General features: G+C 61.5%; 32 protein-coding genes (1 of these 32 running past the window's edge). 20 read left to right on the top strand and 12 right to left on the bottom strand.

Features of this window, described 5'->3' with window-relative positions; translation table 11 throughout:
- The first annotated feature begins 237 nt into the window (after positions 1–237).
- From rpsF to dnaB, 5 genes are all read left to right on the top strand, one after another.
- A complete protein-coding gene (gene rpsF / locus M5G17_RS04815) occupies positions 238–663 on the top strand; it encodes a 30S ribosomal protein S6 (RefSeq protein ID WP_010221605.1) in 426 nt (141 codons plus the stop codon).
- 28 nt (positions 664–691) lie between these two features.
- Positions 692–922 carry a 30S ribosomal protein S18 gene (gene rpsR / locus M5G17_RS04810; protein ID WP_003171373.1) on the top strand — a complete coding sequence of 77 codons (231 nt, stop codon included), beginning with the start codon at positions 692–694 and terminating at the stop codon, positions 920–922.
- A gap of 36 nt (positions 923–958) precedes the next feature.
- Entirely contained in the window at positions 959–1,858 is a 900-nt protein-coding gene (locus tag M5G17_RS04805; RefSeq protein WP_273891886.1) for a hypothetical protein, read from the top strand.
- A 21-nt stretch (positions 1,859–1,879) separates the two neighbouring features.
- Positions 1,880–2,326: a 50S ribosomal protein L9 gene (gene rplI, locus M5G17_RS04800; protein WP_045196876.1), complete on the top strand. Its 447-nt coding sequence runs from the start codon at positions 1,880–1,882 to the stop codon at positions 2,324–2,326.
- 110 nt (positions 2,327–2,436) lie between these two features.
- Positions 2,437–3,834 carry a replicative DNA helicase gene (dnaB, locus tag M5G17_RS04795; RefSeq protein WP_130262875.1) on the top strand — a complete coding sequence of 466 codons (1,398 nt, stop codon included), beginning with the start codon at positions 2,437–2,439 and terminating at the stop codon, positions 3,832–3,834.
- A 31-nt stretch (positions 3,835–3,865) separates the two neighbouring features.
- Here the strand turns inward: dnaB and M5G17_RS04790 are convergent, their stop codons facing one another.
- Together M5G17_RS04790 and M5G17_RS04785 are read right to left on the bottom strand one after the other, a co-directional pair.
- The gene (locus tag M5G17_RS04790) at positions 3,866–8,362 is read right to left on the bottom strand and encodes a dermonecrotic toxin domain-containing protein (RefSeq protein ID WP_273891885.1); all 4,497 of its coding nucleotides are present in this window, start codon (positions 8,360–8,362) and stop codon (positions 3,866–3,868) included.
- Positions 8,363–8,437: 75 nt separating this feature from the next.
- The gene (locus tag M5G17_RS04785; RefSeq protein ID WP_273891884.1) at positions 8,438–13,486 is read right to left on the bottom strand and encodes a DUF6543 domain-containing protein; all 5,049 of its coding nucleotides are present in this window, start codon (positions 13,484–13,486) and stop codon (positions 8,438–8,440) included.
- Positions 13,487–13,652: 166 nt separating this feature from the next.
- Between M5G17_RS04785 and M5G17_RS04780 the strand changes: the two genes are divergently transcribed.
- The 4 genes from M5G17_RS04780 (at position 13,653) to M5G17_RS04765 (ending at position 22,871) form a co-directional block, all read left to right on the top strand.
- Complete coding sequence (locus M5G17_RS04780) at positions 13,653–15,953, top strand: YgiQ family radical SAM protein (RefSeq protein WP_273891883.1); 2,301 nt, start codon at positions 13,653–13,655, stop codon at positions 15,951–15,953.
- A gap of 202 nt (positions 15,954–16,155) precedes the next feature.
- Positions 16,156–19,440: a transglutaminase family protein gene (locus M5G17_RS04775; protein ID WP_273891882.1), complete on the top strand. Its 3,285-nt coding sequence runs from the start codon at positions 16,156–16,158 to the stop codon at positions 19,438–19,440.
- Positions 19,441–19,479: 39 nt separating this feature from the next.
- A complete protein-coding gene (locus M5G17_RS04770; protein ID WP_273891881.1) occupies positions 19,480–21,966 on the top strand; it encodes a circularly permuted type 2 ATP-grasp protein in 2,487 nt (828 codons plus the stop codon).
- Positions 21,966–22,871 (top strand): transglutaminase family protein, encoded by a 906-nt coding sequence (locus M5G17_RS04765; protein ID WP_273891880.1) that lies wholly within the window; start codon positions 21,966–21,968, stop codon positions 22,869–22,871. The genes M5G17_RS04770 and M5G17_RS04765 overlap by 1 nt, the downstream gene beginning before the upstream one ends.
- Before the next feature lie 28 nt (positions 22,872–22,899).
- Here the strand turns inward: M5G17_RS04765 and M5G17_RS04760 are convergent, their stop codons facing one another.
- Positions 22,900–23,487: an LOG family protein gene (locus tag M5G17_RS04760; RefSeq protein WP_273891879.1), complete on the bottom strand. Its 588-nt coding sequence runs from the start codon at positions 23,485–23,487 to the stop codon at positions 22,900–22,902.
- Between the two features lie 363 nt (positions 23,488–23,850).
- Here M5G17_RS04760 and azu point away from each other — a divergent pair, with 363 nt between their 5' ends.
- Complete coding sequence (gene azu, locus M5G17_RS04755) at positions 23,851–24,297, top strand: azurin (protein WP_273891878.1); 447 nt, start codon at positions 23,851–23,853, stop codon at positions 24,295–24,297.
- 78 nt (positions 24,298–24,375) lie between these two features.
- Here azu and nadE read toward each other — a convergent pair whose 3' ends face one another.
- Positions 24,376–25,203: an ammonia-dependent NAD(+) synthetase gene (nadE, locus tag M5G17_RS04750; protein ID WP_273891877.1), complete on the bottom strand. Its 828-nt coding sequence runs from the start codon at positions 25,201–25,203 to the stop codon at positions 24,376–24,378.
- 3 nt (positions 25,204–25,206) lie between these two features.
- Complete coding sequence (gene pncB, locus M5G17_RS04745; protein ID WP_273891876.1) at positions 25,207–26,409, bottom strand: nicotinate phosphoribosyltransferase; 1,203 nt, start codon at positions 26,407–26,409, stop codon at positions 25,207–25,209.
- Positions 26,410–26,879: 470 nt separating this feature from the next.
- Between pncB and M5G17_RS04740 the strand changes: the two genes are divergently transcribed.
- The 6 genes from M5G17_RS04740 to M5G17_RS04715 all read left to right on the top strand — a co-directional run bounded on the left by M5G17_RS04740 (position 26,880) and on the right by M5G17_RS04715 (position 33,406).
- Complete coding sequence (locus M5G17_RS04740) at positions 26,880–28,016, top strand: ABC transporter substrate-binding protein (protein WP_273891875.1); 1,137 nt, start codon at positions 26,880–26,882, stop codon at positions 28,014–28,016.
- A gap of 160 nt (positions 28,017–28,176) precedes the next feature.
- Positions 28,177–29,091, top strand: coding sequence for an ABC transporter permease subunit (locus tag M5G17_RS04735; protein ID WP_130262887.1), 915 nt, complete (start codon positions 28,177–28,179; stop codon positions 29,089–29,091).
- A 2-nt stretch (positions 29,092–29,093) separates the two neighbouring features.
- Positions 29,094–30,377 (top strand): high-affinity branched-chain amino acid ABC transporter permease LivM, encoded by a 1,284-nt coding sequence (gene livM, locus M5G17_RS04730; RefSeq protein ID WP_130262888.1) that lies wholly within the window; start codon positions 29,094–29,096, stop codon positions 30,375–30,377.
- Positions 30,374–31,249, top strand: a complete 876-nt coding sequence (locus M5G17_RS04725) for an ABC transporter ATP-binding protein (RefSeq protein WP_273891874.1) — start codon at positions 30,374–30,376, stop codon at positions 31,247–31,249. The genes livM and M5G17_RS04725 overlap by 4 nt, the downstream gene beginning before the upstream one ends.
- Entirely contained in the window at positions 31,246–31,962 is a 717-nt protein-coding gene (locus M5G17_RS04720; protein WP_273891872.1) for an ABC transporter ATP-binding protein, read from the top strand. The genes M5G17_RS04725 and M5G17_RS04720 overlap by 4 nt, the downstream gene beginning before the upstream one ends.
- A gap of 676 nt (positions 31,963–32,638) precedes the next feature.
- On the top strand, positions 32,639–33,406 hold the full coding sequence (locus M5G17_RS04715; protein ID WP_273891871.1) for an SDR family oxidoreductase: 768 nt from the start codon (positions 32,639–32,641) through the stop codon (positions 33,404–33,406).
- A 47-nt stretch (positions 33,407–33,453) separates the two neighbouring features.
- On the opposite strand, the gene M5G17_RS04710 is transcribed toward M5G17_RS04715, so the two are convergent.
- The 3 genes from M5G17_RS04710 to M5G17_RS04700 all read right to left on the bottom strand — a co-directional run bounded on the left by M5G17_RS04710 (position 33,454) and on the right by M5G17_RS04700 (position 35,769).
- Positions 33,454–34,554 carry an AGE family epimerase/isomerase gene (locus M5G17_RS04710; protein WP_273891870.1) on the bottom strand — a complete coding sequence of 367 codons (1,101 nt, stop codon included), beginning with the start codon at positions 34,552–34,554 and terminating at the stop codon, positions 33,454–33,456.
- Positions 34,555–34,648: 94 nt separating this feature from the next.
- Entirely contained in the window at positions 34,649–35,278 is a 630-nt protein-coding gene (gene fabR, locus M5G17_RS04705) for an HTH-type transcriptional repressor FabR (RefSeq protein ID WP_273891869.1), read from the bottom strand.
- 134 nt (positions 35,279–35,412) lie between these two features.
- Positions 35,413–35,769 (bottom strand): hypothetical protein, encoded by a 357-nt coding sequence (locus M5G17_RS04700; RefSeq protein ID WP_273891868.1) that lies wholly within the window; start codon positions 35,767–35,769, stop codon positions 35,413–35,415.
- A gap of 340 nt (positions 35,770–36,109) precedes the next feature.
- Here M5G17_RS04700 and M5G17_RS04695 point away from each other — a divergent pair, with 340 nt between their 5' ends.
- Positions 36,110–38,170 (top strand): AsmA family protein, encoded by a 2,061-nt coding sequence (locus tag M5G17_RS04695; RefSeq protein ID WP_273891866.1) that lies wholly within the window; start codon positions 36,110–36,112, stop codon positions 38,168–38,170.
- A 70-nt stretch (positions 38,171–38,240) separates the two neighbouring features.
- On the opposite strand, the gene M5G17_RS04690 is transcribed toward M5G17_RS04695, so the two are convergent.
- Together M5G17_RS04690 and osmE are read right to left on the bottom strand one after the other, a co-directional pair.
- On the bottom strand, positions 38,241–38,771 hold the full coding sequence (locus M5G17_RS04690; RefSeq protein WP_273891891.1) for a ferritin-like domain-containing protein: 531 nt from the start codon (positions 38,769–38,771) through the stop codon (positions 38,241–38,243).
- Between the two features lie 90 nt (positions 38,772–38,861).
- A complete protein-coding gene (gene osmE / locus M5G17_RS04685; protein ID WP_273891864.1) occupies positions 38,862–39,215 on the bottom strand; it encodes an osmotically-inducible lipoprotein OsmE in 354 nt (117 codons plus the stop codon).
- Between the two features lie 123 nt (positions 39,216–39,338).
- On the opposite strand from osmE, the gene M5G17_RS04680 reads away from it, so the two are divergent.
- Complete coding sequence (locus M5G17_RS04680) at positions 39,339–40,229, top strand: esterase/lipase family protein (protein WP_273891862.1); 891 nt, start codon at positions 39,339–39,341, stop codon at positions 40,227–40,229.
- On the opposite strand, the gene M5G17_RS04675 is transcribed toward M5G17_RS04680, so the two are convergent.
- Entirely contained in the window at positions 40,210–41,103 is an 894-nt protein-coding gene (locus M5G17_RS04675; RefSeq protein WP_273891860.1) for a DMT family transporter, read from the bottom strand. The two genes, M5G17_RS04680 and M5G17_RS04675, sit on opposite strands and share 20 nt — an antisense overlap.
- A 98-nt stretch (positions 41,104–41,201) precedes the next feature.
- Here M5G17_RS04675 and M5G17_RS04670 point away from each other — a divergent pair, with 98 nt between their 5' ends.
- Entirely contained in the window at positions 41,202–41,993 is a 792-nt protein-coding gene (locus M5G17_RS04670) for an AraC family transcriptional regulator (protein WP_273891858.1), read from the top strand.
- Between the two features lie 62 nt (positions 41,994–42,055).
- The gene (locus M5G17_RS04665) at positions 42,056–42,337 is read left to right on the top strand and encodes a PsiF family protein (protein WP_130262900.1); all 282 of its coding nucleotides are present in this window, start codon (positions 42,056–42,058) and stop codon (positions 42,335–42,337) included.
- Between the two features lie 6 nt (positions 42,338–42,343).
- On the opposite strand, the gene M5G17_RS04660 is transcribed toward M5G17_RS04665, so the two are convergent.
- Positions 42,344–42,424, bottom strand: the end of a protein-coding gene (locus M5G17_RS04660; protein ID WP_273891855.1) for a hypothetical protein. The gene runs 843 nt beyond the window's last position; only the last 81 of its 924 coding nucleotides appear in the window; the start codon falls outside the window, past its right edge; it ends in the stop codon at positions 42,344–42,346.

Below are 42,424 nucleotides of genomic sequence, written 5' to 3'. Positions count from 1 at the left end.
TAGAATCTCCCACAGGGATTGTGTTGACCCTGTGGGAGCGGGCTTGCCCCGCGAAGCTTTTGTAACTGCTCAATAATTCACCAATTACCTTGCTTGTCCTTCGGCGCTTCTCTACAATTGCGCCCCTTGCCGTGTTGGCAGGCGTTCACGCGCCTTTTCCCGGGGCAAGACATACAAGTGTCATTCACTCCTTGTCTGACCACCCTGGTGGCAGACTACAACCCGTAAGGAGCATTCATGCGTCATTACGAAATCATCTTTCTGGTCCACCCTGACCAGAGCGAGCAAGTCGGCGGCATGGTTGAGCGTTACACCAAGCTGATCGAAGAAGACGGCGGCAAAATCCACCGTCTGGAAGACTGGGGCCGTCGTCAACTGGCCTACGCAATCAACAATGTTCACAAGGCTCACTACGTGATGCTGAACGTTGAGTGCACCGGCAAGGCCCTGGCCGAGCTGGAAGACAACTTCCGCTACAACGATGCCGTGATCCGTAACCTGGTCATCCGTCGCGACGAAGCCGTTACCGGCCAGTCCGAGATGCTCAAGGCTGAAGAGAACCGCAGTGAGCGCCGTGAGCGTCGCGACCGTCCTGAGCATGCTGACAGCGCCGATGGCGACGACAGCAATGACAGCGACAACAGCGATAACGCTGACGAGTAATCCACGGACCTTTTGAGGAGCCTATTACATGGCACGTTTCTTCCGTCGTCGTAAATTCTGCCGCTTCACTGCTGAAGAAGTGAAAGAGATCGATTACAAAGATCTCAACACCCTGAAAGCTTATGTATCCGAAACCGGCAAAATCGTTCCAAGCCGTATCACCGGTACCAAAGCTCGTTATCAGCGTCAGCTGGCTACCGCTATCAAGCGCGCCCGCTTCCTGGCCCTGCTGGCCTACACCGACAGCCACGGCCGCTGAGACCGGGTCGTCGACAAGTAGCAAAGGATAGAATGCATGCGCGCCTTGGCTGATTTCATCATGCGCGGTCGCGTGCAAGCCGCCCTCGTGGTGGTGGGTTGTGCGGCATTGCCGCTGTTGTTCTGGTTAAGTGCCGCCGCCGGGAGCCTGGTGTTCCTGCGGCGCGGTTTCAAGGACGCCTCCGGTGTCCTCGCTTGGGCGTTATTGCCGGCGATGGCCTGGTGGTTCTTCGGTGAGCCGCGCACCTTGATGGTGTTGCTGGGTACGCTGGGTCTGGCTGCGCTGTTGCGCGCCGGGCAGTCCTGGAACCGGGTGCTGTTGTTCAGCATCGGCATGGGCCTGGTGTATGGGGTTGTACTGGGTTCGGTGTTCCGCGAACCGATTGAAGCTCTGGCTGGAGCGCTTGAAAAAGCCCTGCCGCAGATGCTCGACGGTCTCTATCAACAGTTATCGGTAGAGGAGCGGGCCCGCCTGGGTAGCCTTATCGCACCCGTGCTCGTTGGCCTGATAGCGGCGTTGTTGCAAGCCGTCAGTGTGTTGGCCCTGATGTTGGGTCGTTACTGGCAGGCGTTGTTGTATAACCCGGGTGGTTTTGGTCGCGAGTTTCAAGCGGTCAGGCTCCCCCTGGTGCCGGCGCTGGTGCTGTTGGTGCTCATGCTGGTGGGGCCGAATTTCGGTCCTGAACTGGCGATGTTGACGCCGCTGTGCAGCGTACCGCTGATGTTTGCAGGGCTTGCCCTGATGCATGGGCTGGTGGCGCAAGGTCGATTGGCCAAGTTCTGGCTGGTCGGGTTGTACGTGACGCTGTTGCTGTTCATGCAGCTGATTTATCCGTTGCTCGTGGTCCTGGCCATTGTCGACAGCCTGATTGATTTTCGCGGTCGCAAGGCGCCCCCAAAAGGTGCCGATAACGATTCCGCGAACGGTGAAGGTTAAAAGTTAAGAGGTTATTACCAAATGGAACTGATCCTGCTGGAAAAAGTCGCCAACCTGGGCAACCTGGGCGATAAGGTAAATGTTAAGGCCGGTTACGGTCGTAACTTCCTGCTGCCATTCGGCAAAGCCACCGCTGCGACCGCTGCCAACCTGGCTGCGTTCGAAGAGCGTCGCGCTGAGCTGGAAAAACTGGCTGCAGAGAAAAAAGCTTCGGCCGAAACTCGCGCTGCCCAACTGGCTGAGCTGGAAGTGACCATCACTGCCACCGCCGGTGACGAAGGCAAGCTGTTCGGTTCGATCGGCACCCACGACATCGCTGACGCCCTGACCGCCTCCGGCGTTGAAGTGGCCAAGGCTGAAGTTCGTCTGCCGAACGGCACCATCCGTAACGTCGGCGAATACGACGTTGCCGTGCACCTGCACAGCGACGTTGAAGCCACCGTTCGCGTGGTTGTTGTCGCAGCCTAAGCTGTACCTATCGGCTGGCACCTTGAGTGCCAGCCGGTTAACATCGGGCACGATCCTGCTTTGCAGGTCGTGCCCTTTGTTTTTTTCATCACCCTGATTCCTGCGTGGCCATGAACGAGATATCCGCCCCCGAGCAATATGATCTGCAAACTGCTGCCCTGAAGGTGCCGCCGCATTCCATCGAGGCCGAGCAGGCCGTGCTCGGTGGCTTGATGCTGGACAACAACGCCTGGGAGCGCGTGCTCGATCAAGTTTCGGACGGCGATTTCTATCGACATGACCACCGCCTGATTTTCCGCGCCATTCACAAGCTCGCCGACCTGAACGCCCCGTTCGACGTGGTGACCCTGCACGAGCAACTGGACAAGGAAGGCGTCAGCTCGCAAATCGGCGGCCTGGGCTACCTGGGCGAGTTGGCCAAGAACACCCCGTCGGTGGCCAACATCAAGGCTTATGCCGCAATCATTCGTGAGCGGGCGACCTTGCGTCAGCTGATCAGCATCAGCAGCGAGATCGCCGACAGCGCCTTCAACCCCCAGGGGCGCAATGCTGCGGAGATCCTTGACGAGGCCGAACGGCAGATCTTCCAGATCGCTGAAGCGCGGCCGAAAACCGGTGGGCCGGTGGGCGTCAACGACCTGCTGACCAAAGCCATCGACCGTATCGACACGCTGTTCAACACCGACAGCGCGATCACCGGGCTGTCCACCGGCTACACCGACCTCGATGAGAAAACCAGCGGCCTGCAGCCTGCCGACCTGATCATCGTCGCCGGTCGTCCGTCGATGGGTAAGACCACCTTCGCCATGAACCTGGTGGAGAACGCGGTGCTGCGCAGCGACAAGGCGGTGCTGGTGTACTCCCTGGAGATGCCAGGCGAATCGCTGATCATGCGTATGCTCTCTTCGCTTGGCCGTATCGACCAGACCAAGGTGCGTTCCGGTCAGCTTGAAGACGATGACTGGCCACGCCTGACCTCGGCGGTCAACCTGCTCAACGACCGCAAGCTGTTCATCGACGATACCGCTGGGATCAGCCCCTCGGAGATGCGTGCGCGCACCCGGCGGCTGGTACGCGAGCACGGCGAGGTCGGCCTGATCATGATCGACTACCTGCAACTGATGCAGATCCCGGGTTCCAGCGGTGATAACCGCACCAACGAGATTTCCGAGATCTCCCGCTCGCTCAAGGCCCTGGCCAAAGAGTTCAACTGCCCGGTGGTGGCTCTGTCGCAGCTCAACCGCTCCCTCGAACAGCGGCCGAACAAGCGCCCGGTGAACTCCGACTTGCGTGAATCGGGTGCAATCGAGCAGGACGCCGACGTGATCATGTTCGTCTACCGCGACGAGGTGTACCACCCGGAGACCGAACACAAAGGCATTGCCGAGATCATCATCGGCAAGCAGCGGAACGGCCCGATCGGTTTTATTCGCCTGGCCTTCATCGGCAAGTACACGCGTTTCGAGAACCTGGCGCCGGGCAGCTACAACTTCGACGACGACGAGTAAACGCCGGCCGCTCACGACCGGCGTTGCGCCTTCAGTCGGGCTGCACCGCCGCAAACAGCAGGCGAGCCGCTTGCGGGCTGAAGGCGGCGCGCCAGATCGGTTTGTGCGCAAGGCCTTCGCGTTCGTCCTGGGCCTGGCTGTCCGCGCCTAGACGGCTTTGCGCCAGGGTTTTCAAGTGCCCCCCTCTGATCTGGAACTGCTCGTCCCGAGTCGTCCTGGCATCGTAGTGAAAGTGCGCTTCCCATAAGGGCGAGTGTTGGCCCTGGGCATCCCTTATTTCATACACATCGAGAAAGTGTTTGTTCTGGCCCTTGCCACGCGGTGCGCGGGCGCGAGCCTTGTAGACCGTCACCTGGCGCTGCTCCAGCAAGTACAGCAGCCGATTGATGTCCAGATTGTCCTTGTCCTTGTATTGCTCGATGCGCAGGGTTTCGCCCTGTTGGCGCAGGCGCTGCGCCGCTTCGCGCACCTGTTCGGGCAAAGAGGCATCGCGCCTGTCGAGGTGTTCGATAAGTTCATCCAGCTCCTCCGCCCGCTGTTCCAGCCGTTCGATAATGCTGGTCGGATTGTCTTTGCGCTCGGTGTCGCGCCGGGCCCTTTCCAGATGTTCGCCGACTCCGGCCACCAGCGCGCGTGCTTGTTCGCCCGCATCGGTTTGCCCCGGACGCGGGTGCGAGCGGACGCGCTGCCAGCTGCCGCGGTTGTGGCGATAGGTCTGCATCCGGGCCGTGTCGTTGGCGGCGGCGATCTCGACCGTTTCCTGGCCGTTGTCGTCAACCCGCGTTTCGCCGAGCTTGAGTACGCAGGTGCCGGATTGCCTGACCCGGATCAGGCGTTTGCGCCGCGGCTGTGGTTTTGTCCCGGCCACTGGCTGGGTGGGTAAAAAGTCGTAGTCCGGCGCTTGTGGATCAAGGCTTAATAGCTCATTGGTGGGCAGCGATTGGTAGAGCCTGGCGAGGTCCTCCTGCAGCTGTTGCTCGAATTTACCCAACAGCTCCAGCACATCCTTCAAGTGGGCTTTTTCTCGCGAAGAGAGGTCTCCAAACAGGGGGGGCAGTGCGCCACGCTGGTGTTCCAGTTGACTGTGCAGGTCTGCCAGCAACGCCATGCGGTAGTCAGATGGAACGCTGTCGGATTCGTTCAGGGCCACGAAGATGTCGTGAAAGCGGATCAGGCTGGTAGCGATGTCGGCATTGAAACGCACCGGTGCTGTGGCGTCGGCTGGGTCGCCAATCACCAACAGCTCCAGTCTGAACATGATCACAGCGCTATTGAGCAGGCTTGGCGTATTGGGAAAGCGTTCGCGGTGTTTGCTGATAGCGGATGTGGTATCGGCACCTGGCAGCTTGCGGTGCAATTCCTCAAGGTAACCTTCATGCTTGCTGAGGAAGGGACGCTTGGCTTCGAGTTGTTTGAGCAGCTCCTGATGCTGGTAGCGGTAGAGGGCTTGTTCGCCCTGGTGGGGATCGACCAGCAAGTCTTCGGCGATCTGATCAAAGCCCAGGTCCAGGCTCAGGATTATTTTCTCCAGGCAGCTCATACGGTACAGGTGCATCTGTACCAGGGGGGCGCGCACCTGGCTGGCTTCCTGGGTCTCGAACAGCTGAATTTTTTCCGTGGTCAGGGAGATGATCTTCCAGTAAATGGTCACCAGCGCGCCGACAGCTTCTTGTTGTTGCTCGGTGTTTTCCTCGGCTGCAGTGACTCGGCGCTGGGCGATAGCCATTTGTTTGGCTGCTTCGTCCATGCGCCGATTAACGTCTTGCAGCAAACGTTGTTGTTGCAACTGCTGGCTTTGCCGGGCTTGTTGCGCTGCGTTGGCTTGCTCCTGGTTGCGCCGGCGAATTTCGTCAAGACGGCCACGGCGCATGCCGGCACTGCCGGGCAACGGCGTGTAATACCATTGATTGCGGTAGCACAGCACGGCGGCACCCGGGGTGTGCGGATGCAGCCTGTCGATCAGGCGCCACACCGGTTGGCGCAAGGTCGAGGCCTGTGGATCGGGACGGATGGGATAGGCCGCGCCCTGGATCACGGCATGGGGCTGGCCGTCGATGAGCACTTGTCCATTGACCACCGGCTGCGTGGCTGCAATGGCTTGGGTTGCTGGTGACAGGCGTTGAGCCGAAACCCCTTGCAAGGGCGCAGGGGCCAGCAGCGCATCCAGGTTATCGCGCTCGCGCAAGGCGATGCGCAGCAACTGCGCGCTCAGTTGGGCGCTGTCGGTGAAGTGCCGGGCGACCTCGGGCATGTGTTCGAGCAGGCAGTCCAGCAAGGATGCCGGCGGTGAATCATTAGTGCTTTGATAGCGTTGGCCGGTGCGACTCAATTGCAGTGCTCGAGTGCTGTCTTGTGGGCCGTAGTCTTGCCAAGCACTGGCAGGATAGAACGACTTGCCGGGTGGGGCTGCCAGGTCTTCTTCGATGCGGATGCCAAGTTCGCCGGGCCAGGCGTCCAGGCAGGTGATCAGTTGGCAGGTGAGGGCCTCGATATCGCGGCCAGCCGTGTCATTGTGGCCGTCGAGCAGCCAGAGTGCGTGCAGGATCCGGCTTTGCGCCTGGTGATCGAGCAAGGCGGCAGCGGCTGGCGGATCAATCAGCGTGTCATTGTTCAGGTCGCGCAGCTGTGGGTAGCGTTCGACCAACTGGCGCGCCGCCGCCGGTGCGAGGCCGGGAAAGCGCCGGGCCAGCTCACGGCTTAGTGCGGGTTGGCCCGCGTGACCTTGCAGGGCCAGCAGGGTCTGTACTGGCCAGGGCAGTTCACTGCCGTGGCGCCAGGCGCTCTCCAGTTGTTGGCGTGATACCCCCGCCAGGCGGGTGACTTGGGCAATGTCCTGTGTAGACATCTCGCGGTCCCAGGGCAGCAGGTGTTCCAGCAACCGGGTATCGCTCCAGGAAGCGGCTTGCAGTTGTACCGTCACTCGCTGCGTCAGCCTCGGCGAGTGGCCCAGCGCGGCGACCAACTGCCTGCTGCGCTGTGCCGAAAGCCGTACGCCGATGCCTTGTACCTTTGCTCCGATCAACAGGTCGGCGACATCGGCCAGCGCCTGCACGGCCTGCTCGCTGTGCCCGCTCGACAGCGCCTGGAGCGCCGAGACGCTCTGTAGCCCCAGGCTGCCCAGCGTCGCGGCCAGCATCACCCGGGACAGGCCTGTTACACCGCCCGGCGCGGGCAGGGTGAGCAGTTGCAGCACTTCACTGATCACAAACAAAAAACCGCGGCTGAAGGTCTGGAAGTCGACGCTGTTGTTGGTACTGGCCATCAGCGCCAGGTCCGTGGCAATCGTCAGATGCTGCTCACGGCCCAGCATGTCCAGCAGCGATAGCTGGCGCCAGGGGCTGTCGGGGCTTTCGATGAGTTCCAGCTGGGCGGTGGACGGCGCACTGGCGAAACTGTCGTGAAGCCTGCGGGCCAGCCAGTTCAATTGTTCGCGGTCAACCTCGACGGGCTTTAGAAATACGCTGAGCTTCTGTTGCAGGGCCACCGCCAGCCAGCGTTGCAGCCAGCCGAGCTGCTGGCTGCTTTGCGTCAGTTGAATTTGCTCCAGTAACCCGGTGCGAGCGGCGCTGACCGACTCATGGACACGCCAGGCGCCACCCGGGCGCTCGGGAAAATAGCTGAAGATGGCATCGTCGAGGTTGATGATGTAGAACGGCAGGGGCAGTTGGTTGTCCAGCAAGGTCCGCTGCAGGCGCTCGAACGGCAGTTGGGCAAGCTGTCGATGGACATGCTTGAGCAGGCCCGCATCCGGAAGCCAGCGCAGAACATGCTCCAGCACGCTGTCAGGCAACTTCAGATTGAAGTACTTCCATTGCACGGCACCTGGATGCTCGAGGGCCTGGGCCAATCGTTGCAGCTGTTCGCGATTGAACTGATGGTCGTGGGTTTGTCGATAGGCATCCAGCAGTGCAAGGCGCAACAGGGCGCGATGGTAATTACGCGAAGCGGCGGCCAGTTGTTGCGTCAGGGTCTGGCGGATGTGCTGCTGTAAGCGAGCGCCCAGATTCAGCTCGCGCACGATGGCGACGAAGGTGCTTACCGCCAGTTGTTTATGCCGTCCACCGCCAGCCTGGTTGTTGATGCTGCTGGCGTTGATGAACTCAAGCCCGGAACCACTCTGCAAGCTGATGTTGAAGCCGAAGTTGTCCAGGGCGGCCTGCCACAAGGTGCGGGTTTGCAGGTGTTCCACTTCTTTGTACGGTGGTTCGGGCCCGACTTCCAGGGAGTAGGTGTGCAGATAGGTCGTCAGTGGGTCAAGCGCCAGGCCGCTGTGCTGCACAAGGTGTGCGCGCAGGTCGCGTAGGGCGTGTTGCTCGAAGTCCTGGCGCCACTGCGCCAGGGCCTGAGCCAGCGCCAGTCGGTGTTGCTCGACCTGGCGTGACAGGGCCAGGTACTGCTCGCGCTCGGCCTGGTCCAGTTGTTCGAAGGCGCTGTCGAACTGCGCTTCGATCAGCTCCAGGGTCAGGCGATCGCTCCAGCGCTGCAGGCCATTGCTGGCGGTTCCGGGGGGGGTGTCGGTAGAGGGCATTGATCAGGCTTCCTTGTTGAGGCGAAAGCCTGATCAGAGCGCAGTACCAGGGTGGGCATGCGATAGATATGTAGGTCAGCTGGAGAGTGCGAACAGTTCGGCAGCGGTTTTCAAGTCAATGGCTGCCCGCCAGATCGGTGTGATGAGTTCCCCAGCGTGCTCTTGGCTGGCCTGGGAGGCTTGGCCGAGCTTCTCCTGGTCCAGACGCTTGAGATGCCCGGCTTTGGCCTCGAAGTCAAGTGGCGCGGTGTCGACTTCGGGATAGTGGAAGTGCGCCGCCCAGAGTGCTTCCTTCGCGCCATGTCGGTCGTGGATATGGTAGGTATCCAGATAATGGCCCTTGAGTTTTACTCGTGTCTGCTTTTGCGTCACCGTGACCTCATCCTGTTCGATCAAGTACCGCAAGCGGGGAATGCTCAGGTGCTGCTTGTTTTTGTACGCCTTGATCATCAGGATTTTATCGTGGTCGAGCAGTATTTCTGCCTGCTGCTCAAGCGAGGCGACGAGGTCCTTGTACCGGCTGTTGGGCTCGCGCCCCAGGAGTTGGGCGCTTTCCTTGAGCTTGTCAGCTTCGTGTTCGAGAAATTCACTGATGTTGGCCGGATGGTCTTTGCTGGCGGCGCGGGCGTTGGCTCGATCCAGCGTTGCTTGAACAGTTGCCAGAAGCGCTTGGGCTTCAGTGTCCAGCTTGCTGTAGTCGGTCCGTGGCGAAGGCACGTTTTTCTTACGGGTCCAGCGGTTGTTCACTTTTTCGTAAGTGGCAATGGGTTGTTGGGTCGTTTCGGAAACCACATGCACTGTGTCGGCATTGCTGGCGTCCACTTCCCCGGTGATGAAGGTGTCGCCGAAGCGGCCGTGAGCACGAATGATTTTCTTGCCTTTAGGCCTGGCGGTTGTGCTCGTGCCCGGGCCTTGTGGTGGAATGAAATCGAAGTCGATGAAGTCGCTGCCGCGCTCGGGGTGGTCACTCGCGGTTGAGGAGGCGAAGGCCGCAAGTGCTTGCTCGTCGACGGACGACTGCAGGCTCTCGAGGTGTTCGATGACCGCTTGTCCGTGCTCGCTGTCGAGTGCGGTGCCAAGGGTTGTATTGAGTGTCTGGGCCTGTTGGCGGTAGGCTGCGAGTTGGCTGTGGATGTACTCCAGAACGCTCAACTGCTGTTGGTTGGGCATGCTCCGTACATCGTCCAGTGTGGTCGCAAGCAACCGGACCCTGGCGGACAGGAAGTTGACATTGATACGGGGCACGGCGAGCTCAGGGTCAAACAGGTTATCGCCAGAAATGAGTAAATTGCAGTGGAAGTAGATCAGGCTAGCTCTGACAGCATTCGATGACGAGGGACCCTCGCGCTGCAGTTGGGTGAACTCGTCACGGAGAAAAGCCAGAGCGTCTTGTCCCCCCTCGTCATGTTGGTACTGTTCAAGCTTTGCCAATACCTCGGTAAAGCTGGCGATGGTTTGCTCACGCTGTATGCAGTTCAAGAGCTGCGTCTGGAACGTTTTGAGGTAAGCACGATTAAGGGTGACATAGTTCGTCGCGTTCCTGACCGGGTCCAGGGCACCGAGCCTCTCGACCTGAGCGTTCAGAAGGAAAACTTCGAGGCCTATGTTCTTGGTGTAGAGATCGGCCAGAGTCAACAGCTCGGCTGCCCAGCGACTGAACAGCGTGACGCGATGGTTCTGGGATTTGGTCAGCGTATTCTCGTGCTTTTTTAAGTAGTTCAGATTCTCGTAATGCAAGGCGTATACCCGATCGCGTTCCACGGTATAGCGTTCGAGCAGCATCTGGCGAAAGTCGGGGCGGTTGGCCGGGCTTTTCTGCAGCTGCTCGTTCAGGATCTCCACTTTTTTCAAGCCTTCGAAAATGGCTTCATCAGCGCTCGTCACTTTATCGAGAAGACGCTGCTCTTTATAAGCAGTCCTGGCCTGTGTGGGCTTCATGCCTCCGCGCCCCCCAGTGGCGATACCGCGCCAGGTTCCCTGGCTGTCGCGAGTTACCGCCTCGCTGCGCCCGACCCTTGTGGCTACGTAGCGATTGGCACTGTCCTGCGCCACCGGGTCCTGTGGCCGGACGATGCGCCAGATCGAACGGGTGGGCGATGAGGCGTCTTCGTCCTTGAGCACCTGGTACGTCTGGCCGGTATGGCTGATGTAACGTTTGCCGTCGAGCTTGTAGACACCCTCGCTCGCCAGGCTGTTGGCGCTCAGGGCTACCGAGGTGGTGAAGGCGCTCAGCCGGGTGCTGCTCAGACTGTAGGTCGGGTCTTCGGTGAGAAGTTCGGCCCAGGTTTCAGGGTGCGCGAGTGCACCGTCGACAATACTTGTGGCCAGCGCCGCGCTGTCATGCAGGCCATACTCCAGTGCCTTGCGCTGATCATCGTCGAGGGTGCGCAGGCAGGCGCAAACCAGGTTGTTCTCGCCAGGATAGGCAGAGAACACTGCGCCGTCGGAGGCTTTGTAGCCGGTGTACAGGCCGTTGTGCCTGACCAGCGTAATGAACTGGGTGGCGGCGTCATCGCCGTATTGTGCCAGTAGGTGGTCACCCTTGTTCAGCTCGTTACCTATGCTGACCCCTTCATAAATACGGATGCCGAGGTTTTCTGGCCAATCGGGAAAACAGGTCAGCAGATGACCGAACAGCGCCTCGGCGTCTCTGTTCAGGTCGCGGCTCGACGGGTCTTCCAGGGCGGCGAAGGCGCGGTACATCCGGCTCTGGATGCGGACCTCATTGATTCTCGACCACTGGGCCGGGGTCAGGCTGGTACCTGGACGCGGCGGTTGGTTGGGGAACTCATGGATAATCTGTGCGGCGGCAGTTTCCGAAAGGTCAGGGAAGCGTTGCAGCAGTTCATTTTGCGCCTGCCTGGCGGCGGCGGTCAGCGGGGCGCTGCGGGCGAGGGTGAAGGCGAACTGCTCAGGATCCAGGTCGGTACGCGGACGGTCGTCCTGGATCACTGCATAGACAGCGCGCTGCTGGCGCTTGAAGTCATCGAAGAGCTGGCTGCGCAAATGGTCCAGGCGATTGTGGAAGTGACCATCACGGTCATAGTCGTGCTGCTTGCCCAGCATACTGCGCGGATTCAGGCGTTCATGTTCCTTCAGCGCGGTCGACAGCAAGGGTAAGCCCGCACTGTCAGGTTGAAAGTAGGTGGCATAGCGATTGGCGCTGTGGCGGATCAGCACCAGGTCAGGGGCGCGACCAGCGGCTGGGGTTGCCGGCTCGTACTGACCTAGCAGGGTGCTCTTGTCGGTACCGTAGAGACGCACTCTTGCGTTGGCCCGGTGGGCCAGCAGGCGGGGCAACACCTGATCGGCGATGTCTGGCAGCGTATCGACACCGTTTGCCAGCGCGTTGGCCAGGTTGTCGAGGCGTTGACGCAATTGAAACCCGTCGATGACATCGCGCAGGGCCCAGTTCGAGTCGGCGCTGCCGGCCCAGATCGCTTCCAGCGCACGGCGCTGCACTCCGGTGTGCTGGAGTATGCGGGTCAAGGAGTGGTCGCTGAAAGTGGGGAGTTCGGGCGACAACATCGTCTTCAGCAGTTGTGCGTCGCTGAGCCCGGCCACTGGTTGAGCCAGTGTTGTGGGCTTGCTTGACCACCTGAGTGCTGTGGTTTGCGTCTCGGTGGTGTACTGCGTCGGATTGCGCAGGTCCCTGATAAGGCCGCGCTTGCGCCGCGCCGATAGACGTGCGGCGGTACCTTGCAAGGCCGCACTGATCGCAAGGTCGATGATATCTGCCATGGCCTGGATGAACGCACTGCGCTCCCCTTGCTGCAGGGCCTGGATGGCGCTGATGCTCTGGTAGCCCAGTGCCCCGAACGAGGCGGCCAGCATCAGCCGGTTGACCCCCAGTACGCCCCCGGGAACAGCGATGGTCAGCAACTCGACGACCTCGCTGATGATCAGCGTGAGACCGTCCAGCCAGGTTTGATGGTCGACATCGGCGACGGTCCGGTAGTCCTTGATCAGGTCGGCATGGAACTTCAGCAACTGACGATTGCACAGCACGGTCAACAGCGCATCGCCCTGGCCAGCAGGCTCCAGCTGCAAGCGCAGGCCCGGCGCAGTGTCAGCCCCGAACCAGGCATATAGCTGGCTGGCCAGCCAGTTCAGCCCGGCGGGATCGGTCGGGGGCGTGCTGAGGTGCTGGTGCAACCTGAGCTGATCGCTGATGCTCAAGTGATGCAGGAACCAGGGGCTGTTGCTGAGTTGCGCGGCCTGGCGTAACGTTTCGCGTATCGACACCAGGGCACCCTCCACCGAGGCGTGACGCAACAGCTCGCCTTGCGGGCGTCCCGGAAAGTAGCTGAAGGTCGGTGAGGAGGGTAGCGACTCGAAACGTCGGATGTACAAGCCAATCGCCGCATGGGTTCCGGCGAAAGACAAAGCATAGGCCGTCCAGTCGTACCTTTTGTCGTTCAAGGTCGCTTGCAGGGTGTTTTTTTCCAGCACGCTGATGTCGCCCTGACGCAGCGCTTCGAGTATCGCCAGTTTCAGTTTTACCGTCATGCAGGTGGTCAGGAGGGGTTTGATCCGGGCGTTGTAATGCTGGTCGAAGTAGTGCTGGAAGTGCTTGCCCAGGTCCAGCGAACGTGCGACCTGAACCAGGTCCTCGGTGGTCAGTGGCTTGCCGTTCGCGGGTATGCCGGGCTCAACGATGCTGCTGGCTGCGTGAAACGCCTGGCCGGCCGCCAGGCTCCAGCGGCGCCCCAGGTGAAAGCCGAAGTTGCTGCGGGCAACGTTCCACAGAGTGTCTGTGGTTTCGGTTTCGGTTACTTGCGCCTCACGCCGTGGCCGTGACGAGTAACGCGTGGTCAAACGGGTCTGTAGTACATCCACTGGGCGCCCCAGATAAGCGGTAAGCGCTCCGGCCAGGCGGCGCTTGCCGTCTGTCTCGACGGCCTCGGTGAAGGCCTGTAAACCCCGGACCAGCTCGGCTTCATGCCCTGGCAAATCCAGGCACAGTTGCTTGAAGCGCGTCTTGTCGTCCGGCGACAGGGTCCGCAGGGCGTTCTGGGTTTGCTCGACAATCCATTGCAGGGTCCTGCTGTCTTCACGGGTTGCACCGGACTGAACATAGTCTTCGCTACGGGCAGACGAGTCGTTGCTGTGTATATCTGACATGGTTTGGCTATCTCATCGAAAGTGAGAACCGATCAGAGCGCAGCCGCGACCAGGGCAGGTGATAGATATGTCTGGGGGGAATCCGACTATCACCGTCGGATTTGGTCAAAATTTGTGCTATATTCCGCGCCCGCGATTTTTCATCGATTAGCCACCGGTCACTGACATGCAAGCAGCCAAACCACTTTTCGACTATCCCAAGTACTGGGCCGAATGCTTCGGGCCAGCGCCGTTCCTGCCAATGAGCAGGGAGGAGATGGATCAGCTCGGCTGGGATTCCTGCGACATCATCATCGTGACCGGTGATGCCTACGTCGACCATCCGTCGTTTGGCATGGCCATTATCGGCCGTCTGCTGGAAGCCCAGGGGTTTCGCGTGGGCATCATTGCCCAGCCGAACTGGCAGTCCAAAGATGACTTCATGAAGCTCGGCGAGCCGAACCTGTTCTTCGGCGTCGCGGCCGGCAACATGGACTCGATGATCAACCGCTACACCGCCGACAAGAAGATCCGCTCCGACGACGCCTATACCCCGGGCGGCCTGGCCGGCAAGCGTCCGGACCGCGCCAGCCTGGTCTACAGCCAGCGTTGCAAGGAAGCCTACAAGCATGTGCCGATCGTCCTCGGCGGCATCGAAGCCTCCCTGCGCCGTATCGCTCACTACGACTACTGGCAGGACAAGGTCCGTCATTCGATCCTGATCGACGCCTGCGCCGACATCCTGTTGTACGGCAACGCCGAGCGGGCCATTGTCGAGGTAGCCCAGCGCCTGTCGTTCGGCGAGTCGATCGAGAGCATCACCGACATTCGCGGCACGGCTTTTGTGCGCCGTGACACGCCGCAAGGCTGGTATGAGGTCGACTCGACCCGTATCGACCGTCCGGGCAAGATCGACAAGATCATCAACCCGTACGTCAACACCCAGGACACCCAAGCCTGCGCCATCGAGCAGGAGAAGGGCGAGGTCGAAGACCCGAACGAAGCCAAGGTCGTGCAGATCCTTGCCAGCCCGCGCATGACCCGTGACAAGACGGTCATCCGCCTGCCATCGTTCGAGAAGGTCCGTAACGACCCGGTGCTTTATGCTCACGCCAACCGCGTGCTGCACCTGGAGACCAACCCAGGTAACGCCCGCGCCTTGGTGCAGAAGCATGGCGAAGTAGACGTCTGGTTCAATGCGCCACCCATTCCGATGACCACTGAAGAAATGGACTACGTGTTCGGCATGCCCTATGCGCGCATCCCGCACCCGGCGTATGGCAAGGAGAAAATCCCTGCCTACGACATGATCCGCTTCTCGGTGAACATCATGCGCGGCTGCTTCGGCGGCTGCACCTTCTGCTCGATCACCGAGCACGAAGGGCGCATCATCCAGAACCGTTCGCACGAGTCGATCATTCGCGAGATCGAAGAGATTCGTGACAAGGTTCCCGGTTTTACCGGGGTCATCTCCGACCTTGGTGGCCCGACCGCAAACATGTACCGCATCGCCTGCAAGAGCCCCGAGATCGAATCGGCGTGCCGCAAGCCATCGTGCGTGTTCCCGGGCATCTGCCCGAACCTCAACACCGACCACTCGGCATTGATCAAGCTGTACCGCAGCGCCCGTGACCTGCCGGGAGTGAAGAAGATCCTGATTGCCTCGGGCCTGCGTTACGACCTGGCGGTAGAGTCGCCGGAGTACGTCAAGGAGCTGGTGACCCACCACGTCGGTGGCTACCTGAAGATTGCCCCGGAGCACACCGAGGAAGGCCCGCTGAATCAGATGATGAAGCCGGGCATCGGTAGCTATGACCGCTTCAAGCGCATGTTCGAGAAGTACTCGAAAGAGGCGGGCAAGGAGCAGTACCTGATCCCGTACTTCATCGCCGCGCACCCGGGCACCACCGACGAAGACATGATGAACCTGGCCCTGTGGCTCAAGGGCAACGGTTTTCGTGCCGACCAGGTGCAGGCCTTCTACCCCTCGCCAATGGCCTCGGCCACGGCCATGTACCACTCGGGCAAGAACCCGCTGCGCAAGGTCACCTACAAGAGCGACCCGGTCACCATCGTCAAGAGCGAGGCGCAGCGCCGCCTGCACAAAGCTTTCTTGCGTTACCACGATCCAAAAGGCTGGCCGATGCTGCGTGAAGCCCTGGAGCGCATGGGCCGTGCCGACCTGATCGGCCCGGGCAAGAACCAACTGATCCCGCTGCACCAGCCAGCGACCGACAGCTACCAGAGCGCCCGGCGCAAGAACTCGACGCCCGCCGGCAGCCACAAGGTGGCCAAAGAGCAGAAGATCCTGACCCAGCACACTGGCCTGCCGCCACGCGCAAGCGACGGCGCCAAGCCCTGGGACAAGCGTGAACAGGCCAAGGCTGCCGCCTTTGCCCGCAACCAGCAGGCAGCCAAGGAGCGTAAGGAAGCAGCCAAGGGCGGCAAGGGCAAAAAGCCCGTACGCCCGCCTGCGGTGCCGCGCTAACACTGAAACGCCAGCCTTCGGGCTGGCGTTTTTGTTTGCGTCGCTGGCAAAGCCTCAAATCTGTGCAAGGCTTGCACGGCGGCCTCGCTACGGTGCGCTTTTGCTGCGACTGTGCGGGCTGCATGCGGGGAACCGCAGGCCTGGGCCCATGGCACAAGTCTTGCGCGGTTCCCCTACCGCCCAGGCTCGCAGGAGGCCCGCCGTGTCGATTCATGTCGCCTTGCACCATGTCACCGAGTACCGCTACGACCGTGCGGTTGAACTGGGCCCGCAAATCGTGCGCCTGCGCCCGGCTGCTCACAGCCGTACGCGGATTCTCTCCTATGGGCTGAAGGTGCAGCCGGCCGGGCACTTCATCAATTGGCAGCAGGATCCGCAGGGCAATTACCTGGCGCGGCTGGTGTTCCCAGAGAAAGCCGACAGCCTGCGCGTGGAAGTCGACCTGGTCGCCGAGATGGCCGTGTTCAACCCATTCGACTTCTTCCTCGAACCCTATGCCGAGCAGATCCCCTTCAGTTATGGCCGTGACGAACGCCATGAGCTGATGCCTTATCTGGAACAGCTGCCGTTGACCCCGAAGTTCGCCAGCTACCTGCACGGCATCGAGCGCAAGCCGCAAGCCAGCGTCGACTTCCTGGTTGCCCTCAACCAGCGTCTGAGCGAAGACATCAGCTACCTGATCCGCCTCGAACCCGGCGTGCAAACCCCGGAACAGACCCTGGAGCTGGGCTCGGGCTCCTGCCGCGACTCGGCCTGGCTGCTGGTACAGCTGTTGCGCCATCTGGGGTTGGCGGCACGCTTCGTCTCGGGCTACCTGATTCAGCTGAGCGCCGACATCAAGTCGCTGGACGGCCCGTCCGGTACCGAAGAAGACTTCACCGACTTGCATGCCTGGTGCGAGGTGTACCTGCCAGGGGCGGGCTGGATCGGCCTGGACGCCACCTCCGGGCTGTTTGCCGGCGAAGGCCATATCCCATTGGCCTGTAGCCCCGATCCGACGTCGGCCGCGCCGATCAGCGGTCTGGTCGAACCCTGCGCGTGCATCTTGCAACATGAAATGAGGGTCGAGCGCTTGTGGGAATCGCCACGGGTGACACTGCCCTACAGCGATGAGCAGTGGCAGGCCATCGTCGCCCTCGGGCGCCAGGTCGATAGCGACCTGAAAGCTGCGGATGTACGCCTGACCATGGGTGGCGAGCCGACCTTCGTTGCCGTCGACGACCCTGACGGCGCCGAGTGGAACACCGCCGCCTTGGGGGCGAGCAAGCGGCGCCTGGCGGCTGAGCTGTTCCAGCGCCTGTATAAACATTACGCGCCCCAAGGCCTGGTGCACTTCGGCCAGGGCAAGTGGTACCCGGGCGAGCAGTTGCCGCGCTGGTCGCTCAACTGCTTCTGGCGTCGCGACGCAGTACCGCTGTGGAGCAACCCTGCATTGCTGGCCGATGAAAAGGACGACCTCGGCGCCGACAGCGACATGGCTGGGCGCTTTTTGGCCAGTGTCGCCGAGCGGCTGAAGCTGGCGCCGCGCTATGTCTTCGCCGCTTATGAAGACCAGCTCTATTACCTGTGGCGCGAGGGCGGCCTGCCGTCCAATGTGCGCCCCGACGATACGCGCCTGAACGACGAGATGGAGCGCGAGAGGCTGCGCAAGGTGTTCACCCAGGGCCTGGACAAGGTCATTGGCCAGGTGCTGCCGCTGGCCCGCAGCGCCGACGAACAACGCTGGCAGAGTGGGCGTTGGTACCTGCGTGACGAGCATTGCCGCCTGGTGCCTGGTGATTCAGCGCTGGGCTATCGCTTGCCGCTGGCGGCGCAGCCCTGGGTCAAGGCCGCTGAATACCCCTACGTGCATCCAGCCGATCCCAACCAGGCATTTGGCGACTTGCCTGGCCGTGATGAGCTGCTCAAGGCCAGTGCCGGGCAGGCGGTCGATGAGCAGGAACGTGCTGCCCCCGGAGTCGATGCCTCGGCGCACTGGCTGACCCTTACTGCGCTGTGCGCCGAGCCGCGCGAGGGCCGTTTGTACCTGTTCATGCCGCCGTTGTCGCGGCTAGAGGACTATCTTGAACTGGTCGCGGTGATCGAGGCGACTGCGGCCGAGCTGCATTGCCCGGTTATCCTCGAAGGCTACGAGCCGCCGGCCGACCCGCGTCTGGCCAATTTCAAGGTCACCCCCGACCCGGGCGTCATTGAGGTCAACGTACAGCCTTCGGCCACTTGGGACGAACTGGTGGAGCGCACTGAATTTCTTTACGAACAGGCGCGCCTGACGCGCTTGAGCAGCGAAAAGTTCATGATCGACGGCCGTCACACCGGCACTGGCGGTGGCAATCATTTTGTCCTCGGCGGTGCCACGCCGGCCGACTCACCCTTCCTGCGCCGCCCGGACCTTCTGCGCAGCCTGATCAGCTACTGGCATAACCATCCATCGTTGTCTTACCTGTTTTCCGGCCTGTTCATCGGTCCGACGTCCCAGGCGCCACGGGTGGATGAAGCACGTAACGACGCGCTCTATGAACTGGAGATCGCCTTCGCCCAGATGCCCGCACCTGATGAGGAGTGCCCGCCGTGGTTGGTCGACCGGCTGCTGCGCAACCTGCTGATCGATGTCACCGGCAATACCCACCGCGCCGAGTTCTGCATCGACAAGCTGTACTCCCCCGACGGTCCGACCGGGCGCTTGGGCTTGTTGGAATTGCGCGCGTTCGAGATGCCGCCCCATGCGCGCATGAGCCTGGTCCAGCAACTGCTGCTGCGCGCCCTGGTCGCGCGTTTCTGGCGTGAGCCCTACGCACCCAAGCGCTTGGCCCGTTGGGGTACCGAGCTGCACGACCGTTTCATGCTGCCGCACTTTATCGAGCAGGACTTTGCCGATGTGCTGGTTGAGCTCAATGCCGCAGGCTACCCGTTGCGTGCCGAGTGGTTTGCCGCGCACCTGGAGTTTCGTTTTCCAAAGGTCGGTGATTATGCCGTCAACGGTATCGGGCTGGAGCTGCGCCAGGCTCTGGAGCCCTGGCATGTCCTGGGCGAGGAGGGCAGTGGCGCAGCGACCGTGCGCTATGTTGATTCGTCGCTGGAGCGCCTGCAGGTCAAGGTCAGCGGCCTGCCGCCGGAACGCTACCAACTGACCTGCAATGGTCGTGCACTACCCTTGCAACCCACCGGCCGGGTCGGCGAGTTCGTCGCCGCCGTGCGCTATCGCGCCTGGCAGCCGGCCAATTGCTTGCAGCCGACCATCGCGGTGCAGGCACCGCTGGTGTTCGACCTGCTCGACACCTGGATGGGCCGTTCGCTGGGCGGTTGCCAGTACCATGTGGCGCATCCCGGTGGGCGCAATTACGACACCCTGCCGGTTAATGCCAACGAGGCCCAGAGCCGGCGACAGGCGCGCTTCTTCCGCCTCGGTCATAGCCCAGGCGTGCTACAGATTCCTGTGCCGCAGGTGAATCCGGAACTGCCCTTTACCCTGGATTTGCGCCGCAGCTGAGCGCTACTCTGAACTGACCTGTGGCCTTCGAGCATTGTCATGCCTGACCTGTTTGATGTTTACCCGCTCAGTGCGGGGACCTATCACGAGATGCTCGCAGGCCAGGGCGCTGTGCGCGAGCATTGGCAGCCGTTGTGCGCCTACCTGCAGCGCAGCGGGGCGGCGCAATTGGCCCAGCGCCAGGCCTCGTTGACCCGCCAGTTGCGCGAGAACGGTGTGACTTACAACATTTACGCCGACCCCAAGGGCGCCGACCGGCCCTGGGAGCTGGATCTGTTACCGCATGTGCTGCCCGCTGCGCAATGGCAGCAACTGGCGGCCGGGGTTGCACAGCGGGCGCGCCTGCTCAATGCACTACTGGCCGATATCTACGGGCCGCAGCAATTGATCAGTGAGGGCCTGCTGCCGGCCGAGCTGGTCTATGGCCATAACAATTTCCTCTGGCCCTGCCAAGGCATTGCCCCGCCCGAAGGGACCTACCTGCATGTCTATGCGGTGGATCTTGCCCGCGCGCCAGATGGTCGCTGGTGGGTCACGGCCGACCGCACCCAGGCGCCGTCGGGTGCCGGCTACGCGCTGGAGAACCGCACCATTGTCTCGCGGGCGCTGCCTGAGCTGTACCGTGACTTGCAGGTGCAGCACCTGGCCGGTTTCTTCCGCACCCTGCAGCAAACCCTGGCGCGCCTGGCGCCCAGCGACAAAGATGCACCGCTGGTGGTTTTGCTGACCCCGGGGCGGTTCAACGAGAGCTATTTCGAACATCTGTACCTGGCCCGGCAGCTAGGTTACCCACTGGTCGAGGGCAGTGACCTGACCGTGCGCGATGCCACCGTCTATCTCAAGACCTTGAGCGGTCTGCGCCGGGTACACGCGATCATGCGCCGTCTGGACGACGATTTCTGCGATCCGCTGGAGCTGCGCACGGATTCGGCCCTGGGCGTGCCCGGTTTGCTCGACGCCGTGCGCCAGGGCCGGGTGCTGGTGGCCAATGCGCTGGGCAGCGGGGTGCTGGAGTCGCCGGGCCTGCTGGGCTTTTTACCGGCGATCAACCAGCGCTTGTTCGCTGAAGAATTGAGCCTGCCGTCCATCGCCACCTGGTGGTGCGGTGAGCCAGCGGTGATGGCCCGGGCGCTGGAGCAGTTGCCCAAACTGCTGGTGAAGCCAGCATTCCCCTCGCAAAGTTTCAGCCCGGTATTTGGTCGCGATCTCGACCCGGCTCAGCGTCAGGCGTTGGCCGAGCGCATCCAGGCGCGACCCTATGCCTACGTGGCCCAGGAGCTGGCGCAGCTGTCCCAGGCACCGGTATGGCAGGCCGAGCACGGCCAATTGCAGGCGCGGCCCATCGGTATGCGCGTATATGCCGTGGCGTCGGCTGAGGGCTATCGCATCTTGCCCGGTGGCTTGACCCGGGTCGCGGCCCAGGCCGATGCAGAAGTGGTGTCGATGCAGCGCGGTGGTGCCAGCAAGGACACCTGGGTGCTCGGTGAGGCCGCGCCACAAGGCGAGCAATGGCGCGCCCAGCGCAGCATCGGCGTGGCCGAACTGATCCGCCAGGACCCTTACCTGCCATCGCGGGTGGTAGAAAACCTGTTCTGGTTCGGGCGCTACTGCGAGCGTTGTGATACCAGTGCGCGGCTGCTGCGGATCATCCTCACCCGCTACCTGGATGGCGATGATCCGCTGGCCTTGCAGGCTGCGGTGGAGCTGGCCGATGAACTGTCGCTGCTGCCGGAGGAAGGTGAATTGCCCGAGCGCCTGCAGGTGGCACTGGACGATGCCGACTGGGCCTTTAGCCTGCGCGCCAACCTGCAGCGCCTGCAGTGGGCGGCCTCGCAAGTGCGCGGCAAGCTCTCGCGGGAAAACTGGCAGGCGTTGCTTGAACTGCAACGCGAAGCGCAGAGCCTGGAAGACGCCGAGGCTGATTTTGGCGAACGGGTGGATTTTCTCAACCGCCTGGTGATGTCGCTGGCGGCGCTGTCCGGTTTTGCCCTGGACGACATGACCCGCGACGAGGGCTGGCGCTTCTTGATGATTGGCCGGCGCATCGAACGCCTGCAGTCATTGTGCAGCAGCCTGGCGGCGTTTTTGCGCGGGCCGGCGGTGCACGACCAGGCGGGGCTTGAGTGGTTGCTGGAACTGGGCAACAGCAGCATCACCTACCGTTCGCGCTACCTGGCCGTCGCGCAATTGATCCCGGTGCTCGACCTGCTGTTGCTCGACGAACAGAACCCCCATGCCGTGCTGTTCCAGCTCAAGTTGCTGGTGCGTGCCAACCAGCGCTTGAGCGAGGAGTTCGACAGCCCGCGCGACCCGGCTCTGGCCCTGCTGGCCGAGCAGTTGCGACTGTTCGACTTGCGCAGCCTGGAAGACCCCTTGTTCGGCAGCGCCAGTATCCAGGCTGTGCTGTCCGGGCTTGCTGACCTGCTGCAAGCGATCGTCCTGGCCAGTGGCGAGCTTTCCGAGCGCCTGGTCCTGCGCCATTTCGCTCACGTCGATGATGTCAGCCAACAGACGGTATCGCTGTGATGAGTGCCCATTATCAGATCATTCACGACACCCATTACCGCTACGACAGCCCGGTATCCCTGGCCCAGCAGCTGGCGCACCTGTGGCCACGGCCCTGCGCCTGGCAACGCTGCGAAACCCAGGCCCTGCAGGTCAGCCCGGCACCCAGCCAGCGCCGTGACGAGTGGGATGTGTTTGGCAACCCACTGACCCGCCTGGCCTTCGAGCGCCCGCATGAACAGTTGCAGGTGGTGGCGCGTGTGCAGATCGAAGTACTGCAACGGGCCGCGCCAGACTTTGCTACCTCACCCGCCTGGGAGTGGGTGCGTGATGCCTTGACTTATTCCGGTAAGCCGCTGACGAGTGAGTACCTGCAAGCGTGCCGTTTTTGTTTCGAGTCGCCGTATGTGCGGCTCAAGCAGCGCTTCGTGGCGTTCAGCGAGTCCTGTTTCGAGCCCGGACGGCCACTGCTCGAAGGTGTGCAGGCATTGATGGAGAAGATCTTCAACGAATTCACCTTCGACGCTGATGCGACTCAGGTCGCCACGCCGCTGGTGGAGGTGCTGGAGCGCCGACGTGGCGTGTGCCAGGACTTCGCCCACCTGATGCTCGCCTGCCTGCGGTCGCGTGGCCTGGCGGCGCGCTATGTCAGCGGCTACCTGTTGACCCGGCCGCCACCCGGCCAGCCGCGGTTGATCGGTGCCGATGCCTCGCACGCCTGGATGTCGGTGTTCTGCCCGGGGCAGGGCTGGATCGACTTCGACCCCACCAACAACCTGCGCCCGGCGCTTGAACACATCACCTTGGCCTGGGGCCGGGACTTTTGCGATGTGTCGCCGTTGCGCGGGGTGATCCTGGGCGGCGGCAGCCATGACCCGCAGGTGCAGGTCACGGTGACGCCGCTGGATGAGGCCGCTGCCTTGTAGGAGCGGGCTTGCCCCGCGAGGAGGTGGGTCAGTCAGGCTTCTTGTCGACCCACTTGGGCAGTACCGGGGCCTCGAAGTTGTCCATGGCGTCGAGCAGCTCGGCGGGCGAATCGGCCAGCTGTAGCATGGCGCGGTGTTGCGGGCGCACGAAGCCTTCTTCCACCACATGGTCGAGAAAGCTGCCCAGCTTGCTGTAGAAACCGTTGACGTCGAGCAGGCCCAGGGGCTTTGCGTGGTAGCCCAACTGCCCCCAGGTCCAGACTTCGAACAGCTCTTCCAGGGTCCCCAGGCCACCCGGCAGGGCGACGAAGGCGTCACTCAGTTCGGCCATGCGCGCCTTGCGCGCGTGCATGCCGTCGACCACTTCCAGGCGAGTCAGGCCAGTGTGGCCGATTTCGGCATTCTTCAGGGCTTCAGGGATGATACCGATCACTTCGCCACCGGCAGCCATGGCCGCATCGGCAACGATGCCCATCAGGCCCACGGCGCCACCGCCATAGACCAGAGTCAGGCCGCGCTCGGCGATGCTCCGGCCGAGGCTGATGGCGGCTTCGCGATAGGCGGGGTTGACGCCGGTGCTGGCGCCACAGAACACACAAATGGAACGTACGGGCATTGCTTCTCTCCGGTTACAAGCGCACACAGAGTAAGGCGCACGGCCCGCGCTTCCAAGTTCATAATTCCGGCGGCCGCTTCACTCCGGGCGCGCGAACTCGCACGAGGCACCCGCCGCGCCGCAGGCATAAGCCGCCAGAAAACTGTTGATCATGCTACCCAGGGACATAGCCGTTGACTCCTGAATGAGAGGTTGTCTCATCCTCGCCCAAAGGTGCATGATGGGCACTTAGATTTCCTGTATACAATCCATAGAACAAATTTACTGTCTGGCTCTTCGGCCAGTGCTTGACCCACATCATGGGCCGGCCTTGCGGTTTCGGGCAGTCTGCAAACTGATAAAACCCTGCCATGGAGATTCACGATGTTTGCCAAAGTTGTCGCAGTATCCTTGCTGACCCTCGCCAGCACTCAGGTATTCGCCGCTGAGTGCAAGGCGACGATCGACTCCACCGACCAGATGTCCTTCAACACCAAGGCCATCGAAATCGACAAGAGCTGCAAGACATTCACCGTCGAGCTGACCCACTCCGGTTCGTTGCCGAAGAACGTCATGGGCCACAACCTGGTCATCAGCAAAGAAGCTGACATGCAGCCGATCGCCACCGACGGTCTGACTGCCGGCATCGACAAAAACTATGTGAAAGACGGTGACGAGCGCGTGATCGCCCACACCAAGATCATTGGCGCCAAGGAAACTGACTCGGTGACCTTCGATGTGTCCAAACTCAAGGCGGACGAGAAGTACGGCTTCTTCTGCTCGTTCCCTGGCCACATCTCGATGATGAAAGGCACTGTTACGCTGAAGTAATTCAGGTAACCAATTGCGGGGCAAGCCCGCTCCCACACAGTGCTGATCCTGTGGGAGCGGGCTTGCCCCGCGATGCTTTCAAGGCGCGAACGGCATCTCGCGCTTGTGCTGGGTCTTGCGGTAGGTGGCGCTGATGATGTCGAACGCTTCCTGGCTTACCGGCTCACCCTGCAGGAACGCATCGATCTGCGCATAGCTCACGCCGTGTGACGCTTCGTCCGGCTTGCCCGGCGCCAGGTCCTCCAGGTCCGCGGTCGGGACCTTCTCCACCAGTGACTCCGGCGCGCCAAAGCTGCGTGCGATAGCCCGTACCTGGTTCTTCACCAAGCCACTGAGCGGCGCCAGGTCGCAGGAACCATCACCAAATTTGGTAAAGAAGCCCATCACTGCTTCAGCGGCGTGGTCGGTGCCGATCACCAGGCCCTGGCGGGCGCCGGCGATGGTGTACTGGGCGACCATGCGCATGCGCGCCTTGGTGTTGCCGACGACGAAGTCGACCAGCGTCGGCGAGCCACTCTCCAGGGCCTTGACCTCGCCCGCCAGGGCGCGCACGGCCGGGGCGATGTCGACGGTGTGCACTTCGTTGGCCTTGATCACCTCCAGGCAAGCCTGGGCATCGTGTTCGTCGTGCTGCACCTGGTAGGGCAGGCGCACGGCAATGAAGCGGTACTGCTGATCACCGGTTTCACTGCGCAATTCGTTGATCGCCCGTTGCGCCATCAGCGCTGCGGTCAGCGAATCGACGCCGCCACTGATGCCCAGCACCAGAGTCTTGAGCCGTGCGTTGCTCAGGCAGGTCTTGATGAAGGCCACGCGCCGGTTCACTTCGGCTTCGAGCGCGACGCTGTCGGCGAACGGCGGCTGGACCTTGAGCGCTTGGGCAATCTCTCGCTGGACGGCTTGCATGAATTACTCCTTGGACACTTTGAAGACGTGGCGCAGGTAGGCGACGAAGTTCTCGTCGCGGCATTGGGTCTTGGCTGCCTCATCGGAAATCTTGGCGACGGGCTGGCCGTTACAGTCGGTCATTTTAAGCACGATGCTCATCGGCGCCACCCCGGGCAGGTCGCAAGTGAGGTTGGTGCCGATGCCGAAACTGACGTTGATCCGCCCGCGCAGGGCACGGAAGATCTCCAGCGACTTGGTCAGGTTCAGGCCGTCGGAGAACACCAGGGTCTTGGTCATCGGATCGATCCCCAGCTTGCGGTAGTGATCGATGGCCTTTTCCGCCCACTGCACCGGATCGCCCGAGTCATGGCGCAGGCCGTCGAACAGCTTGGCAAAGTACAGGTCGAAATCGTTCAGGAAGGCATCCATCGTGATGCAATCGGTCAGGGCGATGCCAAGCAGCCCGCGGTATTCGCGGACCCAGCAGTCCAGCGCGGCGATCTGGCTGTCGATCAGCCGCGGCCCCAGTTGCTGGTGGGCCATGATCCATTCGTGGGCCATGGTCCCCAGGGGCTTGATATCCAGTTTCCGTGCCAGGTGCACGTTGCTGGTGCCGACGAAGCGCGCCGGGAAGTCGTCCTTGAGTACCCGCACCACTTCTTCCTGAACCTTGTAGGAGAAGCGCCGACGGGTGCCGAAGTCGGCGACCTGCAGCTCGGCCAGCTCCTCGCTGCTGGCATTGGCCTTGAGCCAGTCGAACTTGCGGTACAGCTGGTCGCGGGCATCACTGAGTTTGGCCTGGGGATGGCGATGGCGGTTGCGCACTTCGCTGATGATCGCAAGCAAAGGCACTTCAAACAGGATCACGTGCAGCCAGGGCCCGCGCAGGCGCAGGTACAGCTGGTCGTTCTCGATCCCTAGTTGCAGGTAGCGCAGGTTGAAGCGGAACAGTCCGAGAAAGCGCAAAAAGTCCGGCTTCATGAAGCTGATCTGTTCCAGGAAGCCCAGCTGGCCATTACCCAGACTCAGTTCGCACAACTGCTCGATCTGTTGGCGGATCTGCGCAAGATACGGACGCAGGTCTTCACCGTTACGGCAGCGAAACTCCCATTCAACGTCGACGTTGGGGTAGTTGTGCAGCACGGCCTGCATCATGGTCAGCTTGTAAAAATCGGTGTCGAGCAGGTTCTGCACGATGCGATCGGCAAATGCACTCTCGCTCATAGGGGGCTCCAAAGGGGGCGCGCGCCATCACCGCCAGCGACGGCGCACAGACCTGCGCATTGTGCCAGCCTTTGCCTTGATCAGGGCAGGCCGGGGCCGGGGTAATTCGGTAGCAGGCTACAGGTAGCGGCGCTTTTAGCGGTCAGCGGCTAGCCTGTAGTTGTGCCCGCTGTAGCAGTCGCGCACCAAGGATGTGCAGTTCGGTTACGCATCTTGTTACAGGCTGGTTGCACGTAACCACAACCCAGGGTTGCAATGATGGCACTTCGTGGTTGCTCTTTTTTGCAGAATCGAGTGGCGCTTGCCGTGAGGCAGACGGTTGCACGACCCGTAAAAAAAGGCCGCGAATCCGCGCTGCGCAACTTGTTCACGAGTTTTTCCAGAATAAAAAACCACTGGCACGGCCCTTGCTCAGAGCAATTGCTGAAAGTTGTAGTGCCAACCAAAAAAAACTCCAGGAGCACCACCTCATGTCGCAGACGTTTTACAAGAAAGGCTTTCTGGCCCTCGCCGTGGCTACGGCGCTGGGCGTTTCTTCGTATGTTCAGGCCGACATCAAGATCGGTGTAGCAGGCCCGATGACCGGTCCTAGCGCAGCGTTTGGCGAGCAGTACATGAAAGGTGCGCAGGCAGCGGCTGATGCGATCAACGCCGCAGGTGGGATCAATGGTGAGCAGATCGTGCTGGTCAAAGGCGATGATGCCTGCGAGCCGAAACAGGCCGTAGCGGTAGCCAATCGCCTGGTCGACCAGGAAAAGGTCGCCGGGGTGGTCGGGCACTTCTGCTCGTCTAACACCATTCCTGCTTCAGAGGTCTATGACGAAGCTGGGGTCATTGCTATCACTCCAGGCTCGACCAACCCACAAGTCACCGAGCGTGGCCTGAGCGCCATGTTCCGCATGTGCGGGCGTGATGACCAGCAGGGCATCGTCGCCGGCGACTACATCGTCGATGTGCTCAAGGGCAAGAAGGTCGTGGTGCTGCACGACAAGGACACCTACGGCCAGGGTCTGGCGGACGCCACCAAGGCGCAATTGACCAAACGTGGGGTGACGCCGGTGCTGTATGAAGGCCTGACCCGTGGCGAGAAGGACTTCAGCGCCGTGGTCACCAAGATCCGCGCTGCCGGTGCCGACGTGGTCTATTTCGGTGGCCTGCATCCGGAAGCCGGCCCGCTGGTCCGTCAACTGCGTGAGAATGGTCTGAAAGACGTCAAGTTCATGTCTGATGACGGCATCGTCACCGACGAACTGGTGACCACTGCCGGTGGCGCACAGTACGTCGATGGCGTGTACATGACCTTCGGCGCCGACCCGCGCCTGCTGCCTGACAGCAAGACGGTGGTGGATGCCTTCCGCAAGACCGGCTATGAACCTGAGGGCTACACCCTGTACGCCTATGCATCACTTCAGGCCCTGGCCGCAGGCTTCAACGGCGCCAAGTCAAACAAAGGCGAGGATGCCGCCAAGTGGCTCAAGGCCAACCCGGTGAAAACCGTGATGGGCGAGAAGACCTGGGACAGCAAGGGCGACCTGAAAGTCTCCGACTACGTGGTCTACCAGTGGGACAAGGACGGCAAGTATCACCAACTGGAAAAACAAAAATAACAAAGGTAGGCGACCTGGGCTTTTGCCCGGGTCGCTACCCGGTTTTGCGCCGTACCTGTCTTTTCTCGTAGATCTGCACAACCCTGCGCTGCGAGGGCCGCTTCATCCGGGGCTCACCGTAGTCGGCGCTTGTGCAATCTCAAATACGTGAGATTGCGTTATGGATGGTATTTTCCTGCAGCAACTGGTCAACGGTCTGACCCTCGGGTCGGTCTATGGCTTGATCGCCATCGGCTACACAATGGTCTATGGCATCATCGGCATGATCAACTTCGCGCACGGCGAGGTGTATATGATTTCCGCGTATCTGGCGGCAATCAGCCTGGCATTGCTGGCGTATTTCGGTATCGAATCCTTCCCCTTGCTGATGCTCGGGACGCTGATCTTCACGGTGGTGGTCACCGGTGTCTACGGCTGGACCATCGAACGTATCGCTTACAAACCCCTGCGTAACTCCACACGGCTGGCCCCCTTGATCAGTGCCATCGGCATCTCGCTGATCCTGCAGAACTACGCACAGATCAGCCAGGGCGCACGCCAGCAAGGCGTTCCGACCCTGCTCGAAGGCGCCTGGCGCATGGAAGTGGGCACCGGCTTCGTCCAGCTGACCTACACCAAGATCTTCATCCTGGTGGCAGCCTTCGTTGGCATGGCTGCGCTGACCTACATCATCAAGTTCACCAAACTTGGGCGCATGTGTCGGGCCACCCAGCAGGATCGCAAAATGGCCTCGATCCTCGGTATCAACACCGACCGGGTGATCTCCTATGTGTTTGTCATCGGTGCAGTGATGGCAGCCCTGGCCGGCGTGCTGATCACCATGAACTACGGCACCTTCGACTTCTATGCCGGTTTCATCATCGGCATCAAGGCGTTCACCGCCGCAGTCCTCGGTGGTATCGGCTCATTACCGGGCGCCATGCTCGGCGGGATCATCCTCGGCATTTCCGAGTCGTTGTTCTCCGGGCTGATCAACTCCGACTACAAAGACGTGTTCAGTTTCTCGCTGCTGGTGCTGATCCTGATCTTCCGTCCCCAAGGCCTGCTGGGTCGCCCACTCGTGGCGAAGGTGTAAGTATGTCTGCTGCCAAATCTACTTCATTCGATATCAAGCGCAGCCTGATCGATGCGATTCTCGCCGGGCTGATTTCCCTGATCGTCTTTGGTCCCATCGTCGGTGTGGTGCTTGACGGTTACAGCTTCAACCTTGAGCCCACTCGTGTTGCCTGGCTGGTGGCCGGGGTGATGGCCGGGCGTTTTCTGCTCAGCCTGTTTCTGCAGACGCCCAAGGGCCAGTCGATCCTGCAGGGTTTCGAGGGCAGTGGCTCCGGCGTGCATGTGCTGGCGCCGGACTACAAGTCACGGCTGCGCTGGATCATCCCGGCACTGATCGTGATCGCCATCGTCTTCCCGTTCTTTGCCAACAAGTACCTGCTGACGGTGGTCATCCTCGGCCTGATCTACGTGCTGTTGGGCCTGGGCCTGAATATTGTGGTCGGCCTGGCCGGTTTGCTTGACCTGGGGTACGTGGCCTTCTACGCCATTGGTGCCTATGGCCTGGCGTTGGGTTACCAATACCTGGGCCTGGGCTTCTGGACCGTGCTGCCGCTGGCCGCCATTGCGGCGGCTTTAGCCGGGTGCATATTAGGCTTCCCGGTGCTGAGGATGCATGGCGACTACCTGGCCATTGTCACCCTGGGCTTTGGTGAAATCATTCGGCTGATACTGAACAACTGGCTGTCGTTCACCGGTGGCCCCAACGGCATGCCGGTGCCGTCGCCAACCTTCATGGGCCTGGAGTTCGGTCGACGGGCCAAGGACGGCGGCGTGCCGTTCCATGAGTTCTTCGGCATCGATTACAACCCCAACCTGAAGTTCCTGTTCATCTACATCGTCTTGTTCCTAGTAGTGCTGGCGGTTTTGTACATCAAGCACCGGCTGACCCGCATGCCGGTTGGGCGTGCCTGGGAAGCCCTGCGCGAAGACGAGATTGCCTGCCGCTCCATGGGTCTTAACCATGTACTGGTAAAACTCTCGGCCTTCACCCTAGGGGCCTCCACCGCAGGCCTTGCCGGGGTGTTCTTTGCCAGCTACCAGGGCTTCGTCAACCCGTCCTCGTTCACCTTCTTCGAGTCGGCGCTGATCCTTGCCATCGTCGTGCTCGGCGGCATGGGCTCGACCGTCGGTGTGGTGATTGCCGCGTTCGTGCTGACCGTGGCGCCGGAGTTGTTGCGCAGTTTCTCCGAATACCGGGTGCTGCTGTTCGGCGTGCTGATGGTGTTGATGATGATCTGGAGGCCGCGCGGCCTGATTCGCATCAGCCGTACCGGTGTGGTTCCGCGTAAAGGAGTAGCGCCATGAGCGATGAGGTGATTCTCTCGGTCGACAACCTGATGATGCAGTTTGGCGGGATCAAGGCGCTCAGCGATGTCAGCCTGAAGGTCAAGCGCAACTCCATTTTCGCCCTGATCGGCCCCAACGGTGCTGGCAAGACCACGGTGTTCAACTGCCTGACCGGTTTCTACAAGGCCAGTGGCGGCAAGATCGAGCTGAACATGCGCGGCACCCGCACCAACGTTATCCAGCTGCTGGGCGAGCGTTTCCAGTTCGGTGACTTCGTCTCGCCCAAGCGCTTTATCAACCGCCTGCATTACAAGATGTTTGGCGGTACCCACCTGGTCAACCGCGCAGGCCTGGCGCGGACCTTCCAGAACATTCGCCTGTTCCGGGAAATGTCGGTGGTCGAGAACCTGCTGGTGGCCCAGCACATGTGGGTCAACCGCAATTTGCTGGCCGGCGTACTCAACACCAAGGGCTACCGCAAGGCTGAAAGCGATGCCCTGGACCACGCCTTCTACTGGCTGGAAGTGGTTGACCTGGTCGACTGCGCCAACCGCCTGGCCGGTGAACTGTCGTACGGCCAGCAACGTCGCCTGGAGATTGCCCGGGCCATGTGCACGCGGCCGCAGATCATCTGCCTGGACGAACCGGCGGCGGGCCTCAATCCGCAGGAGACCGAGGCCTTGAGCAAGATGATCCGCGTATTGCGTGACGAGCACGACCTGACTGTGGTGCTGATCGAGCACGACATGGGCATGGTCATGAGCATATCCGACCATATCGTGGTGCTTGACCACGGTAACGTGATCGCCGAAGGCGCGCCACAAGACATCCGTCACAATCCGACGGTAATTGCCGCCTACCTGGGCGCCGATGAAGAGGAACTGGTATGAGTGCACCGATCCTCGAACTCAAAGAGATCGACGTGTTTTACGGGCCGATCCAGGCCCTGAAAAAAGTCTCGCTGCACATTGATGAGGGTGAAACAGTGAGCCTGATCGGCTCCAACGGCGCCGGCAAGTCGACCCTGCTGATGTCGATCTTCGGCCAGCCGCGGGCCGCCGCCGGGCAGATCATCTACCGCGGCACTGACATTACCCACAAGTCCTCGCACTACATTGCTTCCAACGGTATTGCCCAGTCGCCGGAAGGCCGGCGGGTGTTCCCCGACATGTCGGTGGAAGAGAACCTGATGATGGGGACCATCCCGATTGGCGACAAGTTTGCCAGTGAGGACATGCAGCGCATGTTCGAGCTGTTCCCACGGCTCAAGGAGCGGCGTAACCAGCGTGCCATGACCATGTCTGGCGGCGAGCAGCAAATGCTCGCCATTGCCCGGGCACTGATGAGCCGGCCCAAGTTGCTGCTGCTCGATGAGCCGTCGCTGGGCCTGGCGCCGATCGTGGTCAAGCAGATCTTCGCCACCTTGCGTGAGCTGGCTCAGACCGGCATGACCATCTTCCTGGTGGAGCAGAACGCCAACCATGCGCTGAAGCTCTCGGACCGCGCCTATGTGATGGTCAACGGCCATATCCGCCTGACCGGTACTGGCCAGGAGCTGTTGGTCAATGAGGAGGTGCGCAACGCTTATCTGGGCGGGCACTGATCTTTTGCTGGAAAAAATGCCCCGTGTGACGGGGCATTTTTTTGTCCAGCGTTTTGTGGAAAACCTTGCGGCAACTTTCTCTGCGGCGCGACAGAAAGTCGCTGTAACTGGCTGTTTTCTCGACCCTTGAGTTGTCCACCATTGGTGTGGAAGCGACTGTGGGTAACTTGGGTGCATCTTGCTACAGGCCTTTGTTTACAAGGCTTTACGGTGTGTGGTTGTTTTTTGATCAGAAGTTTTCCAAGGTTTTCCAGCAGGCTTTGTCAAGTGCTTTGTCGCTAGCGCAAAAGGCACTAAAAGGACCTGAAAAGCCTGTGGATAACTCTGTGGGCAAGCCTTGGACGGATCGGTGTAGGCGGCGGAATTACAGGCCTGGAGCCATCACGGAAAACACCTCTGTATTTCCTGGTCCGCAGGTTGAGGTCAAGCGCAGCGCTCAAGGTCAAGCAAAATACTTGCTCAAGCCCCGAATTACACGGCTTGCAGGGCTTTCGAGTTGCCCCCGGATTTTGTGGAAGGGCTTGTGGATAAGATGAGTAAAGCTTGCTGCAGGCCTTACATACTGGGGTCTCCACAGGTTTGATCGTTTTTTGTACAGCAACTTGAATGGCTTGCTGCCGAACGCGACGGCGGGCATGCTGCAAACCCTGTGATCAGCCTCATCAAGGAGACCCGCATGACCTCTACCGTATTCATTACTGGTGCAACGTCCGGTTTCGGCGAAGCCTGCGCCCGTCGTTTTGCTGAAGCCGGCTGGTCGCTGGTACTTACTGGTCGCCGTCAGGAGCGCCTGGAAGCGTTGTGTGCCGAGCTGTCCAAGCAGACCCAGGTGCACGGCCTAGTGCTCGATGTGCGTGACCGCAAGGCCATGGAAGCGGCCATTGACACCCTGCCGCCGGCGTTCGCCAAGCTGCGCGGGCTGATCAACAACGCAGGACTGGCCCTGGGCGCGGACCCGGCGCCCAAGTGCGACCTGGATGATTGGGACACCATGGTCGACACCAACATCAAGGGCCTGATGTACAGCACCCGCTTGTTGCTGCCACGGCTGATCGCCCATGGCCGTGGCGCGACCATTCTCAATGTTGGCTCGGTGGCGGGTAATTATCCGTATCCGGGCAGCCATGTGTACGGCGGCACCAAGGCATTCGTCGGGCAGTTTTCACTGAGTCTGCGTTGCGACCTGCAGGGGACTGGCGTGCGGGTCAGCAACATCGAGCCGGGCCTGTGCGAGAGCGAGTTCTCGCTGGTGCGTTTCGGTGGTGACCAGGCGCGGTACGATGCGACCTACGCCGGCGCTGAGCCGATCCAGCCGCAGGACATCGCTGAGACCATCTTCTGGATCATGAACCAGCCGGCGCACATCAACATCAACAGCCTTGAGCTAATGCCGGTGAGCCAGGCGTGGGCGGGCTTTTCGATTGATCGATCCGGTAAGGCTTGAGGGCCCATCGCGGGGCAAGCCCGCTCCCACAATGCCCCGCGATAGCGTCAGTGCTGACGCTGCAACCCTTCCAGACAAGTCGCCAAATGGTAAGGCGTGGTCGACGGCATATCTTCGCGGCTGACCTTGCCACTGGCATCCCGACACTCATACCAGCCATCGGCATGCAGGAAATTCTGCTGCAGCGCCTGGAGCTGGGCCAGTACCTTGGCGTCACTGTCCGGGCGCAAGGTCAGGGCGCGCAGGTACTCGGCCTGGGCCCAGATGCGTTGGGTGGCATCACGCACCTGGCCATCGGCGCTGAGCATGGCCAGCACTGCGGTGTCCTTCACCCCGCAGTGCTCGGCATAGGTGAACGCGCGGCTGAGCGACCGATGCAACTCGCCACCGCATAGCAGTGGTGAAGACTCCAGTAAGTAGAACCATTCGAACTGGTGCCCCGGTTCGAACCAGTTATCCACAGCGCCTCGCGGTTTCTCCAGCATCACCCCGTGTTCAGGGTCGATGAAGTGCGCTTGCATGGCCGCTGCCAGGTCTTCCAACGCCTGCGCTACGGCTTCATCGTCACGCACCGACAATGTGGCGAGGAAGGCTTCGGCCAGGTGCATCAGCGGGTTCTGCAGGGGGCCACTGGCAAGGTCCGACCAGTCTTCGCCAAGGCTCGCCTCGTACAGGCCATCATCACGGGCGAATTGCTCGGCAATCACTGCCAGCGCGGCGTCGAGAGTCGATTCGACCAGTTGCTCGCGAACCTTGCCCCAATAATGCGCGCAGGCGAAGACGATAAAGGCGTGGGTGTAGAGGTCCTTACGCCGGTCCAGTGGCTTGCCCTGGGCATCGATGCTGTAGAACCAGCCGCCGTGCTCGGCATCATGGAAGTGCCGCTGCAACGAGCGAAACAGCGCTGCAGCGCGCTCGCGGGCACCAGGTTGTTCGATACGGCTGCTGAACAGGTACAACTGGCGCGCGCAGGCCATGGCCCGATAGCGTTGCACCGGCAGTGGCCGTTGCTGCGGATCAAGGGCTTCGAAGGGCAGCGCCATCTCTGCATTCCAGCCCGGGCCTTGCCACAGCGGCACGATGCGCAGGTCAAAGTGCGCCTGGACCTTGGCGAGCAGTTCAGACGGGGCAGTACAAAGGTCGGGCATGGAAAAATCGTCGCGGTCGGTGCGTTTGCGCGCAATGGTAGCAGGAAACGGCGGGGAGTTTGGGGGTGGCGGTGCGGCCAGCACAGCACACGGCCTACAGGGTACTGAGCCCCTGCCAATGCTTGGCGCCGATAAAGATGAAGCGCAGCTGCTGGGTGATCTTCTCCTGGGCGCTGATCATTTCGGCAGTATTGGCGCTCGGTTCGTCGATCAACTCCGGCAGGGTGGCGAACACGGTTTTCACCACCAGGTCGGCCATCACCGCCAGGGCAGCGGCGTCCAGGTGTTGCCAGCGCGGCATGCGTGCAAGGTCGGTGGCCAGGTCCGAGCTGATGCCCTGGCGCAAGTCGCCGATGGCCTGGCGCACCGGCTGCGAGCCGCCGTACTGCTCGCGGGCGAGGAACAGGAACTGGGCGCGGTTGGCCGCGACCACGTCGAGAAAGATCCGTACCGAGGCATCGGTGATGCCACCGAGCTCGAATTCGTTCTGGCGCACCAGGCGGATGGTCTGGCGGAAGGTTTCGCCGACCTCATTGACCAGGACCAGGCCCAGTTCGTCCATGTCGACGAAGTGCCGGTAAAAGCCGGTGGGGACGATGCCTGCGGTTTTCGCCACTTCGCGCAGGCTGATGCTGCCGAAGCCTCGACCGCTTTCCATCAGGTGGCGGGCGGCATCCAGCAGGGCTTGGCGGGTCTGTTGCTTTTGTTCGGCGCGCGGCAGCATGGCAAGTATCGGCAGGCAATGAAACAGCCCTGCACTCTAATAGCCTGGCGCCAGAAAAACAAAGCCCGGTCAATGGACCGGGCTGGGAGGGGAGCTGCTACAGCGCTGGTGTCTGTTGTTGTCTGGCATAGGCTTCAGCTCGCGCGCTGGTTTTCGATCAGACGATCAGATCCACCTTCTGCGACCTGCAAGCGTGCATTCAGACGGTCTGAACCACCTTCGGCTACTTTGTAATACTGTTTCAGGCGATCGGAACCACCCTCGGCCACTTTGACTCGGTCATTCAGGCGATCAGCACCGCCTTCGGCAACACGATTGTTGCGCTCCAGCAAGCGATCCGAGCCACCTTCGGCCAGTGGATTGAGCGGTTGCGAGATCACCGTCGAGCTTGAGCGTGATTCGGCGGTCAGGGCCTGTTCGGCAGCGGGTACGGCAAAGGCGTTGGCAGCCAGGATGGACAGGGACAGGCTAAGCAGTAATTGGCGTTTCATGGTTCGGTGCTCCTCGGTGGGGCTGGAAAGTGGGTACGGAGCCAATGCTACGCCGGGAAACGCCAGATAAAAGTTCATAAAGATAATGGTAACAATCAACGGAATTGATGTTTTGCAGCGACCGCTCTGGGTAGCGGCTTACGGCTTGATGGGGCATGGCGGGCAGGCTGTTACCGACGCTGCCGAAGGTGGTAACGATCGACAAAAGTTGAGAGAAAGGTCAGAAAAAACCTCGTTATCATGGCTGACCGATTAAACCCCTCGGGATTTCATCAGTCCGAAGAGATAGGTGCCATCAGCGCGCCCGTTTTTGCCCTGCAGCCATCCGGAGAACCGTGCAATGACGCGTCCTGCCAAAATCATCACCTGGACCCTGGCCAGCCTGCTGCTGGTCCTGGGCGTACTGGTGATCGTCATCGCCACCTTCGACTGGAACCGGATCAAGCCGACCCTCAATGCCAAGGTCTCCGAAGCGCTGCATCGGCCCTTTGCGATCAATGGCAACCTGGCCGTGCGCTGGCAGCGTGAGCCGGAGCAGGGTGGTTGGCGTGCCTGGCTGCCGTGGCCGCATTTCATTGCCGAGGACCTTACCCTGGGCAACCCGGACTGGCTCAAGGAACCGCAGATGGTCGGCCTCAAGCGTGTCGAGTTCCGCCTGGCGCCGCTGCCGCTATTGGTGCAGCAGATCGTCATTCCGCGCATCGGCCTCAACCAGCCGACCGCCAGCCTCAAGCGCCTGGCCGATGGCCGTGCCAACTGGAACTTCGATTTCGGGCCCAAGGATGACCAGGCCGAAGCGTCGCAATGGGTGCTGGATATCGGCGCTATCGGCTTCGATAAGGGCCAGGTCAGACTCGACGACCAGAGCCTGAAGACTCAACTGGACGTGCTGATCGACCCACTGGGTAAGCCGATCCCGTTCGGCGATATCGTCGGCAAGGGGGCCGCGCAAAAGACTGGTGCCGCCCAGGATTATGCCTTCGGACTCAAGGTCAAGGGCCTCTACAAAGGTCAGGCGCTTGCCGGTACTGGCAAGATTGGCGGCCTGCTGGCGCTGCAGGACGCTGCGCAGCCGTTCCCACTGCAAGCCGACATGGCCATCGGAGCCACCCGTATCGCCGTCGCTGGCACGCTCACCGATCCGCGTAATCTCGGAGCGTTGGACCTGCGCTTGCGACTCTCCGGTACTAGCCTGGGCAACCTGTACCCACTGACCGGCGTAACTCTGCCCGACTCACCACCCTACGCAACCGATGGTCATCTCACGGCCAAGTTGCATGAGCCCGGCGGCGCGCTGTTTCGCTATGAAGGCTTCAACGGCAAGATCGGTGACAGTGATATCCATGGCGACCTGGCCTTCGCCGCCAGCCAGCCGCGGCCGAAACTGACCGGCAAGCTGGTCTCCAATCAGTTGTTGTTCAAGGACCTGGCGCCGCTGATCGGTGCCGATTCCAATGCCCAGCAGAAAGCCCGAGGCGGTGCCAGCAAGCAACCGGCGGGCAAGGTGTTGCCGGTCGAGGCGTTCCGGACCGAACGCTGGCGGAGCATGGACGCCGACGTGACCTTCAGCGGCAAGCGCATCGTGCACAGTGCCGAACTGCCGTTTACCGATCTCTCCAGCCACTTCGTTCTCGACGATGGCGTGCTGCGCCTGGAACCGCTGCGCTTTGGCATTGCCGGTGGCAAGCTCGACGCCCAGGTGCGCCTGGATGGCCGTAGTGTGCCGTTGCAGGGGCGAGCGCAATTGAGCGCGCGCAACTTCAAGCTCAAGCAGTTGTTCCCGACCTTCGAGCCGATGAAGACCAGCTTCGGCGAGCTTAATGGCGACGCCGACCTGAGCGGGCGTGGCAACTCGGTGGCGGCCTTGCTGGCCACGGCCAATGGCGACCTGAAGATGCTGATCAACGATGGCGCGATCAGCCGTGGATTGATGGAAATCGCCGGGCTCAACGTTGGCAACTATGTGGTCGGCAAGCTGTTTGGCGACAAGGATGTGAAGATCAACTGCGCGGCGGCCGATTTCGGCATCAAGAATGGCCTGGCGACCACCCGGGTGTTTGTCTTCGATACCGAGAACGCGATCATCCACATCGACGGCACGGCCAACTTCGCCAGCGAGCAGTTGGACCTGAAGATCAACCCCGAATCCAAGGGCGTGCGCCTGATCTCGTTGCGTTCACCGTTGTATGTGCGCGGGCCTTTTGCCAAGCCCAGCGCCGGCGTGCAGGCATTGCCGCTGGCGTTGCGCGGCGTGGGCATGGTCGCGCTGGGGGTTGCAGTGGGGCCGGCGGCCGGATTGCTGGCACTGATCGCGCCCAGCGGCGATGTGCCGAATCAGTGCACACCGTTGCTGGAACAGATGAAGACAGGCAAGGCGCCGCGGGCGGTGAAGGCGGGTTGAGAAAAAGCTATCGCGGGGCAAGCCCGCTCCTACTCGGAGGTGTAGGAGCGGGCTTGCCCCGCGATCAGGTTCAAAGCCCCTGGAGCAGGTCCGCCATGTCGTCGGCGTGCTCTTCTTCCTGGGCCAGAATGTCTTCAAAGATGCGCCGGGTGGTCGGGTCGCTCTCACCGATGTAGTGGATGATCTCGCGGTAACTGTCTATGGCGATCCGCTCGGCGACCAGGTCTTCAAGGACCATTTCCTTGAGATTTTTGCCCGCGACGTACTGGGCATGGGAATTCTTGCTCAGGTTGTCCGGATTCAGGTCCGGCTCGCCGCCCAGCTGGACGATACGTTCGGCCAGTTTGTCGGCGTGCTCCAGCTCTTGGGTGGCATGTTCGAGGAACTCGTCAGCCGCAACACTGGCCTTGATCCCGCTGGCCATGTAGTAGTGGCGCTTGTAGCGCAGGGCGCAGACCCATTCGGTGGCCAGCGACTCATTGAGCAGACGCAGGATCGTTTTCCGGTCGGCGCTGTAACCTTCAGTCACGGCGCCCTTCTCGACATGCTGGCGGGCGCGTTCACGCAAGGTTTTGACATCAGTCAGTTCAACGTTGCTCATCATCATCTCCAGGCTGAAATCGGCGAGATCTTCACGCACTGTTGGCGCGCTGGTTGCTTAAGCTGTGAGTGGCCTGCGGGCGAAAAAGTTTTATACGTGGGACTTGGCCTTCTCGACGGCGTTGTCATCGACCTGGCGTTGTGCGCAGGTCTTGAAGCCCTTGGCGTCGACATGGCCGGTGGCATCGAAGCGCACGTAGTAGGCCTGTTGCTGGCCGTCACGGTTGAGGATGTAATTGTTGCAGGTACCGCCGTGAGGCAGGTCGATCACAGTCGAGGGGCTGCCGCCGATGGCGATCACCCGTTGCATGGTCATGCCGTTCTCGACCTGCTTGACCAGCGGTTCCTCACGGTACGTGACGTAGTCCACCGGGTTTTCCGGACGGCTGCCGCAGGCCGCGAGGGTGACGGTGGCCAGCATAATGGCCAGGATCTTTGGGTACATGGTTGAGCTCCTTGCTGAGGGTCTATTGACTTGGAACCCCAGCGAGCGGTGGGAGTTCGATTGCGATTGCCATCGAGGTGCCTGTAGTGTTGGGCGACTGTCCACGGAACGGGGAATGCAGCCATGGCCCAAGGGCTCGCCACACGTTATCCACTGGTGCTGGTGCCGGGCATGCTCGGTTTTGTCCGCCTGCTGCTGTATCCCTACTGGTACGGCATCGTTTCGGCGTTGCGCCGGGGTGGGGCCAAGGTAATCGCCGTGCAGGTTTCGCCGCTCAACTCATGCGAGGTACGCGGCGAGCAGTTGCTGCTGATCATCGCCGATATCCGCCAGCGTACCGGGGCCGACAAGGTCAACCTGCTCGGCCACAGCCAAGGCGCCCTGACCGCGCGTTACGCTGCGGCCAAACGGCCGGAGTGGGTTGCCTCGGTGACCTCGATCGCCGGCCCCAATCACGGCTCGGAACTGGCCGACTACCTGCTCGAACACTACCCTGCCGATTCCGCACGTGGCCGCCTGCTCAAGGCGCTGCTGCATGGGCTGGGGGTTTTGATGGGCTGGCTGGAAACCGGCTGGCGCGGGCCGACATTGCCAATCGACGTGCACGCCTCGCACCATTCACTGACCAGTGCCGGGGTAGCGCTGTTCAACCAGGCTTATCCACAGGGGCTGCCGACCACCTGGGGCGGCGAGGGCCCTGCCGAGGTCAACGGTGTACGCTACTACTCCTGGTCCGGCACCCTGCAACCGGGCCTGACCGACCGCGGCCTCAACCGCCTGGATGGCAGCAACCGCTTCTGCCGCCTGTTCGCCCGCACCTTCGTGCGGGAAAAGGGCCAGTGCGACGGCATGGTCGGGCGCTTCAGCTCGCATCTGGGGCAGGTGATCGGCGATGACTACCCGCTCGATCACCTGGACATCGTCAATCAGTCGTTGGGCGCTGTGGGCAAGGGCGCGGAACCGCTGCGGCTGTTCACCGAGCATGCCGCCAGGCTCAAGGCTGCAGGGCTGTAGCGCTGCGCCGCAGGGGTGTTTTCCAGCGTTCGGCGAGGATCACCCCGACCAGGGTCAGCAGCCCGCCCACCAGGTGATACAGGGCCAGTTGCTCGCCCAGTACCAGGGCCGCAATGACCGCCGTGACTGCTGGCAGCAGGTTGAAGAACAATGTCGTGCGGCTCGGGCCCAGGCGGCTGACCCCCTGCATCCAGGCCAGCGGTGCGATCATCGAGGCCAGGACGCAGGCGTAGATCACCAGGCCGATGTTGCCCGTGCCCAGGCCGGTCTTCGGCGAGAACAGGAACAGCGGAAACAGCACGATGATTGCCACCAGTACCTGCAGGTACAGCAGTTGCAGGGGCGGGATGCGCAACTGCCACTTTTTCAGCAGAGTGCTGTACACCGCATAGGCCAGGGTGGCGATCAGCATCAGCGCATCGCCGCCGTTGAGACCGTGTTGCACCAGCACCGCCAGGTCGCCAGCCGACACCACCACCAGCACACCGATGAACGACACCACTGCGCCAATCAGCGCGCCGATGGTCAACCGCTGGCCCAGGCTGATGATCGCCAAGGCCAGGGACATCAGTGGCATCAGCGAGAGGATGATGCCCATGTTGGTGGCGCTGGTGATGGCGGCTGCGAAGTAGGCCAGGCTCTGATACACCGCCATGCCGAGCACGCCAAGGATAAAGATCTTGCCCAGGTTCGGGCCGATGGCCGCCCAGTTGCGCAACACCGGCCGCAACAGGAAGGGGGTGAACAGCAGGCCGGCCAGCAGCCAGCGATAGAAGCCGATTTCGGCCGGGAAGATCGCCCCGGCAGACATCTTGGTGACCACGGTATTGCCGGCCCAGATGAAGATTGCCAGCAACGGAAACACATAGTTCATGGAACGGGAGCTCTTGAAGGTACAGGCGGTTATTATCCGCTTGTCTGTCCTGTTGCTTATACTTGTATCCAGACAGCCTGCGCATAGATCCAGACAGCATGGCGATCAAATACCTGAACATCCCGCAATTCGAAGCGTTACCGGCCCCGGTGTACTTCCGCTACGACGAGTTCGGCGCCGATACTCACAGCGCCGCGCACCGGCACGCTTGGGGCCAGCTCAACTATGCGGCCCACGGCATCATGCACCTGGAAGTCGACGGCCAGCGCTTCATCTCGCCGCCACACTATGCGGTGTGGATGCCGCCAGATACCGAGCACAGTTGTTACAACCCGCAGGCCATTGTCTATCGCTCGGTATACCTGGATCGAAGCGTGTGCGAAGGCCTGCCTGATGAGCCTTGCACCCTGGTGATCAGCGATATTCTCAAGGCCATCCTTGGCGACTTCGCTGCCCGTGACGTCAGGGTTGCCGAAGATGAAGCCGACCAGCGTCTAGCGCAGGTACTGGTCGACCAGTTACGCCGCGCACCGACCCAGACTTGCTACCTACCGTACGCGCGCAGCGCCGGGCTGAGCGAGGTGCTGCAGTCCCTGCATGCCGAGCCCGGCGACAACCGCCCGCTCGGCCACTGGGCCCAGCGTGTTCATGTCAGCGAACGCACCCTGGCCCGGCAGTTTGTCCGCGAGCTGGGCATGAGCTTTGGCGAGTGGCGCCTACGCTTACGCTTTTTGCGCGCCATCGAGGCGCTGGAGCAGAACCTGCCGATCCAGCAGATTGCCTTCGACTTGGGCTACAGCAGCGCTTCGGCGTTCATCGCCATGTTCCAGCGCCAGGCCCACTGCACGCCTGAGCAGTACCGACGGCAGGCGCGCGCTGGTGGTTTGTAAGAATATTTGTCTACACTCACGGCAAGGCTGCGCACCCGGCGCGGCGACCAGGAGAAAGCGCCATGAAGCGGGTGCGTGTGCCATTGCTGTTGCTCGGTTTGCTGATGTGTTCCCAAGGCTTTGCCGCCACCGCACAACAGGAGAAAATGAAAACCTGTAACGCCGATGCCACCACCCAGGCGCTCAAGGGTGATGAGCGCAAGGCGTTCATGAGCACCTGCCTCAAAGCCAAGCCTGCGACCCAGCAGGACAAGATGAAAACCTGCAACGCCGACGCCACCACCAAGGCGCTCAAGGGCGATGAGCGCAAGGCCTACATGAGCGACTGCCTGAAGAAAAAATAGCCGGCATCAATCATTGGCGTAAGTCACCGACTCGAGCCGGTCCAGGCCCCTGCCGAGAAACAGCGAGAAGGGCCGGCCGGCGCGGCT

It is taken from the genome of Pseudomonas rubra (assembly GCF_028656935.1).
Taxonomy (GTDB): domain Bacteria; phylum Pseudomonadota; class Gammaproteobacteria; order Pseudomonadales; family Pseudomonadaceae; genus Aquipseudomonas; species Aquipseudomonas rubra.
Note: the sequence above shows the minus strand (reverse complement) of the source record. Positions and strands in the feature narration are given on the sequence as shown.

Coding starts and splice junctions, on each gene's coding strand:
- M5G17_RS04780 (WP_273891883.1), top strand. CDS start 13,653: ATGCAAGCAGCCAAACCACTTTTCGACTATCCCAAGTACTGGGCCGAA.
- nadE (WP_273891877.1), bottom strand. CDS start 25,203: ATGCAAGCCGTCCAGCGAGAGATTGCCCAAGCGCTCAAGGTCCAGCCG.
- M5G17_RS04710 (WP_273891870.1), bottom strand. CDS start 34,554: ATGCCCGACCTTTGTACTGCCCCGTCTGAACTGCTCGCCAAGGTCCAG.
- M5G17_RS04700 (WP_273891868.1), bottom strand. CDS start 35,769: ATGAAACGCCAATTACTGCTTAGCCTGTCCCTGTCCATCCTGGCTGCC.
- M5G17_RS04735 (WP_130262887.1), top strand. CDS start 28,177: ATGGATGGTATTTTCCTGCAGCAACTGGTCAACGGTCTGACCCTCGGG.
- M5G17_RS04725 (WP_273891874.1), top strand. CDS start 30,374: ATGAGCGATGAGGTGATTCTCTCGGTCGACAACCTGATGATGCAGTTT.
- M5G17_RS04765 (WP_273891880.1), top strand. CDS start 21,966: ATGAGTGCCCATTATCAGATCATTCACGACACCCATTACCGCTACGAC.
- M5G17_RS04670 (WP_273891858.1), top strand. CDS start 41,202: ATGGCGATCAAATACCTGAACATCCCGCAATTCGAAGCGTTACCGGCC.
- M5G17_RS04690 (WP_273891891.1), bottom strand. CDS start 38,771: ATGAGCAACGTTGAACTGACTGATGTCAAAACCTTGCGTGAACGCGCC.
- rplI (WP_045196876.1), top strand. CDS start 1,880: ATGGAACTGATCCTGCTGGAAAAAGTCGCCAACCTGGGCAACCTGGGC.
- M5G17_RS04720 (WP_273891872.1), top strand. CDS start 31,246: ATGAGTGCACCGATCCTCGAACTCAAAGAGATCGACGTGTTTTACGGG.
- M5G17_RS04760 (WP_273891879.1), bottom strand. CDS start 23,487: ATGCCCGTACGTTCCATTTGTGTGTTCTGTGGCGCCAGCACCGGCGTC.
- azu (WP_273891878.1), top strand. CDS start 23,851: ATGTTTGCCAAAGTTGTCGCAGTATCCTTGCTGACCCTCGCCAGCACT.
- M5G17_RS04695 (WP_273891866.1), top strand. CDS start 36,110: ATGACGCGTCCTGCCAAAATCATCACCTGGACCCTGGCCAGCCTGCTG.
- fabR (WP_273891869.1), bottom strand. CDS start 35,278: ATGCTGCCGCGCGCCGAACAAAAGCAACAGACCCGCCAAGCCCTGCTG.
- M5G17_RS04675 (WP_273891860.1), bottom strand. CDS start 41,103: ATGAACTATGTGTTTCCGTTGCTGGCAATCTTCATCTGGGCCGGCAAT.
- M5G17_RS04665 (WP_130262900.1), top strand. CDS start 42,056: ATGAAGCGGGTGCGTGTGCCATTGCTGTTGCTCGGTTTGCTGATGTGT.
- M5G17_RS04790 (WP_273891885.1), bottom strand. CDS start 8,362: ATGCCCTCTACCGACACCCCCCCCGGAACCGCCAGCAATGGCCTGCAG.
- M5G17_RS04770 (WP_273891881.1), top strand. CDS start 19,480: ATGCCTGACCTGTTTGATGTTTACCCGCTCAGTGCGGGGACCTATCAC.
- rpsF (WP_010221605.1), top strand. CDS start 238: ATGCGTCATTACGAAATCATCTTTCTGGTCCACCCTGACCAGAGCGAG.
- M5G17_RS04715 (WP_273891871.1), top strand. CDS start 32,639: ATGACCTCTACCGTATTCATTACTGGTGCAACGTCCGGTTTCGGCGAA.
- pncB (WP_273891876.1), bottom strand. CDS start 26,409: ATGAGCGAGAGTGCATTTGCCGATCGCATCGTGCAGAACCTGCTCGAC.
- M5G17_RS04805 (WP_273891886.1), top strand. CDS start 959: ATGCGCGCCTTGGCTGATTTCATCATGCGCGGTCGCGTGCAAGCCGCC.
- M5G17_RS04680 (WP_273891862.1), top strand. CDS start 39,339: ATGGCCCAAGGGCTCGCCACACGTTATCCACTGGTGCTGGTGCCGGGC.
- M5G17_RS04740 (WP_273891875.1), top strand. CDS start 26,880: ATGTCGCAGACGTTTTACAAGAAAGGCTTTCTGGCCCTCGCCGTGGCT.
- osmE (WP_273891864.1), bottom strand. CDS start 39,215: ATGTACCCAAAGATCCTGGCCATTATGCTGGCCACCGTCACCCTCGCG.
- livM (WP_130262888.1), top strand. CDS start 29,094: ATGTCTGCTGCCAAATCTACTTCATTCGATATCAAGCGCAGCCTGATC.
- rpsR (WP_003171373.1), top strand. CDS start 692: ATGGCACGTTTCTTCCGTCGTCGTAAATTCTGCCGCTTCACTGCTGAA.
- M5G17_RS04785 (WP_273891884.1), bottom strand. CDS start 13,486: ATGTCAGATATACACAGCAACGACTCGTCTGCCCGTAGCGAAGACTAT.
- dnaB (WP_130262875.1), top strand. CDS start 2,437: ATGAACGAGATATCCGCCCCCGAGCAATATGATCTGCAAACTGCTGCC.